Raw genomic sequence first — 57,671 nt, forward strand, 5'->3', positions numbered from 1 at the left:
GGGCCCCACCTTCAAGGTGGGGCCCGCCGTCGTTGTCATGCGGGTGTCAGTGGGCGTGGTCGCCGCGGCTGTACTCGAAGACCCAGCCGACCAGGGCTACCAGGGCCAGGCCAGCGGCAACGAACACGATCCAGAAGCCGACCGCCAGGCCAAGGAAGCCAGCGGCGCAGGCGAGGCCGAGGACCAGCGGCCACCAGCTCCACGGGCTGAAGTGGCCCTGCTCGCCGGCACCTTCGTGGATCTCGGCGTCGGGACGGTCCTCAGGACGCAGGCCGATGCGCTTGCCGGTGAAGCCTAGGTAGGCACCGATCATACCGGCGAGGCCGCCGACCAGGAGGATCCCCAGGATGCCGACCCATTCGGACCACTGGGTCAGGAAGCCGTAGGCAAGGGAGACCGGGACGAAGAAGAAGACTCCGGCTCCGAAGAGCCACGATTCGATTTTCACTTGCGGATGTCCTTCTGATCAGCGTTGCCCAGCAGGTCAGCTGCGGGTTCCGGGGCCTGGACGGTGTGCGCCTGGGACAGCTCGGGGTGGTGCAGGTCGAGCGCCGGGCGCTCCGAGCGGATCCGCGGGAGGGAGGTGAAGTTGTGGCGCGGCGGCGGGCAGGAAGTTGCCCATTCAAGCGAGGCACCGAAGCCCCACGGGTCGTCCACTTCCACCTTCTTGTTGCTCCGCCAGGTGATGTACACGTTCCAGAAGAACGGCAGCAGGGAGGCGCCGAGGACGAAGGAGGAGATCGTGGAGAACTGGTTCATCCAGGTGAAGTTGTCCTCGACCAGGTAGTCGGCGTAACGGCGGGGCATGCCCTCGACGCCGAGCCAGTGCTGGATCAGGAAGGTGCCGTGGAAGCCCAGGAACAGGAGCCAGAAGTGGATCTTGCCGAGCCGTTCGTTGAGCATCTTGCCGGTCCACTTGGGCCACCAGAAGTAGAAGCCGGCGAACATCGCGAACACGACGGTGCCGAACACCACGTAGTGGAAGTGCGCGACCACGAAGTAGGAGTCGGACACGTGGAAGTCCAGCGGCGGGGAGGACAGGATGATGCCGGTCAGGCCGCCGAAGAGGAAGGTCACCAGGAAGCCGATGCTCCAGAGCATGGGGGTTTCGAAGGTGATGGAACCCTGCCAGAGGGTACCGATCCAGTTGAAGAACTTCACGCCGGTGGGAACCGCGATCAGCATGGTCATGAAGGCGAAGAACGGCAGCAGCACGGAGCCGGTGACGTACATGTGGTGTGCCCACACGGTCACGGACAGGGCGGCGATGGCGATGGTCGCGTAGACCAGGCCCTTGTAACCGAAGATCGGCTTGCGGCTGAAGACCGGGAAGATCTCCGAGACGATGCCGAAGAACGGCAGGGCGATGATGTACACCTCGGGGTGGCCGAAGAACCAGAACAGGTGCTGCCAGAGGACGGCACCGCCGTTTTCGGGGTCGAAGATGTGTGCACCGAAGCGGCGGTCGGCGCCCAGGGCGAACAGGGCTGCGGCCAGCGGCGGGAACGCCATCAGGACCAGGATGGCCGTGACGAGGGTGTTCCAGGTGAAGATCGGCATGCGCCACATGGTCATGCCGGGGGCACGCATGCAGATGATCGTGGTGATGAAGTTGACCGCACCGAGGATGGTGCCGAAACCGGACAGCGCGAGGCCGAAGACCCAGAGGTCACCGCCGACGCCGGGGCTGAAGGTGGTGTTCGACAGCGGTGCGTAGGCGAACCAGCCGAAGGAGGCGGCACCCTGCGGGGTGATGAAGCCGGAGACGGCGATGGTGGAGCCGAACAGGAAGAACCAGAAGGCCAGCGCGTTCAGTCGCGGGAAGGCGACGTCGGGGGCACCGATCTGGAGCGGCATGATGACGTTGGCGAAGCCCGCGAAGAGGGGCGTGGCGAACATCAGGAGCATCACCGTGCCGTGCATGGTGAAGAGCTGGTTGTACTGCTCCTTGGTCTGCAGGATCTGCATGCCCGGTTCGAAGAGCTCGGCGCGGATGAGCAGGGCCATGACGCCGCCGAGGCAGAAGAACACGAAGGAGGCGATCAGGTACATGTACCCGATGGTCTTGTGGTCAGTGGAGGTGATCCAGTTGACGACGATGCGTCCCTTGGATTTCGGCACGACAGGAGACTCGAGGACTCCGGCGGGTTGGGTGTAGGTAGACACGTCGCTTCCCTTACTTAATTTCGTTCAGGTTCGGGTTGCGGTCGTACTTCTCGTCGAGAAGGCCCGTGTTGCCGTCCTGGCGCAGCTTCTCCATGTGGGCCTGGAATTCAGACTCGGAGACAACCTTGACGCGGAAGAGCATCTCGGAGTGGTATTCACCGCAGAGTTCGGCGCACTTGCCGTCGTAGGTGCCCTCCTTGGTGGGGGTCAACCTGATGTAGTTCGTCTTGCCCGGGATCATGTCGCGCTTCTGCAGGAAGGCGGGAACCCAGAAGGAGTGGATGACGTCGCGGGAGTTCAGTTCCAGGTCGACGGACTTGCCAACCGGCAGGTACAGGGTGGGCAGCTTGTCCTTGTCGATCGTGTTGCCCGTGAGGTGCGCCTGGACGCCGGCTTCGTGCAGGTCTTCGCTGACCACGGAGCCCTTCTTGTAGTTGAAGTCCCAGGCCCACTGCTTGCCGCGGACGTCAACGACGACGTCGGCCGGCTTGGAGCGGTCATCGATGGCCACCTGGTCACGGTCGGTGAAGTAGAAGAACACCAGGATCATGAACAGCGGGATCGTCAGGTAGAAGACCTCCAGCGGGAGGTTGTAGCTGAGCTGGCGCGGGAACCCGACGGTGCCTTTGCGGCGGCGGTAGGCGATGATGCACCAGACCAGAAGGCCCCAGGTGATGATGCCGACCGCGAGGGCCGCGATCCATGAGTTGACCCAGAGGTCCATGATGCGATCGGTGTGGTTGGTGGTGCCCCGTTCAGTGGGGAGCCAACCCTTCTCAACCTCTGACGAACATCCGGTCAAAACCAACGCGCCGGCTAGTGCCAAGCCAGTGATCGTAGTGATCTTTGTGCGTCGGCTGCCGGTTCGGTTCTGCGAACTCACAGACGGCCCTTCCTCTTGTTGCTGTAGCCCGGCAGGCCGAAGGGCACGCCGGGCACACTAAGTTTTACTACCCGATGTAGAGCTTACCGCTACGCAGGGGTTTTCGCTGACACGCCGCGGCAGTGCGTCGGAACAACCGCAAGGCTGTCCCGCCGCACCGCACCACGGCCGGCCGTTTACCTGCTTAGTGGAATGAATCGCCGCAGGCGCAGGAGCCGCCCGCATTCGGGTTGTCGATCGTGAAGCCCTGCTTCGAAATGGTGTCTTCGAAGTCGATGCTGGCGCCATCCAGGTACGGAACGCTCATCTTGTCCACGACGACCTCAACGCCCTCGTAGTCACGGACGGCATCGCCGTCGAGCAGCCGCTCGTCGAAATAGAGCTGGTAGATCAGGCCGGAGCAGCCGCCCGGCTGCACAGCCACGCGCAGGCGGAGGTCGGTGCGGCCTTCCTGTTCAAGGAGGCTCCGGACCTTGCCGGCAGCGACGTCGGTGAGATTCACGCCGTGCACCGGGAGCTCCCCGCCGGTGGCGGTGGTGTTTTCGTTTGTTGCAGTGCTCATTGGCCTACCTAACTATGACGCTTGCGGCATGCAGTGCCTGCGCACCGCATGCCCTTACCCACTTGCTTTCGGGTTACAGCTCAATGCTACGTCGCAGGGACGCAGAGCTATAACTTCAACCGTAACCAGCGGGCAGCTTCCGTTGTTCCCGGAGCCTAGGCCAGGCCCGTGGAATCCAGCCGTGCGAGCATCAGCGCCTCGGCCAGGACGGCCCGGCGGAAGTCCTCGATGTGCAGCGACTCGTTGGCGCTGTGGGCGCGGGAGTCCGGGTCCTCGACGCCGGTCACGAGGATCTGAACCTCCGGGTAGACCTCGGTCAGGTCGGCGATGAACGGGATGGATCCGCCGATGCCCATCTCCACGGCCGGGACGCCCCAGGCTTCACCCAAGGCCCACATGGCGATCCGGGCGGACGGGGAGGAAGTGTCGGTGGCAAAGGCGTTGCCGCGCTCCCCCGGCGTGAACGCCAGCCGGGCACCGAAGGGGACCTTCTCCACCAGGTGCGCTTCCACTGCGGCCATGGCGGCCTCCGGATCCTGGCCCGGTGCCAGGCGCAGGCTGAACTTTGCGCGGGCAGAAGGAATGAGGGTGTTGGACGCAACGTCGACGGCGGGAGCGTCGATCCCGATGATCGACAAGGCCGGCTTGGTCCAGAGGCGGGAAGCGATGCTTCCGCTCCCTGCCAGGCTGACGCCGTCGAGCACTGAGGCATCGGCGCGGAACTGGGCCTCGTCGAGGTCCACCGCCACTTCGTCCTTGGCGAGCAAGCCGGGAACTGCCACGTTTCCGGCGTCGTCGTGCAGGGTAGCGATGAGGCGGGAAAGGACGGTGGGTGCGTCCAGCACGGGACCGCCGAACATCCCCGAATGCACGGCGTGCTCCAGCACGCGTACCTCGAAAGTCCCGTCGACCAGGCCGCGCAGGCTGGTGGTCAGGGCAGGCACGCCGACCTTCCAGTTACTGGAATCGGCCACCACGATGACGTCGGCGCGCAGGAGTTCACGGTGGGTCTCAAGGAAGGTGCGGAACGTCGGCGACCCGGCTTCCTCCTCACCCTCGAAGAACAACGTGACACCGAGGCCGAAGCTGCCGCCCAGCACCTCGCTGACAGCGGAGAACGCGGCAAGGTGGGCCATGATGCCGGCCTTGTCGTCGGCGCCGCCGCGGCCATACAGACGGCCGTCGCGCTCTTCGGCAATGAAGGGCTCCGAGTCCCACGCGGCACGCTCCCCCGGCGGCTGGACGTCGTGGTGGGCGTAAAGGAGGATGGTCGCCTTGCCCGGCGCGGCAGGGCGGCGGGCAACGACGGCGGGACCGCCCGGGCTGCCGTCCTCCTTGTCGCAGCGCAGGATCTGGACGTCGCTGAAGCCGGATTCACGCACCAGGCCGGCAACCGTTTCGGCGCTGCGGTCAAGTTCCGCGGGGTCGAAGCTGCTCCAGGCGATCCCGGGAACGGCGACGAGCGTTTTGAGCCGCGCCAGGGTCAGGTCGAAGGAAGCGTCGACGGCGGCCTTCAGGGCGGCGGCGTCGACGGCGCCGGGGATCCCGGTGTGGTTCTGCGGGGTCTGCGCATGAATGGAAGTCATGGCGAAAACACTACCGCCGAGTACGGGCCGCCGAAACCAGCGGTCCTCCGCGGCCTGCACGCTTCGCGGTGTCGCCCCGGTCACGCTGCCAGGGTATTCTGTACTGGTGTTTGGACGTAAAAAGGAAGAGCCCAGCGCTCAGGACTCAGTAGACCAGCTTGCCGCCGACGCCGCGGCACAGGGCCCGGGCAAGGGTGCACCGACACCCAAGCGCAAGGACCAGGAAGCGGCGCGGAAGCGGCCCCTGGTCCCCAGCGACCGGAAGGCTTCGAAGGAAGCCGAACGGGTTGCCATCCAGGACCAGCGCCAGAAGATGCGCCAGGCCCTCGATACCGGCGACGAGCGCTTCCTGCCGCTTCGCGACAAGGGCCCGCAGAAGCGCTTCACGCGGGACTTCGTGGACGCCCGGTTCAACCTCGGCGAATACCTGATGTTCGGCGCCCTCGCGTTCGTGGTGGTTTCCTTTGTCATCCCGCAGTCCAGCGATGCCCTGACATATGTCCTGATCGGCTTCTGGGTGATGTTCCTGGCCGTCTTCGTGGACGTCTTCATCCTGTCCCGCAAACTCCGCAAGGCATTGACGCAGAAGTTCGGCGACGTCGAGCGCGGCACCGTTTGGTACGGAAGCATGCGCTCGCTGCAGTTCCGGAAGCTGCGCCTGCCCAAGCCGCTGGTCAAGCGCGGCGAATACCCTTCATAGGACTCAGCATGCAGAAGGACCCCGGAACGGTTGTTCCGGGGTCCTTCTGCGTTTGCCCGGTGTCAGCGCGCCTTGGCCAGGCCCTTGTTGAGCAGGCCTTTGTTGATCCGCGCGGCCCAGAACGGTCCTTCGTAGAGGAAGGCCGTGTAGCCCTGGACGAGGGTGGCGCCGGCGTCGAGCCGTTCCTGGACATCCGCGGCGGTTTCCACGCCGCCCACGGCGATCAGCACCAGCTGGTCCCCGACGGCGGCCTTCAGCCGCTTGAGCACGTCCAGTGAGCGCTGCTTCAGGGGCGCTCCGGAGAGTCCGCCTGCGCCGCAGGCCTCCACCTTGCCGGCGTCCGACGCCAGGCCGTCCCGGCCGATGGTGGTGTTGGTGGCGATGATCCCGTCCAGGCCCAGGTCGAGGGCAAGGCGGGCGACGTCGTCGATGTCCTCATCGCTGAGGTCGGGCGCGATTTTGACCAGCAGCGGAACGTGGCGCCCGGCCGCCTGGTCGGCGGTCTCCCCTACTGCGGACAGCAGCGGACGGAGCGTTTCGACGTTCTGCAGCAACCGCAGTCCCGGGGTGTTCGGGGAGCTGACGTTGACTACGAGGTAGTCCGCCGCGGGGGCAAGGTTCCGGGCGCTGACCAGGTAGTCCTCCACCGCGTCCTCGAGTTCCACCACCTTGGTCTTGCCGATGTTGACGCCGATGACGGGACGGACTCCGGCGTGCGTCTTCTGCAGGCCGGCACGCGCGGCCTTGAGGCGGGGGGCCACGGCGGACGCGCCGTCGTTGTTGAAGCCCATGCGGTTGATGACGGCGCGGTCTTCGACGAGGCGGAACAGGCGGGGTTTTTCGTTTCCGGGCTGGGCCTGGCCGGTGATGGTGCCTACCTCGACGTGCCCGAAGCCCAGTTCCGTCAGGGCCTCGATGCCGTGGCCCTCCTTGTCGAAGCCCGCGGCGAGGCCGAACGGGGAAGGGAAGGTCAGGCCGAGGGCCTCGGTCCGGAGCGAGGCGTGCGGGGCGGTCAGCCTGCCCAGGATCCGCCCGGCGCCGCTGGAGTGGGCCAGCCGGATCGCCCGGAATCCGATCTTGTGGGCCTTTTCGGCATCCATCCAGGAGAAGGCAAGCTTGAAGAAAGTGGGGTACACGCGCATACCCCCTAGTTTTCCGTCTTCCGCGCCCCGCACCAAACCGGCATCGTTACCCGGGAGTAGCATGTTGGCATGTCGGCGAACAGCGGAATCCGTACCCTTGGCCACGGTGTGATCGAGAGCGATGTCGTGGTGGTCGGGGCGGGGCTGTCCGGGCTGGTCGCGGCGTCGGTGGCGTACGCCGCGGGCCGCCGGGTGGCCATCATCGACCAGGAGCCCGAAGCGTCGTTCGGCGGCCAGGCGCATTGGTCCTTCGGCGGCCTGTTCCTGGTGGACAGCCCGGAGCAGCGACGCCTCGGTGTGCGTGACTCTGTGGACCTCGCCCTGGGCGACTGGTTCGCCTCGGCCGCGTTCGACCGGCCCGAGGATCTGTGGGCACGCCGCTGGGCCGAGGCCTACGTCCATTTCGCAGCGGGCGAGAAGCGTCGTTGGCTGCGTGCCCTGGGGGTGAAGCTGTTCCCGCTGGTGCAATGGGCGGAACGCGGCGGCCACGGTCCGGCCGGCCACGGCAATTCCGTGCCGCGCTTCCATGTCGTGTGGGGCACGGGGCCGGGCCTGCTGGAACCCTTCCTGGCGAAGGTCGCCGAAGGCGTTGCCGCGGGCCGGATCAGCCTGCACTTCCGCCACCGGGCGGGCACGCTGACGACGGCGGCGGGCCGGGTCAGCGGGGTGTCCGGGGACGTCCTGGCGGACTCCGCCGCAGCGCGGGGCGTCGCGTCGTCGCGGACCGCCGTCGGGAGTTTCGAGGCCACCGCCGGGGCGGTGATCGTGGCCAGCGGCGGTATCGGCGGCAACCACGCCATGGTCCGGAGGCTGTGGCCCGGAGCAGCCGCACCAGAACGGCTGCTCAGCGGTGTTCCAGCCTCGGTGGACGGGGAATTCCTGGCCGCCGCCCGGGACTCCGGGGCTGCGCTCATCAACGGCGACCGCATGTGGCATTACCCCGAAGGCGTCCACAACCACTCCCCCGTCTGGCCGCGGCACGGCATCCGCATCCTGCCGGGGCCGTCGTCGTTGTGGCTCGACGCGACAGGCCGGCAGCTGCCGCCTCCGCTCTTTCCCGGGTTCGACTCGCAGGGCGCGCTCCGGCACATCGTCGCCACCGGGCACGGCTACTCCTGGTTCGTGTGCAACAGGACCATCGCCATGAAGGAATTCGCGCTGTCCGGGTCCGAACAGAACCCGGACCTCAGCAACCGGGACCTGCGGCTCCTGGCCGCCAGGCTCCGCAAGGACGCCCCGACGCCGCTGGGCACCTTCCTGGAGCGGGGCGCCGACTTTCTGCAGGCGGCCACGCCGCGGGAACTCGCGGCGCGGATGAACTCACTGGCCGGCAATGACCTGATCGACCCCGCAGCTTTGGAGTCCCTCATCAGGCAGCGGGACCTGCAGCTCTCCACCGGGCTGGGGAAGGACCTCCAGGTGGCCGCGGTCCGGGCGGCGAGGCAGTTCGCGAGTGACAGGCTGATGCGCGTCGCACCGCCGCACCGCCTTGCGGATCCGGCCCACGGTCCCCTGGTGGCCGTGCGTCTCTCCGTCCTGACCCGGAAGAGCCTCGGCGGATTGCAGACGGACCTGCAGTCCCGGGTGCTGGACGGAAGCGGGTCTGCGCTGCCGGGGCTCTTCGCGGCAGGGGAAGCAGCAGGTTTCGGCGGCGGCGGCATCCACGGGTACCGGGCCCTGGAGGGAACTTTCCTGGGCGGCTGCCTGTTTTCGGGGCGGGCGGCCGGGCTCGAAGCGGCAGCTTCTGTCTAAGCTGGTCCCGTGGAGTGGCAGACCGACATCCTTGGCACCGACTTCGAAAGCTGTGCCTTTGAGGCCCGCGGCGTGGACGGGGTGCCCAGGCGCGCCACGCTGGTACGCCATGTCCCGGGTTCCGGGCACCGGCCGGCCCCGGCCAACGGCGCGGTGCTGTTCCTGCACGGCTGGAGCGACTACTTCTTCAACGTGGCGCTGGCCGAATTCTGGACGTTGCAGGGGTTCCGTTTCTACGCGCTCGACATGCACAACCACGGCAGGAACCTGGGCGAGGACAGCACGGGCGGGTACGTGGCGCACCTGGACGACTACGACGCCGAGATCAGCACGGCCATCGACATGATCCGGTCGGGCGCAGCAGCCAACGGGGGCCCGGTTCCGCTGACCCTGATGGGCCATTCGACCGGCGGGCTGGTGGCCGCGCTCTGGGTGAGCCGGCACCCCGGGAAGGTGCAGTACCTGGTGCTCAACAGCCCCTGGCTGGAGATGCACGGCAACTCGCTCGTCCGCAAGGCCGCGCAGGTCCTGGTCAAGCCGATGGCCCGGGTCCGCCCCCTGACTGTGCTCCGGCTGCCCGAACGCGGCTTCTACTACCGCAGCATCAGCAGCAGCGCCGAGGGCGAATGGGCCGTGGACGAAAAGTACCGGCCGCCCCTGGCGTTTCCGCTTCGGGCGGGCTGGCTGAGCGCGGTGCTCAGCGGCCACACCCGGGTGGCCCGCGGCCTCGACATCGACATCCCCATCCTGGTGCTGCTCTCCGGGGCCAGCGCCAACGGAATGATCTGGAGGGAATCCATGCGGCACTCGGACGCCGTCCTCGACGTGAACATCATGGCGCTGCGGGCCATGACACTGGGCCGCAGCGTCACCCTGGAACGGGTCGACGGCGGCCTGCACGACGTCTTCCTGTCGGCCTCGCCGGTGCGCGAGGACGCCTATGCGCGGCTGGCCCGCTGGATCCGGGGATTCATCGCGGACGACGACGGCGCGGGTTCAGGCGACGGCGGCCGCCCGTGAGTACGCCCGGGACACGCGCACCGTGGCAGGCCGACTTCCTCGGCGAAAACTTCGAAGCCTTGGAACTGGAACTGGTCCCCGACGAGGAAGGGCCGGTCTGCGCCACCCTCGTCAGGTACACGGTGCCGCCGCCCGCGACAGCCCGTCCGCGCCGGCTCCGCGACACGTTTGCCGAACTCACCCGCCACGCCATTCGCCGGGAAACGCCGCGCCGGGACAAGGCTCCGCGCGTGGTGCTGTATGTCCACGGCTGGGCGGACTACTTCCTCCAGGACGAACTGGCCGAAAGCCTTGCCGGATCGGGATTCCACTTCTACGCGGTCGACCTGCGCAAGTTCGGCCGCAGCCTCCGCCGTTGGCAGACTCCCGGCTACACCACGGACCTTGCCGTCTACGACGAAGACCTCGACGCCGCCCTGGCCGCCATCGACGCCGACATCGCCCGCCGCACCGGAACCACCGCGCCGCCCACCGTGCACATGGTGGCGCACTCGCTCGGCGGGCTCATCGCCACCCTCTGGGCCGACCGGCACCCCGGGCGGCTCGCGACCCTGATCCTGAACTCGCCCTGGCTCGAACTCCAAGGAAGCAGTCTCATGCGCAGCATTGCGATGCACCTGGTGGAGCCCTTTGCCCGGACGGATCCCAAACGGGCGTTCCGGTTCCCGGAGATGCCCGCCTACTGGGAGAGCGTCAGCAGCCAGGCCCACGGCGAATGGGCCCTTGATCCGCAGTGGCGCCCGCGCGCTTCCTTCCCCATCCGGGCCGGATGGAGCAAGGCCGTCCTGGCCGGGCACGCCGCCGTCGAACGCAAGCTCGACATCGACGCACCCGTGCTGGTGATGTTGTCCGGCCGCACCCGGATCCAGGGCGAATGGAGCGCGGAGCTGATGCGCGTGGACGCCGTGATCGACGTCGAAGAGACCGCGCGGCGGGCCCTGGGCCTCGGCCGCCGGACCGCGGTGTTCCGCTACCCCGGAGCCCTGCACGACGTGTTCCTGTCCCGCCGGATCGTCCGCCAGCAGGCGTACCGCGACGTGGCGATCTGGCTCGAGTCCTACCCCGGCTGAGTTTTCAGCACGCCCGGGTTAACAAGCGTTCAGGCCTTCCCTGCGGCATCCACGGCACCGCCGTAGCGGCGGTCACGTTTTGCGAAGATCTCGACGGCGTCCCACAGGGTGCGCCGGTCGACGTCCGGCCAGAGGGTGTCCATGAAGACGAACTCGGCGTATGCGGACTGCCAGAGCAGGAAGTTGGAGAGGCGCTGCTCGCCGGAGCTGCGCAGGAACAGGTCCACGTCGGGCAGGTCGGGTTCGTCCAAATACTTCTGGATGGTCTTCTCGGACACCGACGACGCCTTCAGCCTGCCGTCCGCCACGTCGCGGGCAATGGCCGCGACGGCGTCGGCGATCTCAGCACGGCCGCCGTAATTAACACACATGGTCAACGTACAGGTGCTGTTGTTCCGCGTGTACTCCTCGGCGTCTTCGAGTTCCTTGATCACCGAGCCCCACAGCCGGGGCCGCCTGCCGGCCCAGCGGATCCGCACTCCCCATTCGTCAAGCTGGTTGCGCTGGCGCCGGAGCACATCCTTGTTAAATCCCATCAGGAAGCGGACTTCCTCCGGGGAGCGGCGCCAGTTTTCAGTGGAGAAGGCGTAGACACTGACGTATTTGATGCCCAGCTCGATCGCGCCCGCCATGACGTCAAGCAGGGCGGGTTCACCGGCCTTGTGGCCTTCGATGCGCGGCAGTCCGCGCCGGTTGGCCCAGCGTCCGTTGCCGTCCATCACGATCGCCACGTGCCGCGGCACGAGCTCGGCGGGAATGGCCGGCGGGACCGCACCGGAAGGGTGCGGATACGGCGCCACCACCGGCGTGTTCCGGCGGGACGGTGAGTTCTTCTTTGCCAATGCCACTGTCAGCTACGCTCCACGTGTTTGAGTGATTTCAAGGATCGTTCGAGATGCCACTGCAGATAGCTGGCCACCAGGCCCGCCGCCTCCCGCCGGTGCACACCGTCGGAGGCGTCCGCCGTCGTCCAGTCACCGGTCAGCAACGCGCCCAGCAGCCCTACCGTCTCCGGGGCCGGAGCCGGTGAGCCGGGCGGCCTGCAGTCGCCGCAGACCATGCCGCCCAGCGGCGCCGAGAAGGCGGTGTGCGGTCCCGGGACACCGCAGCGGGCGCAGTCGGTGAAGCTCGGTGCCCAGCCGCCCGTCGCTAGGGCGCGCAGGAGATAGGAATCCAGGATCAGTTCCGGCGGATGGGCCGAACGGCTCAGCGACGCCAGGGCGCCCACGAGGAGGTTGTACTGGGCAGTGCCGGAGTCGGCGTCCGCATCGCTGAGTTTTTCGGCGGTTTCCACCATGGCCGCCGCGGCCGTGTAACTGGTGTAGTCGGAAGCGATCGCCGTGCCGTAGGCGCCTTTGGCCACGGCCTGGGTGACGACGTCGAGGGTGCGGCCGGACACAAGCTGCAAGTCCGCGACCATGAACGGTTCAAGCCGGGCGCCGAAACGGCTGCTGGTCCGGCGCACGCCCTTGGCCACGGCCCGGACCTGGCCGTGGTGCTTGGTGAGGAGAATGATGATGCGGTCGGCTTCACCCAGCTTGTGGGTGCGCAGCACCACGGCATCGTCCCGGTAGGACCGGGCTGCAAAAGACGGATTGGCCACAGTTAATCTTCGCACCAGGCCGGACACCATTGCGTCCGGTGCAGCCGTGCGGCGGAAGGGAAGTTCCGCCGCACGGCTGCCAAGCGCGGACCCGACGCTAGGCGCGGACCGAGCGGACCGCCCGGTTGACGGCCGAGATGACGGCCTTCAGGGCGGCCGTACTGGTGTTCGGGTCGATGCCGACGCCCCACAGGACCCGCTCGCCGACGGCGCACTCGACGTACGCTGCTGCGCTGGCACTGCCGCCTTCGGACAGGGCGTGCTCGCTGTAGTCCAGGACCCGGACGTCGACGCCGTCCTCGCGCAGGATGCTCAACAGCGCTGCGATGGGGCCGTTGCCGGTGCCGGTGCGCTGGACTTCCTTGCCGTCAATCCGAAGGGCGGCGTGCAGGGTCAGTTCGCCCGACTCATCCGTTTCCGTGCGGCCGGCGCCCAGGGAGTAGCGTCCCCACTGGCCTTCCTCGACGCTGGAGGGCAGGTACTCGTCCTGGAACATGGCCCACAGCTGGGCCCCGCTGACTTCGCCGCCCATGGTGTCCGTGCGATGCTGGATGACGCCCGAGAACTCGATCTGCGCACGACGCGGCAGGTCCAGGCTGTGCTCGCTCTTGAGCAGGTAGGCCACGCCGCCCTTGCCGGACTGGGAGTTCACGCGGATCACGGCCTCGTAGCTGCGGCCGAGGTCCTTGGGGTCGATCGGCAGGTACGGAACCTGCCAGGTGAAGTCGTCCACAGCCTTGCCGGCAGCGGCGGCGTCCTTCTCCAGCGCTTCGAAGCCCTTCTTGATGGCGTCCTGGTGCGAACCGGAGAACGCCGTGAACACCAGGTCTCCGCCGTAGGGCGAACGCTCGGGGACGGGCAGCTGGTTGCAGTACTCCACGGTGCGGCGGACTTCGTCGATGTCGGAGAAGTCGATCATGGGGTCGATGCCCTGGACGAACATGTTCAGGCCCAGGGTGACCAGGTCCACGTTGCCGGTGCGTTCGCCGTTGCCGAAGAGGCAGCCTTCGATCCGGTCGGCGCCGGCCAGGTAGCCCAGCTCGGCTGCGGCGACACCGGTGCCGCGGTCATTGTGCGGGTGCAGGGAAATGATGATGCCTTCGCGCGGGTGCAGGTTGCGGTGCATCCACTCGATCGAGTCGGCGTAGACGTTCGGGGTGGCCATTTCCACCGTTGCCGGCAGGTTGATGATGACCTGCTTGTCGGCGGAAGCCTCGAAGATGTCGGCGATGGCGTTGCAGACCCTGGCGGCGTATTCGAGTTCGGTGCCCGTGAAGGACTCCGGGGAATACTCGTAGGTGATGTGCGTGTCGGTGAGGGTTTCCTCATACTTCTTGCACAGGCGCGCACCCTGCAGGGCGATGTCCAGGATGCCGTCTTCGTCCTGGTTGAAGACCACCCGGCGCTGCAGCACGGAGGTGGAGTTGTAGAGGTGCACGATGGCCTGCTTCGCGCCGACCAGGGACTCGTAAGTCCGTTCGATCAGGTGCTCGCGGGCCTGGGTCAGGACCTGGATGGTGACGTCGTCCGGGATGTGGCCGCCTTCGATCAGCTGGCGGACGAAGTCGAAGTCGGTCTGGGATGCCGAGGGGAAGCCGACCTCGATTTCCTTGTAGCCCATCTTCACCAGCAGCTGGAACATCTTCAGCTTGCGGGCCGGGCTCATGGGGTCGATCAGTGCCTGGTTGCCGTCGCGCAGGTCCACGGCGCACCAGCGCGGGGCCTTGGTGATGACCTTGTCCGGCCAGGTGCGGTCCGGCAGTTCAACGTTGATCTGCTCCTGGAAGGACAGGTAGCGGTGGATCGGCATACCGGAGGGCTTTTGTGCGTTGTGCATGACTAAGGGCCTTTTCTTTGGATCTTGAAGGAAGATTGGCCGGGCATAGCAAACTCCGCAGCGAGGATTGGCCTAGCGATTGATCGCTTTTGAGGCCCCGCCGCGGCAGCTAAGGAGAAGCATTCCTGCACGCACCATGTCACAGTAACACGATGCGTATGATGACAGTGCAATAACCTGAAGCAACGTCCACTATGCAGACGCGGCAACGGTGCCCTGCCGGCGGCGCGTCATCGAAGGAGCTTTCGTGCCACAGTCCGGGATCACCCTGTCCAACATCGACCAAAGCGTGCGCCCCCAGGACGACCTCTACCGGCACGTCAACGGGGCCTGGCTCAACTCCACGACCATCCCGGATGACAGGCCGTTGGAAGGCACCTTCACGTCGCTGCGGGACAGCGCGGAACTGGCAGTCAAAGAGATCATCGAGGAAGCCGCCGCCAAGGGCGCCGGCGCCACGGGCATCGAGCGCAAGATCGGCGACCTCTACAACAGCTTCATGGACGAAGCCACCGCGGAAGCCAAGGGTTTCGATCCGATCCGCGAACGCCTGGCCGAAGTCTTGGCCGTCGAGGACGCAGCCGGCCTCGTGGAGCTGACCGGGCGGCTCTTCCGTTCGGACGTGTCCGGGCTGTTCTCCATCTACCCGGCACCGGACGCCGGCAACCCGGACCGGGTGCTGCTCTACGCAGGACAGGGCGGCCTCGGCTTGCCGGACGAATCCTACTACCGTGAGGAAAAATTCGCGCCGATCGTAGAGGCCTACACGGGGTACGTCGCCACCGTGTTCGGGCTGGCCGGAATTCCCGACGCCGGCGAGGCGGCCCTGCGCGTCGTGGCACTGGAAAAGGCGCTGGCCGCCCACCACTGGGACAAGGTGACGCTGCGCGATCCGCAGAAGACCTACAACTTGAAGACGATCGACGAGGCCGCTGAACTCTTCCCCCTGCTCGCCTCCTGGTTCGACTCCGCGGGCATCGAAGGAAACAAGTACGGCGAACTGGTCCTGAGCACCCCGGACTTCTTCGACGGCGCGGCCGGGCTCCTGGACTCCGAACCTCTGGCCTCCTGGCGCGAGTGGCTGGCCCTGCGGGTCATCAACGCCGCCGCCCCGTACTTGTCCCCGGCCTTCGTCGACGCGAACTTCGCCTTCTACGGCACCACCCTGAGCGGCACCCCGCAGAACAAGGAACGCTGGAAGCGCGGCGTCGCCGTCGTCGAGGCCGCACTGGGCGAGGCAGTGGGCCAGATCTACGTCGAACGGCACTTCCCCGAAGACTACAAGGCAAGGATGCAGGCCCTCGTGGCCCGCCTGACCGAAGCCTACCGGCAGAGCATCACGGGGCTGGCGTGGATGGGCGAGGAAACCAAGGCAGAGGCACTGAAGAAGCTTGACGCGTTCCGGCCGAAGATCGGCTTCCCGGACAAGTGGATCGACTACTCTGCCGTGGAGATCGACCCCGAGGACCTGCTGGGGAACGTCGAACGCGGACACAACGCCGACGTCGACCGCCACCTCGACGAGGTCGGCAAGCCAGTCGACCTCGACAAGTGGCTCATGACTCCGCAGACGGTGAACGCCTACTACCACCCGCTGCTCAACGAGATCGTCTTCCCGGCCGCGATCCTGCAGCCGCCGTTCTTCACGGCCGAAGCCGACGACGCCGTCAACTACGGCGGGATCGGTGCCGTCATCGGCCACGAAATCGGCCACGGCTTCGACGACCAGGGCTCCCAGTTCGACGGCAGCGGCGCCCTGCGGAACTGGTGGAGCGCCGAGGACCGTGAGGCCTTCGAGAAGCTGACTGCCAAGCTCGTGGCGCAGTTTGACGCCCTCGCACCGGGGGAAGCACCCGGCCACAACGTCAACGGCAAACTCACCCTTGGCGAGAACATCGGCGACCTGGGCGGCCTCGGGATCGCGTACAAGGCCTACATGCTGAGCCTGGACGGCACCGAGCCCCCGGTGCTCGACGGGCTCACGGGCCGGCAGCGTTTCTTCATGTCGTGGGCGGCGGGCTGGCGCCAGGTGATCCGTCCGGAAGAAGCCATCCGCCGGGTGGCCACGGACCCGCACTCCCCCAACGAATTCCGGACGAACGCGATCGCCAGCAACCTCTCCGAATTCCACGAGGCTTTCGGCCTGGAGGACGGCGACGGCATGTGGCGTTCCCCGGAGGACCGCGTCAGCATCTGGTAGCCGCCACGCTGCCGCCAACGGCGAAGGGCCGGACCATATGGTCCGGCCCTTCGCCGTTGATTCAGCTGCTTGCGTGAACGTTATTGAACCACGAGGGCGGGGTTCGCCGTCTGGCATTTGACGTCGCCGGCGGTCTGGTTCACGACGTTTTCCGGCACGGACGCGGTGCCGAACTTGAGGCCGGAGGTGAAGTCGGAACCGGCGTAGAGCTGGACTCCGTTGACCGCCGTCGAGGCTTCGACCTGGGCGGCCGGGATGCCGAAGAGCTTCGCGACGTCGGTGGCGACGTCCTCGAAGCCGGCCGCGTAATAGACAGCGGTCTTCGCCGTCGGGTCCGCGGCGAACTGCGAGCTCTGCGTGAAGCCGGCCTTGGCCAGGGCTGCCACCAGTTCCTGGGCGTGCTCCGGGACCCCCGAACCGTCGGCCACCGTGACCGGCTGCAGGGACTTGTCGTACGGCGGGGCCGCCGGGGTCTTGGTGACCGGTGCGGTGGTGGTTGCGGGGGCGGTGGCAGTCGCGGACGGGCTGGCTGACGGAGTCGCGGCCGGCGTGGAGGTCGCACCGGGGCTGGTCAGGTCGAGGTTCGCGCGCATCGCCGCGAAAAGCTGCGAGGCCTGCGGCTGCATCAACTCGAGGCGGTTGGGGTCGGCGGCGGCGGGCCGGTTGGGCACCGCGACGAACGCCACCTTCGAAAGGTCGATGTCCTTCAGCCGCGAGGAGATGGTCAGCAGGGACTGCACGTTGGCCAGTCCCTCGTCGACCGTCAGGTTCTGGGTGATGACGTCGGCGATGGTGAGCAGCTTCTGGGGGTTGCCGAGGGTGCCGTCGTCCTTGACCTTACGGGCAAGGGATGAAAGGAAGCCCTGCTGCGCCTGGATGCGGCCGAGGTCGCTCCCGTCGCCGAAGGCGTGGCGGGTGCGCAGGAAGGATAGCGCCTGTTCGCCCTTCACCTGGGAGGTGCCCTTGGGCAGCCGGAGCCCGGAGTCGGGGTCGTAGACGGCGTCGCTGATGCAGACCGACACCCCGCCCACCGTGTTGGACAGTTCCTTGACGGCGTTGAAGTCGGCCATCATGAAGTGGTCGATCTCGAGGCCGGTCACCTTGTTCACTGTGTCCACGGCGCAACCGATGCCGGCCTCCGCCATGGCCGCGTTGATCATCTCGCCGGACCGCGCGGGGTAGCGCTTGTGGGTGGTCTGGTCGGTGCATTCGGGGACGTCCACCAGCAGGTCACGCGGGAAGCTGATGATGCTGACGCGCTTGTTGTCCGCCGAAATGTCCAGCAGCATCATGACGTCCGAGTGGCCGTAGCCGGTGGAATCGTCCGCACTGCCGTACTTGGAGTTCTTGCCGTCCCGGGTGTCGGAGCCGAGGATCAGGATCTGCAGGCGGTCCTTGGCGTCGTTCGTGTCGCCTTCGGTCTTCTGCGCCCCGGCGTTGAGCGGAGCCTTGGTGATGTTCATCTGGAGGCGGATGAACCAATAGGCCGCGAAGGCCACACCCGCCAGGAGGAGCACACTCACCGCCCCGGCACTGATCTTCAGCCAGAGCGGGTGCTTGCGGAACCGCATGTGGCGCGGGGTGCCGGGCGCGTCTCCATGGCGTGCAGCCGCAGCCTTGCCGATCCCGCTGCTTTCCTGCACGCGCGTTTCACGACGTCGCACTACTCGGTCAACCTTTCCTCGGAACATGGATTCCGGCCATTTTAGGGCCCGAATCTGTGAACTTCCCCAGCGGCTAGAAGCCGAGCTTCACCAGCTGCTTGGGGTCCCGCTGCCAATCCTTGGCGACTTTGACATGCAGGTCGAGGTAAATCCGGGTGCCGAGCAGGGCTTCGATCCCCTTGCGGGCGTTGGTTCCCACCTCACGCAGGCGGCTTCCGCCCTTGCCGATGATGATGGCTTTCTGTGACGGGCGCTCGACGTACAGGTTCACCCGGACGTCCAGGAGGGGGTTGTCCTCCGTGCGGCCTTCGCGCGGAACGATCTCTTCGACGACGACGGCGAGCGAGTGCGGAAGTTCGTCGCGCACCCCTTCGAGGGCTGCTTCGCGGATCAGTTCGGCCACCATGACGGCCTCGGGCTCGTCGGTGAGTTCGCCGTCGGGGTACAGCGGCGGCGAGGCCGGCATGTGGCTGATGAGGACGTCGGCCACGGTATTGACCTGGAAGCCGTCGGCGGCCGAGACCGGCACGATGTCCGCCCAGCCTTCCCCGCCCAGGGCTTCCTTGCCGAGCGCAGCCACGGCGAGCAGCTGTTCGGTGAGTGCCTGCTTGTCCACGAGGTCGGTCTTGGTGACGATCGCGATGACCGGTTTACGGCCGACGCCGGCGAGCTGGGCTGCGATGAACTTGTCGCCGGGGCCGATCTTCTCATTGGCCGGGAGGCAGAAGCCGATTGCATCCACTTCGGCGAGGGTGTCCGCGACAAGTTCGTTGAGCCGCTTGCCGAGGAGCGTGCGCGGCCGGTGCAGGCCGGGGGTGTCCACGAGGATGAGCTGTGCATCCTCGCGGTGGACGATGCCGCGGATCGTGTGGCGGGTGGTCTGCGGCTTCGCCGAGGTGATGGCCACCTTCTGTCCCACCAGGGCGTTGGTGAGCGTGGACTTGCCGGCGTTCGGCCGTCCGACCAGGACCGAGAAGCCCGCGTGGAAGCCGCCGAAGTCCTGGGTGCTGTCGAAGGTCTTACTGTGCTTGCTCACGTGGTACTCCCTGTTGCTTTATGTCGGCCTCGTCGAGAAGCCCGTCTAGGTCAGTGTCTTCCTTCGGCACGGCGGCCGCAATGATGTGGCTGACCCGGTTCCGCCGGCCCTCCAGCCTATCTGCCCGCAGCGATATCCCCGCCACGTCGACCGTGCTGCCGACGATCGGCACCCGGCCCAGGGCCTTGGCGAGCAGGCCCCCCACGGTGTCCACTTCGTCGTCGTCGAGGTCGATGTCGAACAGTTCCCCGAGGTCGTCGATGCTCATCCGCGAACTGACCCGGTAACTGCCGTCGCCGAGGTCGGTGGCGTCCTCGACGCCGGCGTCGTACTCGTCGACGATCTCCCCGACGATTTCCTCGATCAGGTCCTCGAGCGTCACCAGGCCGGCCGTGCCGCCGTACTCGTCGATCACGACGGCGACGTGCGTGGACTCCTGCTGCAGTTCCTTCAGCAGTTCGTCCACCGGCTTGGATTCGGGGACGAAGCGTGCCTCGCGGGCGAGGGAGTCGACGTCGTGCGTGACGGCATGGAAGTCGGGCCGGTGCAGGGCGGCTGCGACGTCCTTGAGGTAGACGATGCCGCGGATCTGGTCCGCGTCGCCGGCGATCACGGGGATCCGCGAGTAGCCCGAGCGGAGGAAGAGCGCCATCGCGTCTTCGAGGCTGGAGCCGGATTCGATGCTGACGATGTCTGTGCGGGGCACCATCACGGCCCGCACCAGGGTGTCTCCCAGGTCGAAAACCGACTGGATCAGTTCGGCCTCGTCGTCTTCGATCACGTCCGATTCCGTGGCACGTTCCACCAGTTCGCGGAACTCTTCCTCGCTGAAGAAGAACTCGTCGCCTCCCGGCGCTCCCGGCGCGACGGCGCTGCCGATGGAGACCAGCCAGCCGGGGACCGGGCCGAGGATCCAGCAAAGGAAACGGATCAAGGGTGCCGTGAAGCGGGCCACCCCGCCGGAATGCGCCCGTCCCAGTTGCCGCGGCGAAACGCCCACCAGGACGAAGCCGATGACGGCCATGATGCCGGTGGCGGCGAGTCCGGCGAGCCAGACGTTGCCCAGGAGGCTGTGCAGGACGACGGCGACGGCCACCGCGGCCGCCATTTCGAACCACACGCGCCAGAAGCGCAGGGCCCGCATGTGGGCCACCGGCTTGGCGACGATGTGCCGCAACGCGGTTCCCTTGCCGTTGCTGACGGCAAGTTCCGCCTCATGGCGGGGAAGGAAGTTGAAGGCGGCCTCCGCGGCGGTCAATAACGCCACGAAGCTGAGGAAGACAAGTGCCATCCCGACCAGGATGAGCGAGGTCACTGCATGGTCTCCATGGGGGCGTCCTTGCCGAGGAAGGAGGACAGGAGTTCACGCTGGAGCGAGAACATTTCTTCCTTTTCTTCGGGTTCGGCGTGATCGTAGCCCAGGAGGTGCAGGATGCCGTGGGTCGCCAGCAGCAGCATTTCCTCCTGCGTGGTGTGCCCTGCGTTGCGGGCCTGGACCTGGGCCACTTGGGGACAGATCGCGATGTCGCCCAGCATGCCCTGCGGGGTCGGCTTGTCCGGGGTGCCGGGGGTGAGCTCGTCCATGGGCACCGAGAGGACGTCGGTGGCGCCCGGTTCGTCCATGAGCTCGATGTGCAGTTTTTCCATGGCGGGCTCGTCCACCAGCAGGATGGACAGCTCCGCCTGCGGGTGGATGTACAGCCGCTCGAAGATGAACCGGGACAAGGTGACCAGCTGGGCCTCGTCCACCTGCACGCCGGATTCGTTGTTGACTTCGATGCTCATTGCTGGGTTCCCCGCTTCTTGTGGCTGTCTGCTGTGCGTGCCGGCTGGCGGTGGTTCTCGTCCCACTCGCTGTAGGCGGAGACGATATCGGCCACAAGGCGGTGGCGGACCACGTCGCCGGCGTCCAGGATCGTAAAGTTCACGTCTTCGATGCCGTCGAGGATCTCGCGGACGACGCGCAGGCCCGAGCTCGAGCCGAAGGGAAGGTCCACCTGGGTGACGTCGCCGGTGACCACCATCTTCGAGCCGAAGCCCAGGCGGGTCAGGAACATCTTCATCTGTTCCGGGGTGGTGTTCTGGGCCTCGTCGAGGATGATGAACGCATCGTTGAGAGTGCGGCCGCGCATGTAGGCCAGCGGCGCCACTTCGATGGTCCCGGCGGCCATGAGCCGAGGAATCGACTCGGGATCGATCATGTCGTGCAGGGCGTCGTAGAGCGGCCGCAGGTAGGGGTCGATCTTGTCGTTCAGGGTTCCGGGCAGGAAGCCGAGCCGCTCCCCCGCCTCCACGGCCGGCCGGGTGAGGATGATCCGGGTGACTTCCTTCATCTGGAGCGCCTGCACGGCCTTGGCCATGGCCAGGTAGGTCTTGCCCGTGCCGGCGGGGCCGATGCCGAAAATGACGGTGTTGCCATCGATGGCGTCGACGTAGTTCTTCTGGTTCAGCGTCTTCGGCCGGATGGTGCGGCCGCGGCTGGACAGGATGTTGTGGGTCAGCACATCCACAGGGCTTTGCACCGACTGGCTGCGCAGCAAGGATACCAGCTGCTTCAGGGCGTCCGGGGTGATGACAGTCCCCTTGGCTACCAGGGCGCGGACTTCTTCGAGGAGGCGCATGATCCGGGGAACATCCGCGGGCGGGCCGCTGAAGGAAAGTTCGTTGCCGCGGACGTGGAAGTCGATGCCGGGGAACTGCTCCTCGATGTACCGCAGCGCCTCGTCATGGCTACCCAGCGACTGAACCATCTGATCCGCGTTCTCGAAGACGACTACTTCCGTCCGGAGGCCCGGAACAGAATGCGGAAATTCGGTTCGAACCGTCTCGGCGCTGCCAGCCCGTGGCCGCCCGTTCAAATCAGTCATGGTGTTGGCCGTGTGGCCTATGCTCCTCCGCTGTGGATGTATGCGTTGCCTTTCCGGGCCCTGGCCTGCCCGCGGCAGGTGTTTCCCGGAATGATTCCCATCCTACGCCAGCAGCCCCGTGGCCCGACGGCGGCAGGCGGGTCCGGCAGGGCCGGTCCCGGACGGTTTGGTATCAACTCGGCATCGGCCGCGTATCAATAGCGTTTCAGTTCCGCCGGGGGCCGCGGAAGCGGCGCCGCGGGCTGCCGGGCTGTGCCAAGCTGAGTTAGGACAAACAGTCCAACTGCCCGTTTCGACGGGGCAGCTCAACACCTGCCGCAACGGCAGGACACCCAACAGCAGGAATCCAGCATCAGAACAGCAGCCAGCATCCGCAGGGGCGGCAAGCGGAACCATTCCGTCTTGTTCGTTTCCGCGCTGGCCGCTGCCCTCCTGCTGAACGGCTGCATCGCCGACGGCGGAACCGTGGAACAGGCCGGAGCCCCGGAGGCCGGGCAGCAGCAGGTCCAGAACACCCCGTCCAGCAACGCACCGCTGGAAACCACGCAGGCATCGAGCAAGGTGCCCGTGTACTGGATCGGCCGCAACGGCAGCGGGGTGGCCCTGCACCGCGAATTCCGCGACAACCCGGGCACGGAAAACCCCATCACCACCGCCCTGCGCACCATGATGACGGCGAAGCCGCTGGACCACGACTTCTTCACTCCGTGGCAGGAGCCCGGCGACCTTGCGACGTCGATTTCGGGCAAGAACGTGGTCACGGTGGACGTGTCCCGTGACGCCTTCAATTCGAACCTCGACGCCGGCATGGCCCGGCTCGCCGTGCAGCAGCTCGTGTATACGGCCACGGCGGCCGCGGCGAGTTCCGGGCTGATCGACTCCGGACAGCAGATCCAGGTGGTCATCCTGGTGGACGGCCACAGGGATTTCATGGCCTTCGGGCAGGTCAAGCTCGGCGCCCCCATGGTCCGCGACGCATCCATGGTGGCCCCGGTCTGGATCATCGACCCGCAGGAAGACCTCACCCTGGCCAGCGGTCCCGTGAAGTTCAACGGCCGCGCCACCATCGAGGGAGCGAAGCTGAAGTGGCAGATCTTCCGTGAGGCAGCAAACGGTGAGAAGGCCCTTTACCTGGACGGCGGAACCACCGCGTCCTCTGTGACCGGCCAGGGCGGCACCTTCAGTTTCACGGTCGGCCTCGGCACGGGCCGCTACGAGCTGCGGGTCACCTTGCCGGCGCAGGCCGGCGAGATGGCGTCCACGGACACCCGTTCCTTCAACGTCCGCTGACCTTCAGTCCTGACCCTTAACTTCGGCCCCGCCAGCATCAGCTGATTCCGCCGTGCTGCATTGCCCGACGAACGCGGGCTACCAGCGCCCGAGGATGTCGCTCGCCAGCACGATCGCGGCCGGGCCGGCAGTTGACGAGCGCAGCACGTGGTTGCCCAGCAGCGCAGTCACCGCTCCCTCGTCGGCCAGCCGGGTGACTTCGCGCGGGGTGATCCCGCCTTCGGGCCCCACCAGGAGCAGGACTTCGCGCACTCCGTCCGTGCCGCCGTCGGGCAGTCCCTCCAGCCAGTCCGCGAGGGCGGCGCGCAAGGGACGCTTGGCGTCCTCGTGCAGGATGACGGCGAGGTCGGCCGCCGCGACCGCTTTGGCCAGCCCGGCGCCGTCGACGGCGGGACGCACCTCGGGGATCCAGGCCCGCCGGGCCTGCTTCGCCGCCGCGGAGACGACCGACTGCCATTTGGCATGGGCCTTCGCGGCCCGATCACCCTTCCAGCGCACGATCGACCGTTCCGACTGCCAGGGGATGACGGCGTCGACGCCGAGTTCCGTGGCGGTTTCGATGGCGAGCTCATCGCGGTCGCCCTTGGCCAGGGCCTGGACAAGTACCAGCCGCACGGCGGGCCGCGGCTCCTCGCGGAGCTCCACGGCTTCGACGGTCAGTGTCCCCTGGCCGGTTTCGAGGACCGTGCCCACCAGGCGCTTGCCGGCACCGTCGGCGATGTCCACCGCTTCCCCGGCTTCGAGCCGCTTGACGGTGACTGCGTGCCGGGCCTCGGCCCCGTCAAGGACGAAGGTGTCGCCGGGCGTCAGCCCGTCGAGGGCTCCCGCCGGAGCGAAGAAGACGGGGTTGCTCATTGCTGCAGGCTCCCGGGGCTACAGGTTGCCGAACTTGTCCCGCAGCTTGGCGAACATGCCGCCGCTGGCCACGAGCTTGCCCTCGGTGAATTGTTCGCCGCGCAGCTTGGCGAGCTGGCGCAGCAGGTCTTCCTGGGCAGGGTCGAGCTTGCCCGGCGTCTCCACGTGCAGGTGCACCTTGAGGTCACCTCGGCCGTAGCCGCGCAGGTGGGTGACGCCGAGGCCGCGAAGGGTAATGACCTCCCCGGACTGGGTGCCGGACTTCACGTCCACTTCCTGCGGGCCGTCGAAGGTCTCGAAGCTGAGCTCGGTGCCGAGCGCGGCCGCGGTCATGGGCACGCTCAGGGTGGCGTGCAGGTCGTCGCCCTCACGGGTGAAGGTGGCATCGCTGTTGACGCGGATCTCGACGTACAGGTCGCCGGACGGACCGCCGGCGGGACCGGCTTCGCCCTGGCCGGAAAGCTGGATGCGGGTACCCGTGCCGACGCCGGCAGGCACCTTGATGGTCAGCGAACGGCGGCTGCGGATGCGGCCCTGGCCGTTGCACTCGTTGCAGGGGTCCTTGATGACGGTGCCGAAACCCTCGCAGGAACCGCAGGGCGCGGCGGTCATGACCTGGCCGAGGATGGAACGCACCGCGCGCTGGACCTGCCCGCTGCCGCCGCAGATGTCGCAGCGTTCCGGGTGGGTGCCCGGGCGGCAGCAGGAGCCTTCACAGGTGGGGCAGACGACGGCGGTGTCCACCTCGAGCTTCTTGTTCACACCGAACACGGCGTCCTTGAGGTCCACGCGGACGCTGATGAGCGCGTCCTGGCCGCGGCGGGTGCGCGAGGCCGGGCCCTGCATGCCGCCGCCACCGCCGAAGAAGGTGTCGAAGATGTCCTGGAAGGCGAAACCCTGGCCGGCGTAGCCGCCGCCGAAACCGTTGTCCGTGCCGTTCTCGTTGCCGGTGGCGTCATAGACGCGGCGCTTCTGGGGGTCGGAGAGGACCTCGTAGGCGTGCGTGACGGCCTTGAACTGCTCCGCCACGTCCTCCCCCGGGTTGACGTCGGGGTGCAGCTTCCGTGCAAGCTTGCGGTACGCCTTCTTGATCTCCTCGCCGGTCGCTTCCGGGGAGACGCCCAGGACGTCGTAGTGGCTGCTCAAAGTCGGTTTCTCTTCCTTCTTGTCCTGCTGTTCTTGCTGCGGTGGATCCGGCGGGCCTCAGCTGCCGAGGATCCTCGAAAGGTAACGTGCCACCGCGCGGACGGCGGCCATGCTGCTGGGATAGTCCATGCGGGTTGGGCCGATGATGCCGATCTTCGCGGAGGCACCCGGACCGTATCCAGTGGCGACGACCGACGCTTCGGACAACCCGTCATAGGGGTTCTCCCGGCCGATGCTGACGGTGACGCCGCGCGGATCCTCGGCCATTTCGGAAAGCAGGCGCAGCATGACCACCTGTTCTTCGAGGGCTTCCAGGACCGGGCCGATGCTCAGCGGGAAGTCGACGTTGGAGCGGGCGAGGTTCGCCGTACCGGCCATCATCATCCGTTCGTCGCGGCTGCTTTCGGCCAGTTTGTCCAGGCCGCGGGCGAGCACGGCCGCCGGGGCCTGCAGGGCCGGCGGACACAGGGCCACAACCGGCGCCAGCAGTTGCGGCAAGTGCGCCAGCGGCGCGCCGGAGATGCCGGACAGGAAGCGTGCCCGCAGCAAAGTGAGGTCCTCGTCGCTGACGTCCACGCCGGCGTCGACGACCCGCTGTTCGACCTTGCCGCTGTCCGCGATCAGCACCACGAGCACCTGGCGCGGCGCCAGGAGCACGAATTCGATGTGCCGCAGCTTGGCGCGCGTGGAGTGCGGGTACTGCACGACGGCGACCTGGTTGGTCAGCTGCGAGAGCAGCCGGACGGTGCGCTCCAGGATGTCGTCGACGTCGTCCGCTCCCTCGAGGAGCGAGTGGATGGCCCTCCGCTCCGCGGCCGAGAGCGGCTTCATCGCCGAGATGCGGTCCACGAAAAGACGGTAGCCCTTGTCGGTGGGGATGCGCCCGGCGCTGGTGTGCGGGGCCGCGATGAGGCCCTCTTCCTCCAGCAGCGCCATGTCGTTGCGGATGGTGGCACTGGACACGCCCAGATGGTGCCGTTCCACCAATGCCTTGGAGCCGACCGGTTCGCGCGAATGCACGTAGTCTTCGACGATGGCACGCAGCACTTCAAGCTTGCGTGGCTCGCTCATGCTCCTGCCTCCCCTCGGACGTTCCAGCCCTGGATTCCCTCGTGTCTTGTGCGCGTCCGCCTGCCGGCGGATCCGCAATTCTTAGCACTCAACATGCCCAAGTGCTAACAAGTCTAGTATGTGCCGGGCCGTTGTTAGCATTGGTACCGCTCGCGGCGAACAAGCTTCCCGCAGGCTCCGGCGGCTTCCGGCGGCCGGAACGACCTCCGACAGCGAAGTGGTGTGACACTGTGTCGTACGACAACTGGGGCCCCCGGACGCTTTCCGCCCCCGCCAAAAGGGCGCTTCCCGAGGTTCCGGCCGAACCTGGAATGGTCCTCGAGGACGTGCAGTCCGGCTGGGTGGGCGCAGTGGTCCGCATCGAGAAGTCCGGGGGCATGCACATCGTCGCGCTGGAGGACCGGCACGGCAGGACCAAGTCCTTCCGCCTCGGCTTCGGCTTCCTGCTGGACGGCCAGCCCGTCAAGCTCCTTCCGCCGGTGCCCCGGTCCGCATCAGCCAGTGCAGCGCCGGGTACGGCGGCCGCCGTCCCGGCCGGCCGCACCGCGTCCGGTTCCGTCAAGGTCGCCGGCCAGCGAGCCCAGGTGGCCAAGGCCAGCCGCATCTGGGTGGAAGGCAAGCACGACGCCGAACTCGTCGAGAAGGTCTGGGGCGACGACCTCCGGGTGGAGGGCATCGTCGTCGAGCCCCTGCACGGCGTGGACGATCTCAAGGCCGCCATCGCGGACTTCTCCCCCGGCCCCGGGCGAAAGCTCGGCATCCTGGTGGACCACCTGGTCCGGGATTCCAAGGAATCCCGCATCGCGGCCGACGCCATGACCCTCCCCGGGGCGGCGGGGAACGTCCTGATTGTCGGGCACCCGTACGTGGACGTGTGGCAGGCCATCCGGCCGAAGACGCTCGGGATCGAGCGCTGGCCGGAGGTGCCCCGCGGAACGGACTGGAAGACCGGCATCCTGAAGGCCTTCGGCTGGCCGCACGCCACCGCCGAGGACGTCGGCCTGGGCTGGCAGAAACTCCTGGGCGCGGTGCGCAGCTACGCGGACCTCGAAGCTTCGCTGCTGGGCCGCGTGGAAGAAGTCATCGACTTCCTCACCGCCCCCTGACCCTGCCTGCCGCAGCGGACCGCCCGCGCCATGCCGGGCAGCTGGTCCCGTAAGCACCCCCGACCCAGTATTCTGGGACAGCACCACCGGAACCGAGCCTTTAAGGAAGACACAGTGGCAGAGAACGCTCCCGACGGGATGGACGCCCCCCAGGGCGAGCCCCAGTACCACGGCGTCCCTGCCAACGCGCTCCCCCTGACCGCGGGTGAAGACCGCCAGTGGGCAACCCTGGCCCACTTCGGCGGAATCCTCGGCTGTGTACCAGCGCTGCTGATCTACCTGATCTTCCGGGACCGCGGCCCGTTCACTGCCCAGGAGTCCAAGGAAGCCCTCAACTTCACCCTGCCTCCCACCATCGCGGCGGTACTCGCCAACATCCTGGTGATCCTGCCGGTGGTGGGCAACCTGTTCGCGGTGCTGGCCACGGCGATCTGGGTGGCGCTGACGTGCTTCGCGGTATCAGCGGGTATCCGGGTCAACCATGGCCAGCCGCACAGGTACCGCTTCAACCTGCGCTGGATCAAGTAGCAGCCTAGAGGTTGCGGATCCACGCATCCGCGGACGGCAGCACGAACGGTACCGAGTCGCTCTCCAGGGCGGCGATGAGCAACGCGAGCAGCACCCAGCCGACCCACGCGCCGACCACATCGACCGCCCGGTTGCCCAGGGTCTCTTTCTCACCGAATCCCGGCACGTACCTCTCGAAGAATTCCCAGCCGATGGTGATGACCGCAACCACGACGAGCGGCACCGACCAGAAGCCCAACATGGCACCGGCCGAGGCATGGATCCACGACCACCGGTCGAAGGGGACATGGTCGATGTCCTGCGGCCCGTTGCCCTGCTTCTGGACGATGTCCCGGTAGCCCAGGTACAGGGCAAAGGCGACCCAGACCACCGTGCCGCCGATCCTGATGACCCAGGCGGCGGTGCCCACTTTCGGGTCGAAGGTCATCAGGGAGAGCAGCAGGAATCCTGCCACAACTACGAGGAAAAGGACTGCGCTCCGCCAGGGAACGCCGAACGGGGACTGCGCTGAAATCGAAGACATGATCCCTCCCAGCATTGGTCTTCACACAGCGGGCGGAGCCGGCCAGCCAGGGCGGATCGCCGGGCGTCCACGCACATGATATTCCCGGCAGGAACAGCTGAACAGGTGCCTGCGTGGCCCTATTCGGGCAGCAGCCGGCGCACCACGGCGTCGGCCAGGAGGCGGCCCTTCAGGGTCAGGACCAGGCGGCCCTTGAAGGCTTCCGCGGGCTCCACCAGCCCGTCCGCGATCAAGCCGGCGACGGCGTGCCGGCCGACGGCGTCGAGCGCGTCCACTTCCAGCCCGCTCCCCAGCCGCGCCTCCAGCATGATGCGCTCCACCTCGCGGGTTCCGGCGTCGAGGGTTTCGCGTCCTGCCGCCGGGGACTCACCCGCGGTGAGCCGGTTGGCGTAGGCGGTGGGGTGCTTGACGTTCCACCACCGGACCCCGCCGATGTGCGAATGCGAGCCCGGTCCGATGCCCCACCAGTCGTCCCCGCGCCAGTAGGCCAGGTTGTGGCGGCAGGCATGGTCCGGAGTGCGGGACCAGTTACTGACTTCGTACCAGGACAGGCCGGCGGCGGAAATGAGTTCGTCGGCGAGTTCGTACTTCGCGGCGTGGTCGTCGTCGTCGATTCCGGGGACCTCGCCGCGGCGCATCTGCGCGGCGAGCTTGGTGCCTTCCTCGACGATGAGCGCGTAGGCGCTGATGTGATCCGGCGCGTAGGACAGGGCGGCGTTCAGGGAGGTCCGCCAGTCGTCCATGGACTCGCCGGGTGTGCCGTAGATGAGGTCCAGGCTGACGTCGAGGCCGGCGTCGCGGGCCCACTGCACGGCCTGCGGCACGCGTTCGGGGCTGTGGGTGCGGTCCAGGACCTTGAGCACGTGCGGCACCGCCGACTGCATGCCGAAAGACACGCGGGTGAAGCCGGCGTCGGCCAGCAACTGCAGCGACTCCGGTGTGACCGAATCCGGGTTCGCTTCCGTGGTGACTTCGGCGCCCGGCTCCAGTCCCCAGTGCCCGACGCCGGCGCTCAGTATCCGCGCGAGGTCTCCGGCGGGGAGCAGCGTGGGGGTGCCGCCGCCGAAGAAGACGGTGCTGATCCTGCGGGCCGGGAGCCCGGACGCCTCCATGGCGCGGGCTGCGAAGTCGACCTCGGCCACTGCCGTGCCGGCGTAGGCGTCCTGGGACGCACCGCCGCCCAGTTCCTTGGCGGTGTAGGTGTTGAAGTCGCAGTACCCGCAGCGGACGGCGCAGAACGGGATGTGGACGTACAGGCCGAATTTCCGGTGTTCGACGCCGTCCAGCACCTGCGGGGGCAGCAGACCGTCCGCAGGTGCCGGATCGCCGAGGGGAAGGGCGCTTGGCACTACTTCTTGGCCTTGTCCTTGGACTCGTCGGTGGTGAGGGCGGCGATGAAGGCTTCCTGGGGAACCTCGACGCGGCCCACCATCTTCATGCGCTTCTTGCCTTCCTTCTGCTTCTCGAGCAGCTTGCGCTTACGGGTGATGTCACCGCCGTAGCACTTGGCCAGGACGTCCTTGCGGATGGCGCGGATGTTTTCGCGGGCGATGATCCGGGAGCCGATGGCGGCCTGGATCGGCACCTCGAACTGCTGCCTCGGGATCAGTTCGCGCAGCTTGGAGGTCATCATCACGCCGTAGGCGTAGGCCTTGTCACGGTGGGTGATGGCACTGAAGGCGTCCACCTGTTCGCCCTGGAGCAGGATGTCCACCTTGACGAGGTCGGCGACCTGTTCGCCGTCGGCCTTCCAGTCCAGGGAGGCGTAGCCTCGGGTCTTGGACTTGAGCTGGTCGAAGAAGTCGAACACGATCTCGGCAAGCGGGATCCAGTAGCGCATCTCCACTCGGTCCTCGGAGAGGTAGTCCATGCCGCGCATCTGGCCGCGGCGGTTCTGGCAGAGCTCCATGATCGCGCCGACGAATTCGTTCGGGGCCAGGATGGTGGCTGCCACCATCGGCTCGCGGACCTCATTGATCTTGCCCGAGGGGAATTCGGACGGGTTGGTGACCGTGGCGACCGACTTGTCTTCGAGGGTGACCTCGTAGACCACGTTCGGCGCGGTGGAGATCAGGTCCAGGTTGAATTCGCGTTCCAGGCGTTCGCGCACGATTTCAAGGTGCAGCAGGCCGAGGAAGCCGACGCGGAAGCCGAAGCCCAGTGCGGCGGACGTCTCCGGTTCGTAGACCAGGGCGGCGTCGTTGAGCTTGAGCTTGTCCAGGGCTTCACGCAGGTTCGGGTAGTCCGTGCCGTCCAGCGGGTAGAGGCCGGAGAAGACCATCGGCTTCGGGTCCTGGTAGCCGCCCAGCGATTGGGTGGCCGGCTTGGCGAGGTTGGTGACGGTGTCGCCGACCTTGGACTGGCGGACATCCTTCACGCCCGTGATCAGGTAGCCCACCTCGCCGACGCCCAGGCCCTTGGACGGCACAGGCTCCGGTGAGCTGACGCCGATTTCGAGGAGCTCGTGGCTGGCCTTGGTGGACATCATCTGGATCCGCTCGCGCGGACTCAGGTGGCCGTCGACGACGCGGACGTAGGTAACCACGCCGCGGTAGGTGTCGTAGACGGAGTCGAAGATCATGGCCCGTGCGGGGGCATTGGCGTCGCCGACCGGGTTGGGGATGTCACGCACGATGCGGTCGAGCAGGGCTTCGACGCCGACGCCGGTCTTGCCGGAAACCTTCAGGACCTCTTCGGGGTCTCCGCCGATCAGGTTCGCCAGTTCTTCGGCGTACTTCTCGGGCTGCGCGGCCGGGAGGTCGATCTTGTTCAGCACCGGGATGATGGTGAGATCGTTCTCCATGGCGAGGTAGAGGTTGGCCAGGGTCTGGGCCTCAATGCCCTGGGCGGCGTCCACCAGCAGCACCGCGCCTTCGCAGGCGGCCAGGGAGCGGGAGACCTCGTAGGTGAAGTCGACGTGGCCGGGGGTGTCGATCATGTTCAGCGCATAGGCGGTGTTGTCGACTTCCCAGGGCATGCGGACGGCCTGGGACTTGATGGTGATGCCGCGTTCACGCTCGATGTCCATGCGGTCCAGGTACTGGGCCTTCATGTCGCGTGCCTGCACCACGCCGGTGAACTGGAGCATCCGGTCGGCCAGGGTGGACTTGCCGTGGTCGATGTGGGCAATGATGCAGAAGTTCCGGATGATGGCCGGATCTGTTGCGGCAGGCACCGGGGCGGTGCGGGCCATGGGAGACACGCAGGAGTCCTTACTGTCGACACTCACGCGGAAAAGTTGCCCGGACAGTCCTGCCGTCCCGGCGTGCACCGCATATCTGAACTCATAGTCTCCCATGAACCCCGGCTCCGGCGCGCATCGGATTCGCCCCGGTGCCGCGGCCGGCGGATACGGTGGTGGGATGGCATCCCTCTTCAGCACCATCCTCGCCGGATCCCTGCGCTACCTGCGCCGGCTGGCCGGCGGAAATTCACCGGCCTCACCGCCGCGTACGCAGCGGCGAGGCACCCCGGGAACCGCGGCTCGGGGAACAACAGCTCGCGGAACCGCAGCGAAAGGGCAGCGGCGCGCCTCGCCGCCGTCCGGCGTCGGGCATTACCCGGGCGACTTCCACGGCCCGCTGGCGCCCCGCTACTCCCCCGCTTTGGACGGCAGGCCCGATCCGGGCGAGATCGTCTGGACCTGGGTGCCGTTCGAGGAGGACCACACGAGGGGCAAGGACCGCCCCGTGCTCCTGGTGGGGCACGACGGGCCGTGGCTGCTGGGCTTCATGCTGACCAGCAAGGACCATGACAACGGACGCCGGGAGGATGATTACGTGGACATCGGGACCGGTCCGTGGGATCCGCAGTGGCGACCGAGCGAGGTGAAGCTGGACCGGGTCGTCCGGGTCGATCCCGAACGGGTGCGCCGGGAGGGCGCCACCTTGGACAATGCGACGTTCCAGACGGTCGCGGACCGGCTGCGGCGGCGCTAGGCGCACCGCGGAAAACCGGAATCCAGGTCCACGCGAAGTGTCTGCTAGGATTGATGGCTGTATGTCCGTGCAGGTCGACGGCCATGCATGGTTGGCTGCCATAGGCATCCCCACGCCGCTCAGTCGATGGCCAACCTGATAACCCTCTAGACCATTTCCGCATTAAAAAGAGAGTTCACACACGTGGCTAATATCAAGTCCCAGAAGAAGCGCATCCTCACCAACGAGAAGGCTCGTCTGCGTAACAACGCCGTCAAGTCCGAGCTGAAGACGGCCATCCGCGCCGTCAACACCGCCGTTGAGTCTGCTGACAAGGATGCTGCAACGACTGCTCTTGTAGCTGCCAGCCGTAAGCTGGACAAGGCTGTCAGCAAGGGCGTTATTCACAAGAACAACGCTGCGAACCGCAAGTCGGCGATCTCCAAGAAGGTCAACGCACTCTAAGGTTTTTCCAGTTCGACTGAGCTGAAATTGGGGCCGGCCCGTTTGGGCCGGCCTCATCGCATTTAACGCGTTCAGTGGTGCCGGTTCAGGGGCCGCCGCACTTGCGGCCTTGCTGCCTCAGCGGCCGCGGGCCGAGGCGGCGATGACTGTTACGGCGTGTTCCACCGCGTACACGGGATCACGGGAAAGCCCCTTCACTTGGGCATCCGCCTCAGCTGTGACCTGGATGGACCGGATCAGCCCCTCCGGTGTCCAGCGCCGGACGTCCCGCTGGGCCTGTTCCACCAGCCAGGGCTGCATGCCCAGCTGCTTGGCGATCTGCGCCGAGGAGCCCTGCGCCCCGGCCACCCGGGCCAGGGTGCGCAGCTTGGCGGCCAGCGCGGCGACAAGCGGCACAGGGTCGACTCCAGTGGCCAGGGCGTGGCGGAGGCTGGATAGGGCCAGCGGGGCGTTCCCCGCCATCGCCGCATCCGCGACCTTGAAGGCCGTGGCCTCGACCCGCCCGCCGTAGTAGCGCTCGACCATGGCGGCGTCCACCGCAGTGGCGGCGTCGGCGATGAGCTGCCTGCATGAGGCAGCCAGCTCGGACAACGACGTGCCGACGGCGTTGACCAGGGCCTGCACCGCCTCACCGTCGATCCGGCGGCCGCCGGCCTTGAACTCGGCCACCACGAATGCCACCTTGTCCGCGTCCTTCTTCAATGGCTGGCAGTCCACCACCGGCCAGCCCGCGGCCTTGATGGCGTCCAGCAGCTTTTTGCCCCTCGTGCCGCCGCTGTGGCGCAGGACCAGGACGACGTCGTCTTCCGGTTTGGCCACGTACGCCAGCGCATCGCTGAGGAAGGCCTCGTTCATGGCCTCGAGCCCTTCGACCTCAAGCAGCTTGCCCTCGCCGAAGAGCGACGGCGTCACCGTCATGGCCAGCGCGCCCGCTTCATAAGCGCCGGCGTTGAGCTTGCTGACCTCGACGTCGGGCATGGCTTCGCGGACAAGCCCGCGGACGCGGTCCATGGCACGGATGCCCAGGTACTCCTCCGGCCCGGTGATCAGCACTACGGCGGCCGGCGTGACGTCCCGCCAGGTGGCAGCATTCGCCGACGGGGTCTTGGCTTTCGAGGCCTGGGCAGCAGCCAACTGTGCTTCCTTCCGGACGGGTTTTGTGCAGGGTTCCAGTCTCCCACGATCGCCGGGCGATCCCGAGCCGCCGGCTCCCGGGATCGACTCCCGTTTCTGAACTCCCGTTTCTTAGGATGAGCCTGCAGTTCACGGGCTCCTCTAGGATGGCCGCATGACCAACGGCTACACACTGTTCGGGCGTCTTCCTACTCCGGAAGAGCATCGCCGATTAGCCGAAGCAGTCGGCTGGTCCCACGCCTTTGAATGGGAGACGATGGCGGCAGCTTTGAACGGATCGCTGGCCGGCGTGGTGGCCCTGGCGGACGGGCAAGTCATCGGCATGGGACGCCTTGTCGGAGACGGCGTCAAGTTCTTCTACGTTCAGGACCTTGCCGTTCTGCCCGCCTACCAGGGTCAAGGCATAGGGACAGCCCTCCTGCGCAGCCTCCTGGATTATGTGTGCCGTTCGTCGCCGGCCACTGCATTCGTAGGGCTTTTCGCCACCGAAGGCGCTCAGAGCTTGTACAAGCGGGACGGCTTCACGCCCGGCGATATGAGAGGCATGTTCAGGCTCATCGCGCCGGCAAGCATTAGCAGTCAGTAACGGGCAAATGCCGGGACTGTGTGTCACCGAACGGCGGCTGCCCACTCCTGCCCTTCCTTCCGGGCCCGCTGGCGCAATTCGGACAAGGGCCGGGCGTTCCTAACGGACTCAAGATCCCGCTGGGTTGCGGAAATGGCCGACTGTACGACAGCGGATTCAAAGGATGCCTTTTCCTCGGCCTTGGTCATGAAGCTCCCGCCGGGGTTTGCCTGAAGGTATGCGAGATTCGCGGCGTCAAAGATCTGGCGCGCAGCCCAGGCAGCGTGTTGGGGGTTGTTGGTGCGCCACGTCCTGATGGCGTATCCCGCGGCAGCTGCAGCGTTGCCTGCGTAGCCCGCGCCGGCTGTCCACCCTTCGTCGTCCTCGTCTGGAACCATCGCCTCTGCTTCAGCCTCAAGACCAGTCGCATCGACATCTCTGCCCGAGGCGACCTGCCAAGCTGACAGGACGATGACGCCGAGCCGCCACTCACGGAGCGGGTCGCCGACTTGCCGCGCATATCGATCGGACAAGGGCAACATACGCTCGGCGCACGCAGCGGCAAAGGCTGTCTTAGCGAAACGGTCAAGAGGTTCCAGATGCAGCATCAACAGCATCTCATGTATTCAAGCACCAGAACTGTCACTCCGCAGGCGGTGCTGGCTTTCTGTCTCGATCAGGGTTTGCCTCCGCAAGAGTTTCACGGGTTAGCCTTTTGTCGGCGTCCATGACTTCGACGCCAATCAGGCGACCGTCTCTGTCAAAATCCAGGTTGATCATGCCACCCACCTCAATTGGATCGCATGAGTAAGTCTTGGCGGCGGATCCGGCGTATATGTCCTCCACGAGATAGATATACGCTGCATTGGCAGAAGGGTCGTATTTGATTCTCATAGGCCTGCCTTCTTCAGGTTCTGGATTTACTGGGGTTTTGCATTGTTGATCACTGTGGTGATCCTTCCGTCAACCGTTCCTAAGAATAAGCGTGCTTCGCCCTAGCAGCCGGCTTTTCATTTTCCGTCCTTGAGGTATTGGTACGGTTTCTGCGCGAGAGCGTCACCATCATCCAGCCAAGGCCAGAGTCGCCTCATACTCCCTAATTGGATCCGAAGGGCCCCCTTGTGCAATGGCGAACGTCATGCAAGAGTGCACGGACAGTGGCGGCGGTTGCACCGAAATCCCGTCCGGATGCTCAGGGGGAAGTATTGAACACGACAAACTGGAGCGTGGAAAGCCGTAGAAACATCCGGACGATGATCGACTGGTGCGGAAGTAAAGCGAATCTCGCCAATGACTGAATCCATCCATCCTGAGGTCCAGCGCACCCTCAGCGCGATTCAAGTTCGCGTGTCCCGCCAAATGACCACCATCGAGCATCATGTTCGCGTGGCCGAAGTCCTCAGACTCTTCGACATCGATGCAACCGGCAACGAAACAGGCGTGTATTACGGAGACCAGGGCGTTGAGCTGGAAGACCAGCCATTGGTCTGGGCCATTCACACACTCGTTGAGAGACGATTCGGTATCCCGGAAGGACTATGAATCGGCCAGACCGGATGGCCCTCAAAGGGGCCCTTCGAATCCAGTGTCGCCTTCTGGCGTTGCGGGACGGTTGGCTTTCGCGAGGACCTGCACCGCTGGATGTCAGTCTCCAAGGGTGCGGAGCTTGGCCGCAACGAATTCCTCATCAGAGAGTGCCCCCTTTGCATGGAGCTCTGCCAGGAGAGCCAGCTCTGCCGCCAAGGATCCTCTGCCCCACGGCCTGCCAAGCAACATCCGATTCGCTCCCGTGCGGGCCTGGGCCGACGCTGATTCTTGCGTAGTCTGTCGTCGTGAAGAACCTTTCACGGAAAATGCGATGAACAGGGTTATCGCGAGCACACCTAGCGCGATTCCCAAGGGGGCCCGGAACGGCTCCGCTGCGATTGCCACAACCGCAATAACCACCCCAGCAACTGCAGAGGATCCAATTATCCAAAGCCAGTTCCGGCTAAGGCTGAACGCGAATATGTAACCGGGTTCGGTCGGAACCGCATTTTGGTTCATCTGCCGAGGATAACCCCGCGAATACTCATTGAACATCCCTGATTCCGTAGCCACCGGCTCATTTGCCAGTCAGCATGTGGCGAGGGTGAGCGACGCGCGAAGCCAGCATCGCAGATTCCGTTGTCTGCGCGGCTACGTCGAGAACTAGATCAAGCGCGGAAACACCCTATGTCGCGAGCCGGGCCCGGCGGCTGTTGCGGCACGCAGCTTGGTCGCGCCTGGTTGCGACCGCGGGCCGTCCGTGAACTAAGTGAGGGCTTAGGAGCATGATCTCGGATCCGCCGAAGGTGAACGGGACATGTTCCAATTCATGTTCGCAAGGGTGGGCTGGCGCATTAGCAGTCAGTCACCTGCAGAGAGTGCTCGGACGAGCTCATCGAAGCAGCCGCCTAGTTCGCGGCAACCCCTCCGGCTTTTCAGATATGTGCCAGCGTGAGGTCGCGGCGGGTGACCGCATCCGCAGTCGGAAAGGCCGAGGGCGGTGTTCCAGCCACGCCTCGAAGCCCTCGATCCGCTCCACAACAAATCCGTGGCTGTCCAAAGCGAACCGCAGGCACCGGGCCGGGTGCAGGAGCAGCCAGAGCAAGGCCTGGTTGCCGGCCGAGCACAGTGTCATGGTGACCATTCCCCACGCACCCTCGGGCCACGGCAGCACCGCACCCGGAAGGCCGGCGAGGAACCGCGCGATTCCCGCGATCGCCCCGACGCACACTGCGGCCGCCCCCAGAAGCACCGCTGCTGCTCCCTCGTGGACAGCCAGGACAGGCACTGCAAGGGTTCCGAGGACCGTCACGGGCGCAACGAACGGCGCCATCACGATATTGGCCAGCAGGGAAAAGACCGTGAATTGCGGCTGCAGGCCCACAATGACGGGCGCGCAGAACAACTGCGCGGAAAGGGGCACCGCCAAGGCCGCAGCGACGGGCCGGGGCAGCCAGGCCGGTGCCCGGGCCATGAGCGGACGGGCCAGCAGGATGATCCCCAAGGTGGCGAGGACCGAGAGCAGGAACCCCGGGCTGCCGGCCAGGGACGGCTCGCCAACGAGAAGCACGGCAACGGCAAGGCACAGGAAACCCAGGCTGCGCCCCGGCCGTCCGCTGCTGAGTCCAAGCAGGCCGATCGCCCCCATGACCGCGGCGCGGAGCACGCTCGGCTCGGGACCGACCAGCCACACAAACGCGCCCAGGCCGCACAGGGCCAGGACAACAGCGGCCGGACGGCCGAACCGGCAATTCCTCGCGAGAAGAATCAACAGTCCCAGAATCAGGCTGCAATTGGCCCCGCTCACCGCCGTCAGATGCGTAGTGCCGGTGTCGCGCATGGCCGCGACAAGTTCTTCGTCCATGCCGTCCGTGTCTCCGATGACCATCCCGGGCAGCAGGCCCGCCGGATCGCCGCCGAGCTTCGCTGCGGCGTCGCGGTACCGCTCCCTCATCGTGGCCGCCCAGTCCGGCGCTGCGCTTTGTGGTGTTTCTGGCCCTGCGCCCCGAGCCGCACGCTCCGGGTCTGTCGCGTGCTGCAGGCTGCCCCGGGCCGGGAGTGGCCGCGTGCTCGCCGTGAAGACCGCCGTCTCCGCTTGTCCGGGGCGGGCCTGCGCCAGTTTTCCGGCGGCCCGGATGCGTTCCCCGGCGCGGGGTTCCTGCCAGCCTTCGCCGCCGACCACGAGGATCCGGGTGGCCGGGCGGTAGAGCTTGCCGCCAGCGGCGAGCTCGAGCAGTTCGGCACTGAGGATCCATCGTTCGGTCCGTCCGGCGCCTGCACGGACTTCCTTGGCCTCGCCGGTGACCAGGAGGTTCACGAGGGCGGTGCCGTCCGGGCCGGGGCCGGCGACCGGCAGGCTTGACCGCGCGGTGGACACGGTCAAGGTGTGCGCGGCCGCCGCGGCGCCCAGGAGGCATGCCAGGGACAGCGCTGCAGCCAGGTTCCGGCGACCGGTCCGGGCCTGTGTCCGGCCGGGCCGTGGCCTTCGCCATCTGCCGGCCACGAGCAGCAGGACCGCGCCGCCAAGCAGGAACGCCACGATGCCGGTGGTCCATGCCGGGGACAGGTGGCTGCCGGCCAGGGCCGCCGTCCAGGCCAGCACGGCGGAGGGCACGAGCCGCAGGTCCAAACGCGGCCCCGGATCGGCGACGCTGCCCGTGTCTTCTCCGACTCCGGAGCGGCGCATCGGTCTGCGGCCGGCCATCAGACGGTCACCAGGGGAAGGAGCGCTTCGAGCATCTTGGGGCCGACGCCATCCACGGCGTCGAGTTCTTCGACGGCGGCGAAGGGGCCGTGTTCTTCCCGCCAGGCCACGATGCGCTCGGCAAGGACCGGGCCGACCCTGGGCAGTTCATCGAGCTCAGCCGCCGAGGCGGTGTTGATGTTGATCCTGGCGCCCGCCCCGCCCGCAGAACCAGTGCCGCCGCCGGTGGTGCCGTCAGTGGCGGAAGAACTGCCACCCGCTCCGGCCGTTGCGGGTTCCTCCCCCTTCCTTGGAACGTGGATCCTGGTGCCGTCCTGGACCACCGCGGCAAGGTTGAGGCTGTCCAGGGACGACCCGGAAGCCGCCCCTCCAGCTGCGGCGATAGCCTCGAAGACCCGGGACCCCGCGGGCAGGCTGACTATCCCTGGCTTCTTCACGGCACCGGCCACGTGGACCACGATGCGGGTGCCCCCGGAATCGCCGGCTCCCGGGCCAGCCGAGCCCGGTTCCGCTCCTGGCGGGGCCGGGCTGGAGACGTCCGCGGGTGTCCCGTCCGACGCCGCCAGTTGTTCCGCGGGAGGCCGGCCGGCCCACGCCTGCCAGCCAATCCAGAGGGCCAGCAGCAAGGCCGGAATGAGGAGCAGGGCCGGGACCCGCCAGGGCACCCGCCAGCGGACGCGGGAGGTCCGGCCAGTTTGCGCGTCGTTCCAGTCAAGGTCCTGCAGCGTGGAGGATTCCCTGCCCGGGAGGAGCAGGTCATCCCCCGGCCCTTCCGCCCCGGAAACCGTTTCCGCGACACCCAAACGGGATCTCAGCCGGTGCCTGGCTGCGCGCGCGGCATCGCCGGCTAGCGGGTCCTGGTTCCGGCGCGGCATGGGTCCGAGCCTAGGTTCCGCGGGGCTGCGCCGCTGCCCAAGGCAGGTGCTATGTGGAAAGCCGCGCCCGTGCGGAGCCTGTGGAGGAACGGAGTTACTGCCCTGGCACGGCCGTACCGGGCGTGCTGCTTTCGCCGACAATCACGGCCAGGACGCCAAGTCCCGCGTGGGCGCCGAGCACCGCTGGCAGGGCACTGAGCTGTGCCTCCGGCGTGCCGGGGCACAGGCCTGCCAGCCGTCCGGCCAGCCCCTCCGCCTCGGCGAGGTTCCCGAAATGGTGGACGGCGAGCCTGGCTTCGCCGGCCGGGCGGGCGGCGACGTCGGCGGCGACGATCTCCTCGAGCCGGGCGATCGCCTTCGCGGCGGAACGGACCTTTTCGAGCGGCACGATCCGGCCGCCGTCGACCGCCAGGATCGGCTTGATGGCGAGCATGGTGCCCAGCAGGGACGCGGCGGCGCCGATCCGCCCGCCGCGGCGCAGCTGCTCAAGGCTCGGCACATAGAAATAGACCTTGGTGCGGCGGAGCCGCTCCTCTGCGAAGACGCGCACGTCCCCGGCGGAACGGCCATCGGCCGCGGCCAGGAGCGCGCTTTGCACGCCCATCCCCTGGGCCATTCCGACCGTGCGGGAATCGAGGACTTCCACCGGGATCGGAACGCGGCCGGCGGCCAGTGTGGCGGCCTCGACCGTTCCGGACAGCTCGGCGGAGATATGGATGGACACCACGGACTCGAAGCCGCGCGCCGCCGCGGCCAGGTATGCCTGTTCGAACTGCCCGGGGGACGGCCGGGACGTCTTCACGGCCGAACCCGAGGCCAGCGCGAGGGCCAGGGTGGTGGTGATGTCGTCTTCGCCTTCGCCGAAGATTTCCTCGCCCACCATGACGGGCATCGGAACCACGGCCAGCCGGCCGTCGTCGACGAAGGCTTTCACCCAGTCCGCGGGCAGTGCCGCTGCCGAATCGGTCACGACGGCGGTGCGTACGACGGCGGGCGCCGCACCTGGGGTGCGGCCCGGCGTCGTCGACTGCCGCAGCCGCGACAGCCGCTGTTTGAGCCATAGCCATGCAGGCGGTTCACGGTCCGGCAACGGGCACCTCCTGGAGCAGGGCTGGGTGATGGATAGGCCGCCGGCCGGGAGCCGGCGGCCCTCCCCGGCTAGGCCGGGACGATGTTCACCAGTTTGGGGGCCCGCACGATCACCGTGCGGATGCCACGCCCATCGAGCGCACGTTGCACGTTGTCGCTGGCCAGCGCCAGTTCGCGCAGCGCGTCCTCGGCAATGTCCGGGGAGACCTCGAGGCGGTCGCGGACCTTGCCCTGCACCTGGACGACGGCGGTGACCGTTTCCTGGACCAGCAGCGACTCGTCGTGGACCGGCCAGCCCGCGTTCGCCACGGAGGCCGGGTGGCCCAGCTGGTTCCAGAGGTCCTCGGCCGTGTACGGGGCGAAGAGGCTCAGGATCACGGCGACGGCCTCGGCGGCTTCGCGGACGGCAGGGTCCGATCCGCCGGCGCCGGAGTCGATGGTCTTGCGGGTGGCGTTGACCAGTTCCATCAGCTTGGCCACGACGACGTTGAACTTGTTGTTGTCCAGCAGTTCCGCGGCTTCGGCGATGGTTCGGTGCGTGACGGTGCGCAGGGCGCGGTCGCCGCCGGAGAAGTCGACGCCGGGCGTGCTGCTGACGTCCTGGCCGAGCCGCCAGGCGCGGGCCAGGAACTTCGCCGAACCGGCCGGCGAAACGTCCGCCCAGTCGACGTCGTCCTCCGGCGGGGAGGCGAACACCATGGTCAGACGGACGGCGTCGACGCCGAACTTGTCCAGCTGTTCGCCGAGATCCACACCGTTGCCAAGCGACTTGCTCATGGCCTTGCCGCCGTTGAGCACCTGGCCCTGGTTGAGCAGGGCGCTGAACGGTTCATCGGCGTCCAGCAGGCCCATGTCGTGCACGACCTTGGTGAAGAAGCGGGCGTAGAGCAGGTGCAGGATGGCATGCTCGACGCCGCCCACGTACTGGCCGACCGGCATCCACTCGTTGATCTTCGCCGGGTCGAAGGGGCCCTCGGTGAAGTGCGGGGAGACGAAGCGCAGGAAGTACCAGGACGAGTCCACGAAGGTGTCCATGGTGTCCGTGTCGCGCTGCGCGGCCCGGCCGCAATTGGGGCATTCCACGTTGACCCATTCCGCGGCGGCGGCCAGCGGGGAGGTGCCCTTCGGGGCGAGGGCTTCACCGCGCAGGTCTTCCGGCAGCGTGACGGGCAGTTGGTCGTCGGGGACCGGAACCTCGCCGCATTCGGCGCAGTGGATGATCGGGATCGGGGTGCCCCAGAAGCGCTGGCGGCTGAGCAGCCAGTCGCGCAGGCGGAAGTTCACGAACTTTTCGCCCGTGCCGAGCTGCTCGAGGATGCCGATTGCTGCAGGGATGGCCTCGGCCTTGGACAGGCCGTCAAGTTCGCCGGAGTTCTTCAGGGTGCCCTCGCCGGAGGTCGCGACGCCGCTCTCCGCCGGGTCCTCGCCGCCGGTCTCCAGGACGGCCCGGACGGGCAGCCCGAAGGCCTTGGCGAAGTCAAGGTCGCGCTGGTCGTGTGCCGGGACGGCCATGATGGCGCCGGTGCCGTAGTCCGCCAGGACGTAGTCGGCGGCCCAGACCGGCAGCTTCTCGCCGTTGAGCGGGTTGATGGCGTAGCGGCCGGTGAAGACGCCGGTCTTCTCGCGTTCGGTGGACTGGCGCTCGATTTCGGAGAGGGCCTTGACCTTCTCACGGTAGGCCATGAGTTCGTCGTGCTGCTCCGGGGTGACCAGGTCCAGGGCCAGGTGGGCGTCGGCGGCGACGACGAAGAAGGTTGCCCCGTACAGGGTGTCCGGGCGCGTAGTGAAGACCGTGACTTCCTTCTCGGGACGGCTTCCGGCCGCCTCGATGACGAAGCGGACGTGGGCGCCCTCGGAGCGGCCGATCCAGTTCCGCTGCATGGCCAGGACTCGCTCGGGCCAGTGTCCCTGCAGCTCGGACATGTCATCCAGCAGGCGGTCGGCGTATTCGGTGATCTTGAAGTACCACTGGTTCAAGGACTTCTTGGTGACCGGGGTGCCGCAACGTTCGCAGGCGCCGTTGACGACCTGCTCGTTGGCCAGCACGGTCAGGTCCTTCGGGCACCAGTTGACCGGCGAGTCCTTGCGGTAGGCCAGGCCGCGTTCGTAGAAGCGCTTGAACAGCCACTGGGTCCAACGGTAGTACTCCGGGTCGGAAGTGTGCAGGCGGCGGGACCAGTCGGCGGAGATGGCGTACCGCTTGAACGACGCCGCCTGGGTGTCGATGTTGGCGTAGGTCCACTCGCTGGGGTGGGCGTTGCGCTTGATGGCTGCGTTCTCGGCGGGCAGGCCGAAGGAGTCCCAGCCGATCGGGTGCAGGACGTCGTAGCCCTTCTGGCGCAGGTAGCGCGCGACGACGTCGCCCATGGCGAACGCCTCGGCGTGGCCCATGTGCAGGTCGCCGGAGGGGTACGGGAACATGTCCAGCACGTAACGACGCTCGCGGGAGCCGTCGTCGAGGGGGGTGAAGACCTTGAGGTCCTCCCACACCTGCGGCCATTTGGCCTCCATCGCGGCGAAGCTGTACACACCCTCCTCGGGGGTGTTCGCTGTTCCTGCCTGTGCTCCGGTTTCGGTCTCCGGGTGAACGCTCACTGCTGCCCTCTTCTGTTCTTCCTTGGCTGTATGGCCTCCTGCTGCAGCCCCGGCACCTGCCCGGACACACAAAAGCCCCTCGACAAGGAGGGGCGGCCGCTCGGTAACTCCGGTACCGGGCGGCTAGCTAAGCAGAAGGATCGCACGCATGCCCCTACTCTAGCGCACCAAAGGCGCGGACCCTGGCCCGGCCGGCACGCATCCCCCCGTCCGACTGGCGTTCGTCCGCCGTCGTTTCGACGGGGGGTTCCTTGCCCGGGCGGTGCGAACGGCACGCGAGTACGCGAGTATGCAACCCGGCCCAAAAACAAGTACCGACCTTCATTGCCAACTTGCAAAGAGGAGTCCACTATGTTAGCAGGCCTGGGGGGAATGGAAAAAGGTCTCAGGGTTTGGAGCCTGAAATGTGCCTTTTGTCTGCCCTTTTCCCCATTAGTTCCGGGGACAGGAAAGCTGTCCCCCGCCCCGTCCGCAGCGAACAGTCCAGGCGTTAGCGATGTTCGGCGCTATAGCCCGGTTCAGCCTGCAGTTCCGGATCCTTGTGTTGGCCATCGCGGCCGCCGTCATCGGCTTCGGGCTGATCCAGATTCCCCGCATGCCGGTGGACGGCCTCCCCGAATTCGCCCCCGCCCACGTCGAGATCCAGACCGAGGCGCTGGGGCTTTCCGCCGTCGAGGTGGAGCAACTCATCACCACACCCATGGAAGCCGATCTGCTCAACGGCGTCCCGTGGCTTGAAGAAATCCGGTCCAAGTCCGTTCCGGGCCTGTCCTCCATTGAGCTCGTGTTCCGTCCGGGCACGGACGTGATGCGGGCCAGGCAGATGGTGGCAGAACGCATGACGCAGGCCCACGCCCTGCCCAACGTGTCCTCTCCCCCGCTGATCATGCAGCCGCTGTCTTCAACCAGCCGGCTCCTCATGGTGCGGATGTCGTCCAAGGAGCTGTCAGGCATCGATATGTCGGTGCTGGCCCGTTGGAAGATCAAGCCGCGGCTCATTGGCGTCCAAGGCGTGGCCAACGTGTCGATCTGGGGGCAGCGTGAACAACAGCTCCAGGTGGAGGTCGACCCCACCACGCTGCGCGACAAGGGCGTAACCCTTGAGCAGATCATCAAGAGCGCAGGAAACGCCGTCTGGGTTTCCCCGCTGAGCTTCCTCGAAGCATCCACACCGGGCACCGGTGGCTTCATCGAGTCGTCCAACCAGCGCCTCGGCATCCAGCACGTCCTGCCGATCCGCAATCCCCAGGAACTGGCCCAGGTGCACATTGAGGATTCGGATCCGTCCCTGGTCCTGGGCGATGTGGCCACGGTGAAGGAAGACCACCAGCCCCTCATCGGCGATGCCGTTATCGGGCAGGACCCGGGGCTGCTGCTGGTCATTGAGAAGTTCCCCGGCGCCAACACGCTCCAGGTGACCCAGGATGTCGAAGCCGCGCTGAAGGACCTGGAGCCTGGCCTGACCGGCGTCCAACTGGACACCTCGGTATACCGGCCGGCATCAGCCCTGCAGGAAAATGTGGACCAGCTTGGCATCGCGTTGCTGATCAGCCTCATCCTGGTGGTCGCCCTGTTCTGGCTCCTGTTCAGGTCCTGGCGGGCGGCCCTGGTGGCCTTCGTGTCACTCTCGACGTCGGTGAGCGCCGCCGTGCTTGTCCTGGGGTGGCAAGGGGAAACGCTGAACGTCACAGTCCTGATAGGAGTCCTCCTGGCTGTGGCCCTGATCGTGGGAGACATCGTTGAGGACGTTCAAGCGCAACTGCGTGGCTCGAAGGTGCCGGAAGGAAGGCAACAGGACCGTGACTTCAAGTCGTACGTGACCGCTGTTGTCCGGTGGGTGCGTGTACCTCTCCTGCTCGCCTCCCTCACGCTCGTCCTGGTCATGGTGCCTGCTCTCTTCACCACAGGCATCGGGGCAGCCTTCTTCAGGCCCTTGGTCTGGGCAATGGCCCTGGCACTCCTGGCCGCGTTCGTCGTCGGCATCAGCGTGACCCCGGTCATGGTGCACCTGCTGCTGAAGCGCGGCGCGTTCGAACGGCTTGAATCGAGCCGCTTCAAGCGAGTCCGCCGCTACTACGGCGACCTCCTGGACCGCGGACGCCGGATGGTGCCCGCCGGTATTGCCGCAGTCGCCGTCGTCGGACTCGCCGGCCTGCTGGCCGCATCCCAGCTCGCCGGCAACCGCGCAATCGTCCCGACGCTCCCGGACCGGACGCTCCTCGTCCAATGGGATGCCATGGCCGGAACCTCGACGGCCGAAGTCAGCAGGATCGCAGCGAGGGCAGCGGATGAACTGCGCAGCGTCTCCGGCGTCACCGGAGTGGGCGGCCACGTGGGGCGCGCCATCACGTCCGACCAAGTCGTAGGCAACAGTTCAGCCGAGCTATGGGTCTCGGTGGCCCGGAGCGCCGACTACCCACAGGTTGAAAGCGCCGTCCGGGAGATCGTCACCGGCTACCCGGGAATCGCCCAGAACATCACGAGCTACTCCCAGCAGCAGATCGGCGAAACCCGCGCTGGCGTCGAACCCGGTTTCACTGTGCGGGTCTACGGCACGGAAATGAACACACTGAACCAAAAGGCCGAAGAGGTCCGCCAGGCGCTGGCAAGCGTCAAGGGCCTCGACTCTCCGCGCCTCAGCTCGGCCCCCCGGCTTCCCGTCCTCGAGGTCGAAGTAGACCTGAAGGCAGCCCAGACGGCCGGCGTCAAGCCCGGCGACGCCCGACGGGCAGCGGCGACGCTCATGCAGGGCATCGTGGTCGGCAACCTGTTCGAGCAGCAGAAGGTCTTTGAAGTCGTGGTCCGCGGTACAGCCGACGTCCGCAACGACCTGACCAGCCTGCGTGAGCTTCTCGTGGACACCCCCGCTGGAGGCCATGTGAAACTCGGCGATATCGCCAACGTCCGGCTCGTCCCGAACGAAACCGTGGTCAACCACAACGCCACGAGCCGTTACATCGACATCGTCGGCGACGTCAGCGGCCGCCCCCTGGGTGATGTCGAGCGCGACATCCAGGCCGCGATCCAGACCGTGCAGTTCCCGGTGGAGTACCACGCCGAGATCCCGGCGAAGTACGACGAGCAACAGAACGCCGCCCTGCTCGCCTTGGGCATCGGTGGCGCTGCGCTCCTGGGCGTGCTCATCCTGCTGCAGACTGCCGTCCGCAGCTGGAAGACCGCGCTGGCCGCCTTCCTCGGCCTCCCGGCGGCGCTGTCCGGCGGTTTCCTTGCAGCCCTGCTGGCCGGCAGTTCCGTGTCGTGGACGTCGCTGGCCGCCCTGGCCGTGCTGCTGGCGATCGCGGTCCGCAACACAGCGGCCTTTGCCGCAACCTGCGACCGTAGCTGGCGGGAGGTCCCCGGAGCCTCCCGTGCCGCGATGGTCATGGCGGCCGCCAGGGAACGCCTGGCTCCTGTGCTGAAAACCGCGGCCATCACCGCCGTCGTGCTCATCCCGATTGCCCTCTTCGGCGGGGCGGCAGGATCGGGTGCCGTGAGCCCGATGGCATTCATCATCGTCAGTGGCCTGGTGACCACGACGCTCTTCGCTCTCCTGGTGGTTCCCCTGGTGCTGCTGTGGTTCGGTCCCGAGCACGGTCCGGAGGACTGGGAAGCGATCTACCGTGTGGATATCCCTGCAACGCAGGTGAAGGTGGAAGCAAAATGACACGTCGTCCATTGAATGGCCGCCAGGCGGCGGCCGGTGTGGCCAGTTCGCTCTGGCTGGCTCTCGGCTTGTTCCTCGTGTCAGGCTGCAGCCAGCCTGCGTCGGTGGCATCCTCGACGTCCTCGCACGCCGAGCAGGCAGCCAAGGTCGAAAAGAACAGCTCGACAGGGATTGCCAAGATCACGCTCTCCGAAAAGGCCATCAGTCGCTTGGACCTCAAGACGACCAAGGTCCAGGCCGGGGCGGGCGGCGCGGCCATCAGGCTGCCCTATGAGGCACTGCTCTACGACGCGAAGGGGGCGACATGGGTCTACACCAACCCGGAGCCGCGCGTCTACCAGCGGCAGGCGGTCACTGTGACACGCATTGAAGGGGGCACGGTCTTCGCTTCCGCCGGGCCGTCAGTGGGAACCGTGATCGTCACCACCGCAGCGGCAGAGCTCTTCGGCGCCGAATTCGACACGGCACACTGACATGCGCCGCATTGTTGCCGCCAGCCTGAGGTTCCGCTCAATCATCCTGGCACTTGCAGCGGTGCTCATGGTGGTGGGCAGCGCCCAGCTGAGCACGGCATCCGTGGACGTGTTTCCGGAGTTCGCTCCGCCGCGCGTCGAAATCCAAACGGCCTGCCTTGGCCTGACCGCCTCCGAGGTCGAACAACTCGTCACGGTGCCGCTTGAAGAGGCGTTCAACGGCATCGAGGGGCTGGACGAACTGCGATCCAAGTCGGTGTCGCAGCTGTCCTCCATCGTCCTGCTCTTCAAGCCGGGCACCGACCAACTCAATGCCAGGCAGCTCGTGTCGGAGAGGATGGCCACGGTCATCCCCACACTTCCGACCTGGGCCGCGCCGCCGGTGATGCTGCAGCCGCTCTCCTCGACGAGCCGCGCGATGAAGATCGGGCTGTCCTCGGACACACGGTCACTCATGGAAATGTCGATGATCTCCTACTGGAACATCAGGGCGCACCTGCTCCGGGTCCCCGGCGTGGCCAACGTGGCCATCTGGGGTGAGCGGCTCCAGATGCTCCAGGTGCAGGCGGATCCCGTCCGGATGAAGGCACACAAGGTGAGCCTCGAGACGGTCATGACAGCGACCTCCGAAGCCCTCGACTCAGGCCTCCTTCAGTACACCCCCGGTTCGCTCATTGGCACCGGCGGCGCCCTGGAGACCCCCAGCCAGAGCCTCAGTATTCGGCACGTCCAGGCCATCACCACCCCGGCGGACCTGGCCCAGGTCACCCTGGAGGAACGGCCAGGAGGTGCGCTGAAGCTTGGCGACGTGGCAAACGTGGTCGAGGATCACCAGCAGCTGATCGGCGACGCCGTGATCGACGGCGGCCCGGGAATCATGCTGATCGTGGAAAAGCTCCCGTGGGGCAACACCCTGGAGGTAACCAAGGGCGTTGAGGAAGTACTCAAGCAAATCGAACCCGGCCTGAGCGGGATCAAGGTGGACACCACCCTGTTCCGGCCCGCCACGTTCATCGAGGAATCCATCCACAACCTCAGCCTGGCGCTCCTCTTTGGCTGCCTCCTGGTCATCCTGGTGCTCAGCCTCTTCCTGTTCCAGTGGCGTACGGCCTTCGTCAGCGTCGTGGCCATCCCGTTGTCGCTCATGGCCGCCTTGCTGGTCCTCTACTGGACCGGCGGCACAGTCAACACCATGGTGCTGGCCGGGCTGGTGATCGCCGTCGGAGTCGTGGTCGATGACGCCATCATCGACGTCGAAAACATCGTCCGGCGGCTGCGCAAGCACCGGGCCCACGGCGACGGCTCCGGCACGGCGCGCGTGGTGGTCAACGCCTCCATCGAGGTCCGTGGTCCGATCGTCTACGCGACGCTCATCATCATCGCCGCCACAGTGCCGATCTTCTTCCTGGACGGCCTCACCGGCGCCTTCTTCCGGCCGCTGGCCACTTCCTACACCTTGGCCGTGCTCGCCTCGATGGTCGTCGCGCTGACGGTGACGCCCGCGCTCGCCTTCATCTTCCTGCGCAATGCACCGCTGGAAGACAAGGACCCGCCGGTGGTACGGGTGCTGAAGCGCTGGTACCACGCGGCCCTGCAGCCGGCCGTGAAGCATCCCGTCCCGGGTTACGCCGCCGTCGGCGTGCTCGCCATCGCCGGTTTCGTCACTGCGCCCCTGCTGGGGCAGTCCCTGCTCCCCGAGTTCAAGGAGCGCGACTTCCTGATGCACTGGATCACGCAACCGGGCACGTCCAATGCCGAGGAGGTCAGGGTCAGCCAAGCCGCGTGCAACGAGCTCATGACTATCCCCGGGGTTCGGAACTGCGGCTCCCACATCGGGCAGGCGTTCGCCGCCGACGAGGTGGTGGGCGTGAACTTCGGCGAAAACTGGATCAGCGTGGACCCGGCGGTCAACTACGACAAAACCCTGGCATCGATCCAGGAGGTCGTGGAAGGCTACCCCGGCATCAAGCGTGACGTTCAGACCTACCTGAAGGAACGCATCCGCGAGGTCCTGACCGGCAGCGGCTACGCGGTCGTAGTCCGTGTCTACGGCGACGACCTGACGGTGCTCCGGGCACAGGCAGACAAGGTCAAGAAGATCCTGGCCGAGGTGCCAGGCGCCCTGGGCGCCAAGGTGGAGCTCCAAGTCGAGGTGCCGCAGATCGACGTGCAGGTGGACCTTGCAAAGGCCAATCAGTACGGCCTGAAGCCCGGCGATGTCCGGCGCGTGGCCGCCACTCTTGTGGGGGGCGAGGAAGCCGGCGACATCTTCCGCGACAACAAGGCCTACGACGTGCAGGTCTGGAGTCCTCCGTCAACCCGCACGAGCGTCAGCAGCATCGAAAGCCTGCCCATCGACACCCCCTCCGGCCAGAAGATCCGGCTTGGCGACGTCGCTTCGGTGCAGGTCAAGCCGACGCCCAACCAAATTGAACGGACGGACGGGACCCGCCGCATCAACGTCAGCGCCAACGTCAAGGAAGGCGACCTGGCCGCCGTCGTCGAGAAGCTCAACGCCGGCCTCGCGACGATCGAGTTCCCCACCGGCTTCCACGCCGTGGTGCTCGGTGAGTACGCCGAACGCCAGGCTGCGTCCCAGCGGCTGCTGATCTTCGCCGCCGGTGCGGTGATCGCGATCTACCTGCTCCTGCAGGCCGCCTTCCGCAGCTGGCGCCTCGCGACGCTCATCATGTTGACGCTCCCCGTGGCACTGGTGGGCGGCATCCTTGCCGCCCTGCTGGGTGGCGGCATCCTGTCCCTCGGTTCGCTGGTGGGCTTCCTCACGGTGATGGGCATCGCCGCCCGGAACGGCATCCTGCTGGTCAACCACTTCCAACACCTGGAGCAGCAGGAGGGCGAGGAGTTCGGCCATGCGCTGGTCATGCGCGGCGCGGCGGAAAGACTCTCGCCGATCCTGATGACGACGCTCGCAACGGCCCTCGCCCTGGTTCCCCTGGTGGTCATGGGCAGCCTCCCGGGACACGAGATCGAACATCCCATGGCCGTGGTGATCCTCGGCGGCCTGGTGTCCTCGACGCTCGTGAACCTGTTCATCGTTCCATCGCTCTACCTGCGGTTCGCCAAGCCGAAGCAGCGCCGGCGGCCACGCCCGGAGCCCGAGCCGGTTCCGGCCGCCTGACGCCCTTCGCACACATGAAAGGAATCCCCATGCTCCATCGACGCCGCCGGATCACAGCAGGCACATCGGTGCTGCTGCTGGTCGCGGCCACGCTGTCAGTCGTGACCGCGGCAAGCGCCAATGCGGCACCGGCGCCAGCCGAGTTGTGCGGACCCGGCTCCGCCATCAACTACTCGTCCGATGACTTCCCGCAGCCCACGAAGATCAGCAACAAGTGGTTCTCGCTGGTGCCCGGCATGCAGTTCACGACCACCGGCACGGTGACCTCGGCCGACGGCGTCCACAGCCATTCCGTGGTCCACACCGTCACCGGGCTGACCAAGGAGATCGACGGCGTCACGACCCGGGTGCTCTGGGACCGTGACTACCAGGACGGTCAGCTCCAGGAATCAGAGCTGGCATTCTTCGCACAGAGCAGTGACAGAACTGTGTGGCTGTTCGGTGAGTATCCGGAGGAGTACGAGAACGGCGAGTTCATCGGAGCGCCCAGCACCTTCATCCATGGCCTCGCCAAGGCGCAGGCCGGGATCGCCATGCCGGCCCGTCCTTCGCTGAGGGCCCCGGACTATGTCCAGGCGCACGCTCCCAAGGTCGGCTTCCTGGACTGCGGCAACGTCATCCTGAAGGACCAGCACGTGTGCGTGCCGACCGGCTGCTACAACGACGTCCTGGTCATCGACGAGTACAACCCCCTGGACCCTCCGGAAGAGGGGCACCAGCGCAAGTTCTACTCGGCGGGCACGGGACTCGTTAAGGTCACCGCTGTGGGTGGCACGGACCAGGAATTCATGGACCTCGTCAGCATCCGCACGCTGACCGCGGCCCAGCTGAACCAGGTCAATGCCCAGGCGCTCGAGCAGGACTCCCGCGGCTACGAGGTCAGCAGGAGCGTCTACGCGAAAACCGCCCCGGCCACGGTCGGTCCGTGAACCGGTCCGAGAACCGGTAGGTGCGACGAAGGCCGGGGCGGTAACTGCCGCCCCGGCCTTCGCGTGCGTCAGCGGGCTTCCGGCGGGCGCTTGCGACGTTGGCTACGGAACGTTGAGGGAGGCCGCACTTCGCCCGGGTGTGGTGGGCACCGCGATGGGCCCCCGGCTGCGAGGGCCCCAGCGCGAGCTTGCGAGCGTTGGGAGCAGCTGGGGACGGGCGGGGCAGGTGCGGCCTCCCTCAACGGAGGCTGGACCTACTTAACGTCCTCGTCCACCCAGTCCATGGACTTGGTGACGGCCTTCTTCCACAGGCGCAGCTGGCGCTCCTGCTCTTCGACCGGAAGCTGCGGCTCCCAGCGCTTGTCTTCGCCCCAGTTCGCGGACAGTTCACCGAGGTCCTTCCAGAAGCCGACGGCGAGGCCCGCCGCATAGGCGGCGCCGAGGGCCGTGGTTTCCACGACCTTCGGGCGGACGACGGGAACGCCCAGGATGTCCGCCTGGAACTGCATGAGCGCCTCGTTGGCGACCATGCCGCCGTCGACCTTCAGCTCACTGAGCGGAACGCCCGAGTCGGCGTTGACGGCGTCGAGCACCTCGCGGGTCTGGAAGGCGGTGGCCTCCAGCGCCGCTCGGGCGATGTGCCCCTTGTTTGCGAACCGGGTCAGGCCCACGATGGCGCCGCGGGCGTCGGCCCGCCAGTAGGGGGCGAACAGGCCGGAGAAGGCCGGGACGATGTACACGCCGCCGTTGTCCTTGACGGCCGCGGCGAGGGTTTCGACTTCCGGGGCGGTGGAGATCATGCCAAGGTTGTCGCGCAGCCACTGGATCAGCGAACCGGTGACGGCGATGGAGCCTTCCAGGGCGTAGTGCGGCTTGGCGTCGCCCAGCTTGTAGCCGAGGGTGGTCAGCAGGCCGTTCTTCGAGTGGACGATTTCCTCGCCGGTGTTGAAGATCAGGAAGCAGCCGGTGCCGTAGGTGTTCTTCGCCTCGCCGGGCTGGAAGGCGGCCTGGCCGAAGGTGGCGGCCTGCTGGTCGCCGAGGATGCCGGAGACGGGCACCTCGCGGAGCAGCTGGGAGCTGTGCACCTGCCCGTACACCTCGGAGGAGGAGAGGATGGCCGGCATCATTGACGCCGGAACGCCGAAGACGTCCAGGATGTCCTGGTCCCACTGCAGGGTTTCCAGGTCCATGAACATGGTGCGTGAGGCGTTGGTGACGTCCGTGGCGTGCACGCCGCCGTCGGGCCCGCCGGTGAGGTTCCAGAGCACCCAGGCGTCGGTGTTGCCGAAGATGAGGTCCCCCGCCTCGGCCTTGGCGCGGGCGCCCTCGACGTTGTCCAGGATCCATTTGATCTTGGTACCGGAGAAGTAGGTGGCCAGGGGCAGGCCCACCTTCTCCTTGAACCGTTCCACTCCCCCGTCGGCGGCCAGTTCGTCCACGATCGGCTGGGTGCGGGTGTCCTGCCAGACGATCGCGTTGTAGACCGGCTCGCCGGTGTTCCTGTCCCAGACGACGGCGGTCTCCCGCTGGTTGGTGATGCCGACGGCGGCGATGTCGTGGCGGGTCAGGCTCGCCTTGGACAGTGCGGAGCCGATGACCTCCCGCACGTTGTCCCAGATTTCCGCCGGGTTGTGTTCCACCCAGCCGGCCTGCGGGAAGATCTGCTCGTGCTCCATCTGGCCCGTGGAGACGATGTTGCCCGCGTGGTCGAACACGATGGCGCGCGAGCTGGTGGTGCCCTGGTCAATGGCGATTACGTACTGGTTCACGATGACGTCCTTGTCTTTCCGGTTCTGTTCTGTCTGGTTGCTTGGAGACTACTTGGCCACGGTGGCAATGATGGGAACCCAGAGGGCCACGACGCCGGCGAGGGTGCCGCCGATCAGCGGACCCACCACGGGAACCCAGGAGTAGGCCCAGTCGCTGGAGCCTTTGCCCTTGATGGGCAGGATGGCGTGCGCGATGCGCGGGCCGAGGTCACGGGCGGGATTGATGGCGTAGCCGGTGGGGCCCCCGAGCGAGACGCCGATGCCGACCACCAGGAGGGCCACCGCCAGCGGGCCCAAGCCCGAAGGGGTGCCGCCGAAGGTCAGGATGACGAAGACCAGCACGAAGGTGCCGATGATTTCGGTGACCAGGTTCCAGGGCAGGGTGCGGATGGCGGGGCCGGTGGAGAAGACGCCCAGCTTGTTGGCGGCCGCCGTTTCAGCGTCGAAGTGCTGCTTGTGGGCCAGCCAGCTGATCACCGCGCCGAGGAAGGCGCCGAGCAGTTCGCCGCCGAAATACGTCAGCGTGGAGGCGAAGTCCACGGCGACGCCCGGGGCGTATTCGGCCTTGCCGTTCACCAGGAGGCCGAGGGTGACGGCGGGGTTCAGGTGGGCACCGGACTTGGCGGCAACGAAAACACCCGCGAACACGGCGATGCCCCACCCCCAGGTGACCATCAGGAACCCGCCGTTGTTGCCCTTCGTCCCCTTCAGGGCCACGTTGGCCACGACGCCGCAGCCAAGCAGGGTCAGCATCGCCGTGCCGAAGACTTCGGACAGGAAAACAATTCCAAGAGACATCTTTGACTCCTCATTTCAGGTGTTGCGGCCCCGCGGGTTCTGCGGGCCGCAACGCTCTTCTCATACCGGCCGGCGGGGTGGAGCCGGCCGGCGGCGGGGTGTCCGTGCTGCACGGGCACCCCCGCCTTGGTTCCCGCGCCGGATGGGCGGGAACCGAATTCCACGCGCGCGTCAGTACACGAGGCTGTGTACCGTGACCCGGTGGAAGCGCTGCAGTACGTCCTGGGCGTGCCGGATTTCGTTGGCCTTGCGGGCCTTGTCCCAGCCCAGCGGTCCGGCCAGGACGTCGGCCAGTTCGTTGAGCAATTCCCCGGTGACGAGTCCGCGGAAGGCAAGGGAAGTGCGGCGGATCAGCACGTCCACGAGGTGGCCGATCTGCTCGTGCGCGGCCATGAACTCCAGTTCCCGGACGCTCAGTTCGTGGGTGGAGCGCAGCAATTCGTCGTGGCCGGCCCTCAGGTAGCCGAGGACCTCCTCGGCGCGGGTGCCGTAACGGGCCAGGAGCCCGGCCACCCGCTCGGCGCCGAAGCCCGGAGACACGTGCCGCTTGATCCAGTCCTGCTCGCCGTCCTCGCTGGAGGGGAAGCCGGCGCCGCCGCCGATGGCGAGTTTCGCCGTCGAGACTTTGCGTTCCATGCCCAGTTCGGCGAGCACGTCGTTGCTGAGGTGCTCGGCCAGCGCGCGGAAGGTGGTCCATTTGCCGCCCACCAGGGAGAGGACGACGGCGGAGCCCGCCCCGCCGGGGACGCTCCGCTCGATGCGGTAGTCGCGGGAGACGAAGCCCGGCTGGGTGTCGTCGTGGCGGGGCAGCGGCCGGACGCCGGAGAAGCTGTAGACGATCTGGCTGCGGTCGACCCGGATAGCCGGGAACACCTTGCCCACCAAGTCGAAGAAGTAGTCGATCTCCTGCTCGGTGCAGACGGCGTCCTCGGCCATGTCCGCGTTGACGTCCGTGGTTCCCACCAGGACCCGGTCGCCCATCGGGTAGATCAGCACGATCCGGCCGTCCGTGTGCTCGAAGAAGATCTCCCGGCCGTTGCACGCGGCCAGCAGCTCCGGGTGGTCCAGCACGATGTGCGAGCCCTTGGTGCCGCCCATGAAGGTGCTGGGCTGGCCGAGCGAGTTGTTCGTCAGGTCCACCCACGCACCGGTGGTGTTGACGATGACGTCGGCCCGGAAGGTGAATTCCCCGCCGGTGAGTTCGTCGCGCAGGCGGGCTTCGCCGTCGGCCATCGACACCAGCGAGACGTAGTTGCTGGCCCGGGCGGAACCGCCGTCGAACGCGCTCCCGGCGCCGGCCTTCACGCCGTCCTGCAGCACGTCCAGGGTGAGCCGCTCCGGGTTGTGGACCGAGGCGTCGAAGTAGGTGGCGGTGTATTTGACCTTCGGGTCCAGGGCGGGCAGTTCGGCCAGGGCCGCGTCCCGGCCGCGGAACTGGTGGCGCGGGACGCTGCCGCCGTCGCGGGAGAAGGAGTCGTACAGGCTCAGGCCGAGCTTGATGAGGAAGGCGCCGCGCTCCTTCGGCTTGCCCTGCTTGTGGGTCAGGAAACGCATCGGGGCGGACAGGACGCCGGAGAAGGTGCTGAAGATCGGGATGGTGGTCTGCAGCGGCTTGACGTAGTGCGGGGCGATCTTCAGCAGGCGGTTGCGTTCGACGACGGACTCACGCACCAGCCGGAACTCGCCGTTCTCGAGGTAGCGGATGCCGCCGTGGATCATGTGCGAGGACGCGCCGCTGGCGCCCTGGCAGAAGTCACCGCGTTCGACGAGGGCAACGTCCACGCCCTGCAGGGCCAGGTCGCGGAAGGTGCCGACGCCGTTGATGCCTCCGCCGATGACCAGGACCCGGGCGTGGGGACGGGTACGCAGTGCTGCTGCCGAGGCCCGCTCGCCTGCTGCGGAAGGGGTGTTCGTGGTGTGTCCCAAAACTGCTCTCCTGGGGCTGGGGGTTGTGCGCCGCATCACGCCGGGCGCATCTTGCACACCCATTCTTCGAAATCGTGGAAAATGAAATCAAGCTATTTGCACAAACGTGCAGAACGGAGTTGGGATGCCACGGTCACGACACTCGGACGCGCTCCGGGCGGCACAGATGTACTACCTTCAGGACCTCACCATGGACGCGATTGCACGGGAGCTGCGGACCTCCCGCTCCACTGTGTCCCGCCTGCTGTCCTCCGCCCGCGACACCGGGCTGGTGCAGATCCAGATCCGCAGCCCCTTGGACACGGCCCCGGAGCTGGAACGGCTCATCCGCGAGCAGTACGACGTGGACGTCCATGTGGTCCCCGTGCTGGACACCCTGAACGAGGCCGAAGCCCTGGACCGCGTGGCGATGCAGGCAGCCCGCACCATCGGCCCGCTGGTCGATTCGAACGCAATCATCGGCATCGCCTGGGGCGCCACGATCAGCGCCGTGAGCCGGCACCTGACCCGCAAGATCACGCACGACAGCGTCGTGGTCCAGCTCAACGGCGCCGGAAACATGCAGACCACCGGCATCACCTATGCCAGCGACATCATGCGCCGTTTCGGCATCGCCTACGGCGCCCGCGTGGAGCAGTTCCCCGTGCCCGCGTTCTTCGACCATGCCTCCACCAAAACCGCCATGTGGAAGGAGCGCAGCGTGCGGCGCGTGCTGGACCTCCAGGACCGGATGAGCATCGCGATCTTCGGCGTCGGGTCCGTCGACTCCTCGTATCCGAGCCACGTGTACGCCGGCGGCTACCTGGACGAGGACGACCTCAAGCTGCTCGCCAGTTCGGACGTGGTGGGCGACGTTGCCACGGTGTTCTTCCGCGCCGACGGCTCCTCGGACGGGATCACCCTGAACGAAAGGAGCACCGGGCCCAGCCACGAACAGCTGCGCGAGGTGAGGCGCCGCATCTGCGTCGTGTCCGGCGCGTCCAAGATCGACGGGCTGCGCGGGGCGCTCGCGGCGCGGCTCGCCACCGAACTCATCGTGGACGAAGCCACGGCGCGACGCTTGGTGAGCTACGGTGACTCCGCGTGAGCCCGGTGGATAGGTAGAGTCTTTGCTATGAAACCCTCGCCGCGCCTCAGCCTCAACAACGGCGTCCTGATCGACCAGTTGGGGTTCGGTCTGTACAAGGTCCCCCCGGCCGACGCCGCGGGGCTGGTGTCAACGGCCGTCGCCACCGGATACCGCCATTTCGACACGGCCGCCATGTACGCCAACGAGACCGGCGTGGGCAAGGGAATCGGCCGTGCGCTCGCCCCGACGGACGGCTTTGAAGACACCGGCGGGTCCGGGGAGGAGTTCCACTCGCTCTCCCGCAACGACATCTTCGTCACCACCAAGCTGTGGAACGACGACCAGGGCTACGACTCCACCTTGCGCGCCTTCGACGAGTCCATGACACGGCTGGGCCTGGACCACGTGGACCTCTACCTGATCCAC

At 66.9% G+C, this 57,671-nt stretch carries 48 protein-coding genes (1 of these 48 running past the window's edge); 18 read left to right on the forward strand and 30 right to left on the reverse strand.

Going from position 1 to position 57,671, the window contains the following annotated elements:
- Positions 1-46 precede the first annotated feature (46 nt).
- The 5 genes from D3654_RS10160 to D3654_RS10180 form a co-directional block, all read right to left on the reverse strand.
- Positions 47-448 carry a cytochrome c oxidase subunit 4 gene (locus D3654_RS10160; protein WP_120521379.1) on the reverse strand — a complete coding sequence of 134 codons (402 nt, stop codon included), beginning with the start codon at positions 446-448 and terminating at the stop codon, positions 47-49.
- On the reverse strand, positions 445-2,166 hold the full coding sequence (ctaD, locus tag D3654_RS10165) for an aa3-type cytochrome oxidase subunit I (protein ID WP_115790612.1): 1,722 nt from the start codon (positions 2,164-2,166) through the stop codon (positions 445-447). The genes D3654_RS10160 and ctaD overlap by 4 nt, the downstream gene beginning before the upstream one ends.
- A 10-nt stretch (positions 2,167-2,176) precedes the next feature.
- Positions 2,177-3,049 (reverse strand): aa3-type cytochrome oxidase subunit II, encoded by an 873-nt coding sequence (gene ctaC, locus D3654_RS10170; protein WP_120521380.1) that lies wholly within the window; start codon positions 3,047-3,049, stop codon positions 2,177-2,179.
- A 184-nt stretch (positions 3,050-3,233) separates the two neighbouring features.
- The gene (locus D3654_RS10175) at positions 3,234-3,611 is read right to left on the reverse strand and encodes a HesB/IscA family protein (RefSeq protein WP_115790610.1); all 378 of its coding nucleotides are present in this window, start codon (positions 3,609-3,611) and stop codon (positions 3,234-3,236) included.
- Positions 3,612-3,766: 155 nt separating this feature from the next.
- Entirely contained in the window at positions 3,767-5,197 is a 1,431-nt protein-coding gene (locus tag D3654_RS10180) for a dipeptidase (protein WP_120521381.1), read from the reverse strand.
- Between the two features lie 106 nt (positions 5,198-5,303).
- Here D3654_RS10180 and D3654_RS10185 point away from each other — a divergent pair, with 106 nt between their 5' ends.
- The gene (locus D3654_RS10185; RefSeq protein WP_120521382.1) at positions 5,304-5,897 is read left to right on the forward strand and encodes a DUF3043 domain-containing protein; all 594 of its coding nucleotides are present in this window, start codon (positions 5,304-5,306) and stop codon (positions 5,895-5,897) included.
- Between the two features lie 62 nt (positions 5,898-5,959).
- Here the strand turns inward: D3654_RS10185 and D3654_RS10190 are convergent, their stop codons facing one another.
- Positions 5,960-7,039: a quinone-dependent dihydroorotate dehydrogenase gene (locus D3654_RS10190; RefSeq protein WP_120521383.1), complete on the reverse strand. Its 1,080-nt coding sequence runs from the start codon at positions 7,037-7,039 to the stop codon at positions 5,960-5,962.
- 69 nt (positions 7,040-7,108) lie between these two features.
- Between D3654_RS10190 and D3654_RS10195 the strand changes: the two genes are divergently transcribed.
- Genes D3654_RS10195 through D3654_RS10205 form a run of 3 tightly spaced genes read left to right on the forward strand, consistent with a single transcriptional unit; the run spans position 7,109 to position 10,881 of the window.
- A complete protein-coding gene (locus tag D3654_RS10195; protein WP_120521384.1) occupies positions 7,109-8,791 on the forward strand; it encodes an FAD-binding dehydrogenase in 1,683 nt (560 codons plus the stop codon).
- 9 nt (positions 8,792-8,800) lie between these two features.
- Complete coding sequence (locus tag D3654_RS10200) at positions 8,801-9,811, forward strand: alpha/beta hydrolase (protein ID WP_120521385.1); 1,011 nt, start codon at positions 8,801-8,803, stop codon at positions 9,809-9,811.
- Complete coding sequence (locus tag D3654_RS10205; RefSeq protein WP_120521386.1) at positions 9,808-10,881, forward strand: alpha/beta hydrolase; 1,074 nt, start codon at positions 9,808-9,810, stop codon at positions 10,879-10,881. Before D3654_RS10200 ends, D3654_RS10205 begins: the two co-directional genes overlap by 4 nt.
- Before the next feature lie 29 nt (positions 10,882-10,910).
- On the opposite strand, the gene D3654_RS10210 is transcribed toward D3654_RS10205, so the two are convergent.
- From D3654_RS10210 to leuA, 3 genes are all read right to left on the reverse strand, one after another.
- Positions 10,911-11,729 carry an isoprenyl transferase gene (locus tag D3654_RS10210; protein ID WP_120521387.1) on the reverse strand — a complete coding sequence of 273 codons (819 nt, stop codon included), beginning with the start codon at positions 11,727-11,729 and terminating at the stop codon, positions 10,911-10,913.
- Between the two features lie 2 nt (positions 11,730-11,731).
- Positions 11,732-12,484: a DNA repair protein RecO gene (recO, locus tag D3654_RS10215; RefSeq protein WP_120521388.1), complete on the reverse strand. Its 753-nt coding sequence runs from the start codon at positions 12,482-12,484 to the stop codon at positions 11,732-11,734.
- Between the two features lie 97 nt (positions 12,485-12,581).
- A complete protein-coding gene (leuA, locus tag D3654_RS10220; protein WP_120521389.1) occupies positions 12,582-14,321 on the reverse strand; it encodes a 2-isopropylmalate synthase in 1,740 nt (579 codons plus the stop codon).
- Between the two features lie 247 nt (positions 14,322-14,568).
- On the opposite strand from leuA, the gene D3654_RS10225 reads away from it, so the two are divergent.
- The gene (locus tag D3654_RS10225; RefSeq protein WP_120521390.1) at positions 14,569-16,521 is read left to right on the forward strand and encodes a M13 family metallopeptidase; all 1,953 of its coding nucleotides are present in this window, start codon (positions 14,569-14,571) and stop codon (positions 16,519-16,521) included.
- A gap of 80 nt (positions 16,522-16,601) precedes the next feature.
- On the opposite strand, the gene D3654_RS10230 is transcribed toward D3654_RS10225, so the two are convergent.
- From D3654_RS10230 to D3654_RS10250, 5 genes are read right to left on the reverse strand one after another with little or no spacing between them, the layout of a single operon-like run.
- Positions 16,602-18,212 (reverse strand): LCP family protein, encoded by a 1,611-nt coding sequence (locus D3654_RS10230; RefSeq protein ID WP_425359403.1) that lies wholly within the window; start codon positions 18,210-18,212, stop codon positions 16,602-16,604.
- 46 nt (positions 18,213-18,258) lie between these two features.
- Positions 18,259-19,221, reverse strand: coding sequence for a GTPase Era (gene era, locus D3654_RS10235; RefSeq protein ID WP_120521392.1), 963 nt, complete (start codon positions 19,219-19,221; stop codon positions 18,259-18,261).
- Positions 19,205-20,536 (reverse strand): hemolysin family protein, encoded by a 1,332-nt coding sequence (locus D3654_RS10240; RefSeq protein ID WP_120521393.1) that lies wholly within the window; start codon positions 20,534-20,536, stop codon positions 19,205-19,207. Before D3654_RS10240 ends, era begins: the two co-directional genes overlap by 17 nt.
- The gene (gene ybeY / locus D3654_RS10245; RefSeq protein ID WP_120521394.1) at positions 20,533-21,006 is read right to left on the reverse strand and encodes an rRNA maturation RNase YbeY; all 474 of its coding nucleotides are present in this window, start codon (positions 21,004-21,006) and stop codon (positions 20,533-20,535) included. The genes D3654_RS10240 and ybeY overlap by 4 nt, the downstream gene beginning before the upstream one ends.
- Positions 21,003-22,088, reverse strand: a complete 1,086-nt coding sequence (locus D3654_RS10250) for a PhoH family protein (protein ID WP_120521395.1) — start codon at positions 22,086-22,088, stop codon at positions 21,003-21,005. The genes ybeY and D3654_RS10250 overlap by 4 nt, the downstream gene beginning before the upstream one ends.
- 402 nt (positions 22,089-22,490) lie before the next feature.
- Here D3654_RS10250 and D3654_RS10255 point away from each other — a divergent pair, with 402 nt between their 5' ends.
- A complete protein-coding gene (locus D3654_RS10255) occupies positions 22,491-23,378 on the forward strand; it encodes a GerMN domain-containing protein (RefSeq protein ID WP_245413172.1) in 888 nt (295 codons plus the stop codon).
- A gap of 78 nt (positions 23,379-23,456) precedes the next feature.
- On the opposite strand, the gene D3654_RS10260 is transcribed toward D3654_RS10255, so the two are convergent.
- Genes D3654_RS10260 through hrcA form a run of 3 tightly spaced genes read right to left on the reverse strand, consistent with a single transcriptional unit; the run spans position 23,457 to position 26,450 of the window.
- Positions 23,457-24,233, reverse strand: a complete 777-nt coding sequence (locus tag D3654_RS10260) for a 16S rRNA (uracil(1498)-N(3))-methyltransferase (RefSeq protein ID WP_120521396.1) — start codon at positions 24,231-24,233, stop codon at positions 23,457-23,459.
- Between the two features lie 18 nt (positions 24,234-24,251).
- Positions 24,252-25,379 carry a molecular chaperone DnaJ gene (gene dnaJ / locus D3654_RS10265; protein WP_120521397.1) on the reverse strand — a complete coding sequence of 376 codons (1,128 nt, stop codon included), beginning with the start codon at positions 25,377-25,379 and terminating at the stop codon, positions 24,252-24,254.
- Positions 25,380-25,436: 57 nt separating this feature from the next.
- On the reverse strand, positions 25,437-26,450 hold the full coding sequence (hrcA, locus tag D3654_RS10270; RefSeq protein ID WP_120521398.1) for a heat-inducible transcriptional repressor HrcA: 1,014 nt from the start codon (positions 26,448-26,450) through the stop codon (positions 25,437-25,439).
- A 230-nt stretch (positions 26,451-26,680) separates the two neighbouring features.
- Between hrcA and D3654_RS10275 the strand changes: the two genes are divergently transcribed.
- Together D3654_RS10275 and D3654_RS10280 are read left to right on the forward strand one after the other, a co-directional pair.
- Entirely contained in the window at positions 26,681-27,556 is an 876-nt protein-coding gene (locus tag D3654_RS10275; RefSeq protein WP_120521399.1) for a DUF3097 domain-containing protein, read from the forward strand.
- A gap of 114 nt (positions 27,557-27,670) precedes the next feature.
- On the forward strand, positions 27,671-28,084 hold the full coding sequence (locus D3654_RS10280) for a DUF4870 domain-containing protein (protein ID WP_120521400.1): 414 nt from the start codon (positions 27,671-27,673) through the stop codon (positions 28,082-28,084).
- Positions 28,085-28,088: 4 nt separating this feature from the next.
- Here D3654_RS10280 and D3654_RS10285 read toward each other — a convergent pair whose 3' ends face one another.
- From D3654_RS10285 to lepA, 3 genes are all read right to left on the reverse strand, one after another.
- Positions 28,089-28,607 (reverse strand): hypothetical protein, encoded by a 519-nt coding sequence (locus D3654_RS10285; protein WP_162943703.1) that lies wholly within the window; start codon positions 28,605-28,607, stop codon positions 28,089-28,091.
- A gap of 119 nt (positions 28,608-28,726) precedes the next feature.
- A complete protein-coding gene (gene hemW / locus D3654_RS10290) occupies positions 28,727-29,956 on the reverse strand; it encodes a radical SAM family heme chaperone HemW (RefSeq protein ID WP_120521402.1) in 1,230 nt (409 codons plus the stop codon).
- Complete coding sequence (lepA, locus tag D3654_RS10295; protein WP_205571780.1) at positions 29,956-31,809, reverse strand: translation elongation factor 4; 1,854 nt, start codon at positions 31,807-31,809, stop codon at positions 29,956-29,958. Before lepA ends, hemW begins: the two co-directional genes overlap by 1 nt.
- Before the next feature lie 160 nt (positions 31,810-31,969).
- Between lepA and D3654_RS10300 the strand changes: the two genes are divergently transcribed.
- The gene (locus tag D3654_RS10300) at positions 31,970-32,545 is read left to right on the forward strand and encodes a type II toxin-antitoxin system PemK/MazF family toxin (protein WP_120521404.1); all 576 of its coding nucleotides are present in this window, start codon (positions 31,970-31,972) and stop codon (positions 32,543-32,545) included.
- A 183-nt stretch (positions 32,546-32,728) separates the two neighbouring features.
- The gene (gene rpsT, locus D3654_RS10305; RefSeq protein ID WP_070349386.1) at positions 32,729-32,989 is read left to right on the forward strand and encodes a 30S ribosomal protein S20; all 261 of its coding nucleotides are present in this window, start codon (positions 32,729-32,731) and stop codon (positions 32,987-32,989) included.
- A gap of 117 nt (positions 32,990-33,106) precedes the next feature.
- Here the strand turns inward: rpsT and holA are convergent, their stop codons facing one another.
- Positions 33,107-34,123 (reverse strand): DNA polymerase III subunit delta, encoded by a 1,017-nt coding sequence (gene holA, locus D3654_RS10310; RefSeq protein ID WP_120521405.1) that lies wholly within the window; start codon positions 34,121-34,123, stop codon positions 33,107-33,109.
- A gap of 154 nt (positions 34,124-34,277) precedes the next feature.
- Between holA and D3654_RS10315 the strand changes: the two genes are divergently transcribed.
- Positions 34,278-34,709: a GNAT family N-acetyltransferase gene (locus D3654_RS10315; protein ID WP_120521406.1), complete on the forward strand. Its 432-nt coding sequence runs from the start codon at positions 34,278-34,280 to the stop codon at positions 34,707-34,709.
- A 23-nt stretch (positions 34,710-34,732) separates the two neighbouring features.
- On the opposite strand, the gene D3654_RS10320 is transcribed toward D3654_RS10315, so the two are convergent.
- A complete protein-coding gene (locus tag D3654_RS10320; RefSeq protein WP_120521407.1) occupies positions 34,733-35,305 on the reverse strand; it encodes a DUF416 family protein in 573 nt (190 codons plus the stop codon).
- A 25-nt stretch (positions 35,306-35,330) separates the two neighbouring features.
- Complete coding sequence (locus D3654_RS10325; RefSeq protein ID WP_120521408.1) at positions 35,331-35,582, reverse strand: DUF2283 domain-containing protein; 252 nt, start codon at positions 35,580-35,582, stop codon at positions 35,331-35,333.
- Positions 35,583-35,978: 396 nt separating this feature from the next.
- Here D3654_RS10325 and D3654_RS10330 point away from each other — a divergent pair, with 396 nt between their 5' ends.
- The gene (locus D3654_RS10330; RefSeq protein WP_120521409.1) at positions 35,979-36,230 is read left to right on the forward strand and encodes a hypothetical protein; all 252 of its coding nucleotides are present in this window, start codon (positions 35,979-35,981) and stop codon (positions 36,228-36,230) included.
- Between the two features lie 877 nt (positions 36,231-37,107).
- Here D3654_RS10330 and D3654_RS10335 read toward each other — a convergent pair.
- The 4 genes from D3654_RS10335 to leuS all read right to left on the reverse strand — a co-directional run bounded on the left by D3654_RS10335 (position 37,108) and on the right by leuS (position 43,478).
- Positions 37,108-38,919 carry a ComEC/Rec2 family competence protein gene (locus D3654_RS10335; RefSeq protein ID WP_120521410.1) on the reverse strand — a complete coding sequence of 604 codons (1,812 nt, stop codon included), beginning with the start codon at positions 38,917-38,919 and terminating at the stop codon, positions 37,108-37,110.
- Positions 38,919-39,794 carry a helix-hairpin-helix domain-containing protein gene (locus D3654_RS10340; protein WP_120521411.1) on the reverse strand — a complete coding sequence of 292 codons (876 nt, stop codon included), beginning with the start codon at positions 39,792-39,794 and terminating at the stop codon, positions 38,919-38,921. The genes D3654_RS10335 and D3654_RS10340 overlap by 1 nt, the downstream gene beginning before the upstream one ends.
- A 94-nt stretch (positions 39,795-39,888) precedes the next feature.
- A complete protein-coding gene (locus D3654_RS10345; protein ID WP_120521412.1) occupies positions 39,889-40,884 on the reverse strand; it encodes a DegV family protein in 996 nt (331 codons plus the stop codon).
- A 68-nt stretch (positions 40,885-40,952) separates the two neighbouring features.
- On the reverse strand, positions 40,953-43,478 hold the full coding sequence (gene leuS / locus D3654_RS10350; RefSeq protein ID WP_120521413.1) for a leucine--tRNA ligase: 2,526 nt from the start codon (positions 43,476-43,478) through the stop codon (positions 40,953-40,955).
- A 496-nt stretch (positions 43,479-43,974) separates the two neighbouring features.
- On the opposite strand from leuS, the gene D3654_RS10355 reads away from it, so the two are divergent.
- From D3654_RS10355 to D3654_RS10370, 4 genes are read left to right on the forward strand one after another with little or no spacing between them, the layout of a single operon-like run.
- Positions 43,975-47,142 carry an efflux RND transporter permease subunit gene (locus D3654_RS10355; RefSeq protein ID WP_120521414.1) on the forward strand — a complete coding sequence of 1,056 codons (3,168 nt, stop codon included), beginning with the start codon at positions 43,975-43,977 and terminating at the stop codon, positions 47,140-47,142.
- Positions 47,139-47,615: an efflux RND transporter periplasmic adaptor subunit gene (locus tag D3654_RS10360; RefSeq protein ID WP_162943704.1), complete on the forward strand. Its 477-nt coding sequence runs from the start codon at positions 47,139-47,141 to the stop codon at positions 47,613-47,615. Before D3654_RS10355 ends, D3654_RS10360 begins: the two co-directional genes overlap by 4 nt.
- A 1-nt stretch (position 47,616) precedes the next feature.
- Complete coding sequence (locus D3654_RS10365) at positions 47,617-50,754, forward strand: efflux RND transporter permease subunit (RefSeq protein WP_120521416.1); 3,138 nt, start codon at positions 47,617-47,619, stop codon at positions 50,752-50,754.
- Positions 50,755-50,783: 29 nt separating this feature from the next.
- The gene (locus D3654_RS10370; RefSeq protein ID WP_120521417.1) at positions 50,784-51,683 is read left to right on the forward strand and encodes a hypothetical protein; all 900 of its coding nucleotides are present in this window, start codon (positions 50,784-50,786) and stop codon (positions 51,681-51,683) included.
- Positions 51,684-51,937: 254 nt separating this feature from the next.
- On the opposite strand, the gene glpK is transcribed toward D3654_RS10370, so the two are convergent.
- From glpK to D3654_RS10385, 3 genes are all read right to left on the reverse strand, one after another.
- The gene (glpK, locus tag D3654_RS10375; RefSeq protein WP_120521418.1) at positions 51,938-53,452 is read right to left on the reverse strand and encodes a glycerol kinase GlpK; all 1,515 of its coding nucleotides are present in this window, start codon (positions 53,450-53,452) and stop codon (positions 51,938-51,940) included.
- A 48-nt stretch (positions 53,453-53,500) separates the two neighbouring features.
- Positions 53,501-54,250 carry an MIP/aquaporin family protein gene (locus D3654_RS10380; protein WP_120521419.1) on the reverse strand — a complete coding sequence of 250 codons (750 nt, stop codon included), beginning with the start codon at positions 54,248-54,250 and terminating at the stop codon, positions 53,501-53,503.
- 171 nt (positions 54,251-54,421) lie between these two features.
- A complete protein-coding gene (locus tag D3654_RS10385; RefSeq protein WP_120521420.1) occupies positions 54,422-56,212 on the reverse strand; it encodes a glycerol-3-phosphate dehydrogenase/oxidase in 1,791 nt (596 codons plus the stop codon).
- A gap of 88 nt (positions 56,213-56,300) precedes the next feature.
- Here D3654_RS10385 and D3654_RS10390 point away from each other — a divergent pair, with 88 nt between their 5' ends.
- Together D3654_RS10390 and D3654_RS10395 are read left to right on the forward strand one after the other, a co-directional pair.
- Entirely contained in the window at positions 56,301-57,263 is a 963-nt protein-coding gene (locus tag D3654_RS10390) for a sugar-binding transcriptional regulator (protein WP_120521421.1), read from the forward strand.
- Between the two features lie 27 nt (positions 57,264-57,290).
- Positions 57,291-57,671, forward strand: the beginning of a protein-coding gene (locus D3654_RS10395; protein ID WP_120521422.1) for an aldo/keto reductase. It continues 498 nt past the right edge of the window; the window shows 381 of its 879 coding nt (coding positions 1-381); its start codon is at positions 57,291-57,293; the stop codon falls past the right edge of the window.

Source organism: Arthrobacter celericrescens (assembly GCF_003614925.1).
Classification (GTDB): domain Bacteria; phylum Actinomycetota; class Actinomycetes; order Actinomycetales; family Micrococcaceae; genus Arthrobacter; species Arthrobacter celericrescens.

Excerpts from the sequence above, each read along its gene's own strand:
- D3654_RS10175 (WP_115790610.1), bottom strand. The coding sequence starts at position 3,611 with ATGAGCACTGCAACAAACGAAAACACCACCGCCACCGGCGGGGAGCTC.
- D3654_RS10180 (WP_120521381.1), bottom strand. The coding sequence starts at position 5,197 with ATGACTTCCATTCATGCGCAGACCCCGCAGAACCACACCGGGATCCCC.
- D3654_RS10190 (WP_120521383.1), bottom strand. The coding sequence starts at position 7,039 with ATGCGCGTGTACCCCACTTTCTTCAAGCTTGCCTTCTCCTGGATGGAT.
- D3654_RS10195 (WP_120521384.1), top strand. The coding sequence starts at position 7,109 with ATGTCGGCGAACAGCGGAATCCGTACCCTTGGCCACGGTGTGATCGAG.
- leuA (WP_120521389.1), bottom strand. The coding sequence starts at position 14,321 with ATGCACAACGCACAAAAGCCCTCCGGTATGCCGATCCACCGCTACCTG.
- D3654_RS10230 (WP_425359403.1), bottom strand. The coding sequence starts at position 18,212 with ATGTTCCGAGGAAAGGTTGACCGAGTAGTGCGACGTCGTGAAACGCGC.
- ybeY (WP_120521394.1), bottom strand. The coding sequence starts at position 21,006 with ATGAGCATCGAAGTCAACAACGAATCCGGCGTGCAGGTGGACGAGGCC.
- D3654_RS10250 (WP_120521395.1), bottom strand. The coding sequence starts at position 22,088 with ATGACTGATTTGAACGGGCGGCCACGGGCTGGCAGCGCCGAGACGGTT.
- D3654_RS10260 (WP_120521396.1), bottom strand. The coding sequence starts at position 24,233 with ATGAGCAACCCCGTCTTCTTCGCTCCGGCGGGAGCCCTCGACGGGCTG.
- hrcA (WP_120521398.1), bottom strand. The coding sequence starts at position 26,450 with ATGAGCGAGCCACGCAAGCTTGAAGTGCTGCGTGCCATCGTCGAAGAC.
- D3654_RS10285 (WP_162943703.1), bottom strand. The coding sequence starts at position 28,607 with ATGTCTTCGATTTCAGCGCAGTCCCCGTTCGGCGTTCCCTGGCGGAGC.
- D3654_RS10300 (WP_120521404.1), top strand. The coding sequence starts at position 31,970 with ATGGCATCCCTCTTCAGCACCATCCTCGCCGGATCCCTGCGCTACCTG.
- D3654_RS10315 (WP_120521406.1), top strand. The coding sequence starts at position 34,278 with ATGACCAACGGCTACACACTGTTCGGGCGTCTTCCTACTCCGGAAGAG.
- D3654_RS10320 (WP_120521407.1), bottom strand. The coding sequence starts at position 35,305 with ATGCTGTTGATGCTGCATCTGGAACCTCTTGACCGTTTCGCTAAGACA.
- D3654_RS10325 (WP_120521408.1), bottom strand. The coding sequence starts at position 35,582 with ATGAGAATCAAATACGACCCTTCTGCCAATGCAGCGTATATCTATCTC.
- D3654_RS10330 (WP_120521409.1), top strand. The coding sequence starts at position 35,979 with ATGACTGAATCCATCCATCCTGAGGTCCAGCGCACCCTCAGCGCGATT.
- D3654_RS10335 (WP_120521410.1), bottom strand. The coding sequence starts at position 38,919 with ATGGCCGGCCGCAGACCGATGCGCCGCTCCGGAGTCGGAGAAGACACG.
- D3654_RS10340 (WP_120521411.1), bottom strand. The coding sequence starts at position 39,794 with ATGCCGCGCCGGAACCAGGACCCGCTAGCCGGCGATGCCGCGCGCGCA.
- D3654_RS10355 (WP_120521414.1), top strand. The coding sequence starts at position 43,975 with ATGTTCGGCGCTATAGCCCGGTTCAGCCTGCAGTTCCGGATCCTTGTG.
- D3654_RS10360 (WP_162943704.1), top strand. The coding sequence starts at position 47,139 with ATGACACGTCGTCCATTGAATGGCCGCCAGGCGGCGGCCGGTGTGGCC.
- D3654_RS10365 (WP_120521416.1), top strand. The coding sequence starts at position 47,617 with ATGCGCCGCATTGTTGCCGCCAGCCTGAGGTTCCGCTCAATCATCCTG.
- D3654_RS10370 (WP_120521417.1), top strand. The coding sequence starts at position 50,784 with ATGCTCCATCGACGCCGCCGGATCACAGCAGGCACATCGGTGCTGCTG.
- D3654_RS10380 (WP_120521419.1), bottom strand. The coding sequence starts at position 54,250 with ATGTCTCTTGGAATTGTTTTCCTGTCCGAAGTCTTCGGCACGGCGATG.
- D3654_RS10385 (WP_120521420.1), bottom strand. The coding sequence starts at position 56,212 with ATGCGGCGCACAACCCCCAGCCCCAGGAGAGCAGTTTTGGGACACACC.
- D3654_RS10390 (WP_120521421.1), top strand. The coding sequence starts at position 56,301 with ATGCCACGGTCACGACACTCGGACGCGCTCCGGGCGGCACAGATGTAC.